This window comes from Streptomyces sp. NPDC058701 (assembly GCF_042715295.1).
Classification (GTDB): domain Bacteria; phylum Actinomycetota; class Actinomycetes; order Streptomycetales; family Streptomycetaceae; genus Streptomyces.
On record NZ_JBHXSY010000016.1, the window covers coordinates 1 to 52,011 of the forward strand.

At 70.7% G+C, this 52,011-nt stretch carries 37 protein-coding genes and 7 pseudogenes; 24 read left to right on the forward strand and 20 right to left on the reverse strand.

Features of this window, described 5'->3' with window-relative positions:
• On the reverse strand, positions 1-557 hold a 557-nt coding region (locus tag ACFWW8_RS18900), incomplete at its 3' end, for a TerD family protein (protein WP_386530225.1).
• 104 nt (positions 558-661) lie between these two features.
• A complete protein-coding gene (locus tag ACFWW8_RS18905) occupies positions 662-1,828 on the reverse strand; it encodes a serine hydrolase domain-containing protein (protein WP_386530102.1) in 1,167 nt (388 codons plus the stop codon).
• Positions 1,829-1,983: 155 nt separating this feature from the next.
• On the opposite strand from ACFWW8_RS18905, the gene ACFWW8_RS18910 reads away from it, so the two are divergent.
• Both ACFWW8_RS18910 and ACFWW8_RS18915 read left to right on the forward strand, forming a co-directional pair.
• A complete protein-coding gene (locus tag ACFWW8_RS18910) occupies positions 1,984-3,297 on the forward strand; it encodes a sensor histidine kinase (RefSeq protein WP_386530103.1) in 1,314 nt (437 codons plus the stop codon).
• Positions 3,294-4,022 (forward strand): response regulator, encoded by a 729-nt coding sequence (locus tag ACFWW8_RS18915; RefSeq protein WP_386530104.1) that lies wholly within the window; start codon positions 3,294-3,296, stop codon positions 4,020-4,022. Before ACFWW8_RS18910 ends, ACFWW8_RS18915 begins: the two co-directional genes overlap by 4 nt.
• 23 nt (positions 4,023-4,045) lie before the next feature.
• On the opposite strand, the gene ACFWW8_RS18920 is transcribed toward ACFWW8_RS18915, so the two are convergent.
• The 3 genes from ACFWW8_RS18920 to ACFWW8_RS18930 form a co-directional block, all read right to left on the reverse strand.
• Positions 4,046-4,420: a YbjQ family protein gene (locus ACFWW8_RS18920; protein WP_383919834.1), complete on the reverse strand. Its 375-nt coding sequence runs from the start codon at positions 4,418-4,420 to the stop codon at positions 4,046-4,048.
• A gap of 509 nt (positions 4,421-4,929) precedes the next feature.
• Positions 4,930-6,576, reverse strand: coding sequence for a S1 family peptidase (locus tag ACFWW8_RS18925; protein ID WP_386530105.1), 1,647 nt, complete (start codon positions 6,574-6,576; stop codon positions 4,930-4,932).
• A 112-nt stretch (positions 6,577-6,688) separates the two neighbouring features.
• Entirely contained in the window at positions 6,689-7,210 is a 522-nt protein-coding gene (locus ACFWW8_RS18930; protein WP_386530106.1) for a hypothetical protein, read from the reverse strand.
• Between the two features lie 603 nt (positions 7,211-7,813).
• Here ACFWW8_RS18930 and ACFWW8_RS18935 point away from each other — a divergent pair.
• The gene (locus tag ACFWW8_RS18935) at positions 7,814-11,152 is read left to right on the forward strand and encodes an ALF repeat-containing protein (protein WP_386530107.1); all 3,339 of its coding nucleotides are present in this window, start codon (positions 7,814-7,816) and stop codon (positions 11,150-11,152) included.
• Between the two features lie 170 nt (positions 11,153-11,322).
• On the opposite strand, the gene ACFWW8_RS18940 is transcribed toward ACFWW8_RS18935, so the two are convergent.
• The 7 genes and pseudogenes from ACFWW8_RS18940 to ACFWW8_RS18970 all read right to left on the reverse strand — a co-directional run bounded on the left by ACFWW8_RS18940 (position 11,323) and on the right by ACFWW8_RS18970 (position 17,026).
• Positions 11,323-12,594, reverse strand: a complete 1,272-nt coding sequence (locus ACFWW8_RS18940; RefSeq protein WP_386530108.1) for a DUF6545 domain-containing protein — start codon at positions 12,592-12,594, stop codon at positions 11,323-11,325.
• A 2-nt stretch (positions 12,595-12,596) separates the two neighbouring features.
• Positions 12,597-13,169, reverse strand: a complete 573-nt coding sequence (locus tag ACFWW8_RS18945) for a toxin-antitoxin system, toxin component (protein ID WP_386530109.1) — start codon at positions 13,167-13,169, stop codon at positions 12,597-12,599.
• 246 nt (positions 13,170-13,415) lie between these two features.
• Positions 13,416-14,132, reverse strand: a complete 717-nt coding sequence (locus tag ACFWW8_RS18950) for a hypothetical protein (protein WP_386530110.1) — start codon at positions 14,130-14,132, stop codon at positions 13,416-13,418.
• A gap of 152 nt (positions 14,133-14,284) precedes the next feature.
• Positions 14,285-15,405: pseudogene (locus tag ACFWW8_RS18955) on the reverse strand (IS630 family transposase).
• A gap of 79 nt (positions 15,406-15,484) precedes the next feature.
• Complete coding sequence (locus tag ACFWW8_RS18960; RefSeq protein WP_386530111.1) at positions 15,485-15,784, reverse strand: hypothetical protein; 300 nt, start codon at positions 15,782-15,784, stop codon at positions 15,485-15,487.
• Between the two features lie 201 nt (positions 15,785-15,985).
• On the reverse strand, positions 15,986-16,567 hold the full coding sequence (locus ACFWW8_RS18965; protein WP_386530112.1) for a YdeI family protein: 582 nt from the start codon (positions 16,565-16,567) through the stop codon (positions 15,986-15,988).
• Between the two features lie 87 nt (positions 16,568-16,654).
• Entirely contained in the window at positions 16,655-17,026 is a 372-nt protein-coding gene (locus ACFWW8_RS18970) for a hypothetical protein (RefSeq protein ID WP_386530113.1), read from the reverse strand.
• A 154-nt stretch (positions 17,027-17,180) separates the two neighbouring features.
• Here ACFWW8_RS18970 and ACFWW8_RS18975 point away from each other — a divergent pair, with 154 nt between their 5' ends.
• The 3 genes from ACFWW8_RS18975 (at position 17,181) to ACFWW8_RS18985 (ending at position 21,439) form a co-directional block, all read left to right on the forward strand.
• Positions 17,181-18,434, forward strand: a complete 1,254-nt coding sequence (locus ACFWW8_RS18975) for an IS256 family transposase (RefSeq protein ID WP_386530114.1) — start codon at positions 17,181-17,183, stop codon at positions 18,432-18,434.
• Positions 18,431-18,928, forward strand: coding sequence for an HAD domain-containing protein (locus ACFWW8_RS18980; protein WP_386530115.1), 498 nt, complete (start codon positions 18,431-18,433; stop codon positions 18,926-18,928). Before ACFWW8_RS18975 ends, ACFWW8_RS18980 begins: the two co-directional genes overlap by 4 nt.
• 309 nt (positions 18,929-19,237) lie before the next feature.
• Positions 19,238-21,439 (forward strand): endonuclease, encoded by a 2,202-nt coding sequence (locus ACFWW8_RS18985; RefSeq protein WP_386530116.1) that lies wholly within the window; start codon positions 19,238-19,240, stop codon positions 21,437-21,439.
• A gap of 73 nt (positions 21,440-21,512) precedes the next feature.
• On the opposite strand, the gene ACFWW8_RS18990 is transcribed toward ACFWW8_RS18985, so the two are convergent.
• Positions 21,513-23,549: a M36 family metallopeptidase gene (locus ACFWW8_RS18990; protein ID WP_386530117.1), complete on the reverse strand. Its 2,037-nt coding sequence runs from the start codon at positions 23,547-23,549 to the stop codon at positions 21,513-21,515.
• Positions 23,550-23,579: 30 nt separating this feature from the next.
• Complete coding sequence (locus ACFWW8_RS18995; RefSeq protein ID WP_386530118.1) at positions 23,580-25,505, reverse strand: M28 family metallopeptidase; 1,926 nt, start codon at positions 25,503-25,505, stop codon at positions 23,580-23,582.
• Positions 25,506-25,847: 342 nt separating this feature from the next.
• On the opposite strand from ACFWW8_RS18995, the pseudogene ACFWW8_RS19000 reads away from it, so the two are divergent.
• The 6 genes and pseudogenes from ACFWW8_RS19000 to ACFWW8_RS19025 all read left to right on the forward strand — a co-directional run.
• Positions 25,848-26,685 (forward strand): annotated as a pseudogene (locus tag ACFWW8_RS19000) (IS5 family transposase).
• 716 nt (positions 26,686-27,401) lie between these two features.
• The gene (locus tag ACFWW8_RS19005; protein ID WP_386530119.1) at positions 27,402-28,055 is read left to right on the forward strand and encodes a class I SAM-dependent methyltransferase; all 654 of its coding nucleotides are present in this window, start codon (positions 27,402-27,404) and stop codon (positions 28,053-28,055) included.
• A gap of 77 nt (positions 28,056-28,132) precedes the next feature.
• A pseudogene (locus ACFWW8_RS19010) lies at positions 28,133-28,751 on the forward strand (ISL3 family transposase); the annotation flags it as partial.
• A 306-nt stretch (positions 28,752-29,057) separates the two neighbouring features.
• Positions 29,058-29,624: pseudogene (locus ACFWW8_RS19015) on the forward strand (transposase family protein); the annotation flags it as partial.
• Positions 29,625-29,857: 233 nt separating this feature from the next.
• On the forward strand, positions 29,858-30,313 hold the full coding sequence (locus tag ACFWW8_RS19020; RefSeq protein ID WP_386530120.1) for a hypothetical protein: 456 nt from the start codon (positions 29,858-29,860) through the stop codon (positions 30,311-30,313).
• 120 nt (positions 30,314-30,433) lie between these two features.
• Positions 30,434-30,523, forward strand: a pseudogene (locus tag ACFWW8_RS19025) (IS5/IS1182 family transposase); the annotation flags it as partial.
• Positions 30,524-30,693: 170 nt separating this feature from the next.
• Here ACFWW8_RS19025 and ACFWW8_RS19030 read toward each other — a convergent pair.
• On the reverse strand, positions 30,694-30,882 hold the full coding sequence (locus ACFWW8_RS19030) for a hypothetical protein (protein ID WP_386530121.1): 189 nt from the start codon (positions 30,880-30,882) through the stop codon (positions 30,694-30,696).
• Between ACFWW8_RS19030 and ACFWW8_RS19035 the strand changes: the two are divergent.
• Positions 30,842-31,000, forward strand: a pseudogene (locus tag ACFWW8_RS19035) (IS5/IS1182 family transposase); the annotation flags it as partial. The gene ACFWW8_RS19030 and the pseudogene ACFWW8_RS19035 sit on opposite strands and share 41 nt — an antisense overlap.
• A 65-nt stretch (positions 31,001-31,065) precedes the next feature.
• Here ACFWW8_RS19035 and ACFWW8_RS19040 read toward each other — a convergent pair.
• Together ACFWW8_RS19040 and ACFWW8_RS19045 are read right to left on the reverse strand one after the other, a co-directional pair.
• On the reverse strand, positions 31,066-31,938 hold the full coding sequence (locus ACFWW8_RS19040; protein WP_386530122.1) for a hypothetical protein: 873 nt from the start codon (positions 31,936-31,938) through the stop codon (positions 31,066-31,068).
• A gap of 24 nt (positions 31,939-31,962) precedes the next feature.
• Positions 31,963-32,763 (reverse strand): hypothetical protein, encoded by an 801-nt coding sequence (locus tag ACFWW8_RS19045; protein WP_386530123.1) that lies wholly within the window; start codon positions 32,761-32,763, stop codon positions 31,963-31,965.
• Between the two features lie 395 nt (positions 32,764-33,158).
• On the opposite strand from ACFWW8_RS19045, the gene lpdA reads away from it, so the two are divergent.
• Entirely contained in the window at positions 33,159-34,571 is a 1,413-nt protein-coding gene (lpdA, locus tag ACFWW8_RS19050; RefSeq protein WP_386530226.1) for a dihydrolipoyl dehydrogenase, read from the forward strand.
• A 145-nt stretch (positions 34,572-34,716) separates the two neighbouring features.
• Here lpdA and ACFWW8_RS19055 read toward each other — a convergent pair whose 3' ends face one another.
• Entirely contained in the window at positions 34,717-37,053 is a 2,337-nt protein-coding gene (locus tag ACFWW8_RS19055; RefSeq protein WP_386530124.1) for an MMPL family transporter, read from the reverse strand.
• 251 nt (positions 37,054-37,304) lie between these two features.
• On the opposite strand from ACFWW8_RS19055, the gene ACFWW8_RS19060 reads away from it, so the two are divergent.
• Both ACFWW8_RS19060 and ACFWW8_RS19065 read left to right on the forward strand, forming a co-directional pair.
• Positions 37,305-38,558 carry a sensor histidine kinase gene (locus ACFWW8_RS19060; RefSeq protein WP_386530125.1) on the forward strand — a complete coding sequence of 418 codons (1,254 nt, stop codon included), beginning with the start codon at positions 37,305-37,307 and terminating at the stop codon, positions 38,556-38,558.
• Positions 38,555-39,301 carry a response regulator gene (locus ACFWW8_RS19065; protein WP_386530126.1) on the forward strand — a complete coding sequence of 249 codons (747 nt, stop codon included), beginning with the start codon at positions 38,555-38,557 and terminating at the stop codon, positions 39,299-39,301. The genes ACFWW8_RS19060 and ACFWW8_RS19065 overlap by 4 nt, the downstream gene beginning before the upstream one ends.
• A gap of 362 nt (positions 39,302-39,663) precedes the next feature.
• Here ACFWW8_RS19065 and ACFWW8_RS19070 read toward each other — a convergent pair.
• Positions 39,664-40,225: pseudogene (locus ACFWW8_RS19070) on the reverse strand (transposase); the annotation flags it as partial.
• Between the two features lie 384 nt (positions 40,226-40,609).
• Here ACFWW8_RS19070 and ACFWW8_RS19075 point away from each other — a divergent pair.
• The 3 genes from ACFWW8_RS19075 to ACFWW8_RS19085 are packed head-to-tail and all read left to right on the forward strand — an operon-like array spanning position 40,610 to position 43,358.
• Positions 40,610-41,260, forward strand: a complete 651-nt coding sequence (locus ACFWW8_RS19075; protein WP_386530127.1) for a phenylalanine--tRNA ligase beta subunit-related protein — start codon at positions 40,610-40,612, stop codon at positions 41,258-41,260.
• A complete protein-coding gene (locus tag ACFWW8_RS19080) occupies positions 41,257-41,937 on the forward strand; it encodes a hypothetical protein (RefSeq protein WP_386530128.1) in 681 nt (226 codons plus the stop codon). Before ACFWW8_RS19075 ends, ACFWW8_RS19080 begins: the two co-directional genes overlap by 4 nt.
• 59 nt (positions 41,938-41,996) lie before the next feature.
• On the forward strand, positions 41,997-43,358 hold the full coding sequence (locus ACFWW8_RS19085; RefSeq protein ID WP_386530129.1) for a hypothetical protein: 1,362 nt from the start codon (positions 41,997-41,999) through the stop codon (positions 43,356-43,358).
• Positions 43,359-43,403: 45 nt separating this feature from the next.
• On the opposite strand, the gene ACFWW8_RS19090 is transcribed toward ACFWW8_RS19085, so the two are convergent.
• Positions 43,404-44,792, reverse strand: a complete 1,389-nt coding sequence (locus ACFWW8_RS19090) for a PLP-dependent aminotransferase family protein (protein ID WP_386530130.1) — start codon at positions 44,790-44,792, stop codon at positions 43,404-43,406.
• A gap of 125 nt (positions 44,793-44,917) precedes the next feature.
• On the opposite strand from ACFWW8_RS19090, the gene ACFWW8_RS19095 reads away from it, so the two are divergent.
• The 5 genes from ACFWW8_RS19095 to ACFWW8_RS19115 all read left to right on the forward strand — a co-directional run.
• Positions 44,918-45,427: a hypothetical protein gene (locus ACFWW8_RS19095; protein ID WP_386530131.1), complete on the forward strand. Its 510-nt coding sequence runs from the start codon at positions 44,918-44,920 to the stop codon at positions 45,425-45,427.
• Positions 45,428-45,557: 130 nt separating this feature from the next.
• Positions 45,558-46,835, forward strand: a complete 1,278-nt coding sequence (locus tag ACFWW8_RS19100) for an acetyl-CoA carboxylase biotin carboxylase subunit family protein (protein ID WP_386530132.1) — start codon at positions 45,558-45,560, stop codon at positions 46,833-46,835.
• Entirely contained in the window at positions 46,832-48,091 is a 1,260-nt protein-coding gene (locus ACFWW8_RS19105; protein WP_386530133.1) for an MFS transporter, read from the forward strand. Before ACFWW8_RS19100 ends, ACFWW8_RS19105 begins: the two co-directional genes overlap by 4 nt.
• Positions 48,092-48,097: 6 nt before the next feature.
• Positions 48,098-51,328 carry an amidohydrolase family protein gene (locus ACFWW8_RS19110; protein WP_386530134.1) on the forward strand — a complete coding sequence of 1,077 codons (3,231 nt, stop codon included), beginning with the start codon at positions 48,098-48,100 and terminating at the stop codon, positions 51,326-51,328.
• Between the two features lie 8 nt (positions 51,329-51,336).
• Positions 51,337-52,011, forward strand: a 675-nt coding sequence (locus tag ACFWW8_RS19115) for a chorismate mutase (protein WP_386530227.1), incomplete at its 3' end; no start/stop codon positions are given.

Here is a 52,011-nt window from a genome sequence, read left to right on the forward strand (position 1 = left end):
TGCGGCTGCGGCTGCGGCTGCGGCTGCGGCTGCGGCTGCGGCTGCGGCTGCGGCTCGTCCACGGTGATGCCGAAGTCCGTCGCCAGGCCGGCCAGCCCGCTGGCGTACCCCTGGCCGACGGCCCTGAAGCGCCACGCACCGGAGCGCCGGTAGAGCTCGCCGCTCACGAACGCGGTCTCCGGGCCCGCCCGCATGTCGAAGCGGGCCAGCTCGACCCCGGACGCCGCGTCGAGGAGGACCAGGTGGAGACCGGGCACCTGCCCGAAGGTCCCGCCGTCCGCCGACGCGCAGAGCAGAACCCGTTCGACACCGGGTTCCACCGCGGCCAGGTCGATCGCGACCGTGTCGGCACCGGGCCGCTTGCCGAGGTGGCACACGGCCCCGGAGGCATGCCGGGGCTGGTTGTAGAAGATGAAGTCGGCATCGGAACGGACGCGGCCGCGCGCGGTCAGCAGCAGCGCGGACGCGTCCACATCCGGCACCCCGGGCCCGGCCGCCCAGCCGAGGACGGCCCGGACGCCGGTCGCGGCGATCGGCAGGTTGGCGCCTTTGTCCATGAGGGTCACGGCGTCCAGTCTGCCGCTCCACCCCTACGGGCGGTAGCCGATGTTCAGTTCCGCGACGGACGCGACCTACCGCGCGGCGTGACGGCGGGCGCCCCTTAGCGGCACAGCGCCGTGTCCACGACCGCCTCTACGCGCCGCGTGCCCGAGATCTCGGCCGGAATGCTGGTCACCGCGATGTTCGCGGCCCGGCGCCCGTCGTCGGTCACTCCGCCCCGCGTCTCGTACCCCACGATGTCGCCCCCGTGGCCCCAGTAGACGCCGCCGCAGGACAGCTTCCTGCTCATGAGCCCCAGCCCGTAGTGGGCTCCGGTGTCCCCGACCGGGACGGTGGTGCGCATCTCGGCGAGCTGGGCGGGCTCCAGAAGGTCGCCGCCGAGGAGCGCGGTGAAGAAGCGATTGACGTCGGAGTTGGTGGAGATCATCTGTCCAGCCGCCCCGCCCGCCGACGGGTCGACCTGCGTGGAGTCGCGCAGCTCCCCCGCTGCCATCACGCGGTAGCCCTTCGGGTGGGGTTCCCGGATGCTCTTGTCGCCGGGGGCGGGGAAGTAGGTGTGCCGCAGCCCGATGCGTTGGACGACACGGCGGTCGATCTCCTCGGCGAGGGGCCGGCCGGTGACCTTCTGGATGATCAGGCCCGCGAGCACGTAGTTCGTGTTGCTGTAGCTCCACCGGTTCCCCGGTTCGAACTCGGCCTTGTGCTTCAGGGCGATGTCCACGAGGTCCCGGGGCTCGAAGTACCGGTGCGCGATCTCGTCGTCACTGATGTACGGCCCGTAGTCGGGAAGTCCACTGGTGTGCTGCAGGAGCTGACGGACGGTGATGCGCCGTCCGTCGATGCCGTCTCCGTGCAGGAGTCCGGGGAGATGGGTGTCGACCTTGTCGTCGAGTCCTATCTTCCCCTCGCCCACCAGTTGCAGCACGACGACCGCGACGAACGTCTTGGTGTTGCTGCCGATCCGGACTTGGCCGTCCTTCGGCACCTTCGCCCCGGTGGCCAGGTCACCGACCCCCGCCGTGTACGTCCGGGTGCGGCCGTCGCCGCCCCTGACGGTCGCCAGGGCGGCGGGCTGACCGTCCCGTACCAGTGCGTTCAGACCGTGCTGCACGCTGTCCGGCCGCGCGGCGGCGGACGCCGTGACCGGCACCAGGACTCCGGCGGTCACGATGGCGGCGGCCACCGCGGCTGCGGCGGCCAGGCCTCCGCGGCGCCCGCCGCTCCGCCGCCCGGTGGAAGGGGTTCGGTGCCCTGTCTGTTCGCGCATGAGTCAACTCCGTTGCTATGTCCGGCCACCCGTCGATCGGGCAGGGCACGATCATGGGCGCCCGGGGCTTCGGTGCGCATCGCGGGAAGGGGGGAGAACGATCTCCCCCGATGGGGGGAGGCTCCGAGGGGACCGCCCGTCCATACTGGACCATCATGATCAAGGGACTCCGGCCGCTGCTGCGCCGCTCCACGTACGCGGGTGCGCTGTTCGCCTATGGCGCCGTCCTCGCGAGCCTTCCCCTGCTGTCGTTCGCGCTGGTGCCGGCGTTGGTGTGGCGATCGGCTCCGGAAGGCGTGCAGATCCTCGTGGTCCTGCTCGTCTGGGGGGCTCTGATCGGCCTGGTCGGTCTCGCCCGCACCACCCGGCGGGTGCTGATCGTGTCCGCCCGGCGGCTGCTGAGGGTGTCACTGCCCGAGCCGGTCGCCGCCCGGCCGTCGGGGAGTTCGCTCCTCGGACCGGCTCCCACCGGGCCGGCTCCGGCCGCTGCGTCCCGCGCCGACCGCTGGCGCACTCCGCTCTGGCTGCTGCTGCACGTGACACTCGGGTGGACGGGCGCGCTGACGAGCGGGCTGCTGCTCTTCATCGGCCTGGCCCTGCCCGGTGGCTGGCTCGACGCCATGGTGAGACTGAGCCTGTTCGGCCGGACGGTACGGGTGGAGGGCGGCTGGCAGAGCTGGGTGGTCGGGGGCGGCTGCCTGCTCGTCGCCGCCGTCGTGTGCCTGCTGGTGACGAAGGCTCTGCGGTGGTCGGCGCCCCGGCTCCTGGGCCCCTCCGCGGCCGAACGGCTGTCGCTGGCGGCCGAACGGGAACTGCGGCTCGCCGAACGCAACCGGCTGGCCCACGAGTTGCACGACTCGATAGGGCACACGCTGACGACCGCCACGATCCAGGCCGCGGTGGCCGGCGAGGTGCTCGCCGCCGACCCGGTGGCGGCGCGCGCCGCCCTGCGCAGCATCGAGGACTCCACCCGGGCCGCGCTGGAAGACCTGGACTACGTGCTCGGCCTCCTGCGCGAGAACGAGACCGAGACGGCGCCGACCCGCACCCTGGCCGATCTGCCCGAACTGCGCGACAGGGTCCGGCACACGGGCGCGGCGGTGAAGTGGGAGCTGACCGGGGACCTGACGCAGGTGCAGGGGACGCTCTCACGGGCCGCGTACAGGATTCTCCAGGAAGGACTGACCAACGCGATGCGGCACGGCGCGGACGGCCCGATCGAGGTCCGCGTGGCGGCCGCTCCGGAAGGACTGGAACTCGGTGTGGTCAACGCGATCGGTGCGGGTGAGGGCGCGGGTACGAGTGGGGCTACGGGCCGGAGGCACGGGCATGTCTTTCCGACGTCCGGGCACGGTCTGACCGGCCTCGCCGAGCGCGTGCGGCTGCTGCACGGCGAGTTCGACTCCGGCCCGGACGGCCCGCGGCACTGGCGGCTGACCGTCAGCCTGCCCGTACGGTGGTCGCCGTGACCGATCCCGGCACCGCACCCGTCACCCTTCTGATCGCGGACGACGACGAAGTGACCCGCAGCGGTCTGCGCATCCTGCTCGCGGCGCAGCCCGGGCTCACCGTGGTCGGAGAGGCCGCGGACGGTGTGGAGGCGGTCGAGCGGGCGCGGCTGCTGCGCCCGGACGTGGTGCTGATGGACGTACGGATGCCTCGCCGCAACGGGATCGAGGCCACCCGGCACCTCCTCGCCGGACCGGGCAGATCGGGCGCGTCGGGTAGCGCGGCCGGGCAGGCCGGCTCGTACGGCGCACCCGGAGCCCCGAAGGTCGTGGTGATCACCACCTTCGAGAACGACGACTACGTGACCGCCGCGCTCAGTGCCGGGGCCAGCGGCTTCGTGCTCAAGCGGCTTCCGGTGCGGCAGATCGCGGAGGCGGTGCGCGTGGTGGCGGCGGGAGAGGCGATCCTCTTCCCGGCCACCCTGCGCCGGATGGTCACCGCCCGTCCCCGGAACTCCGCCGAAGCGCTGCCGAAGGCGGCCCTGACGGGACGGGAGGAACAGGTCCTGCGGCTGATGGCCACCGGCCTGTCCAACCCGGAGATCGCGGAGTCCCTCACGGTGACACTGGAGACGGTCAAGACGCACGTCGGGAACGTGCTGACGAAGCTCGGCGCGCAGAACCGGACCCACGCGGTGGTCATCGCGTACGAATCGGGACTGGTGACTCCCGGATTCACGGGCTGACGGGCCGGAGGCCCGCCGGCCCGTCAGCCGGAGGCGGGGACCAGGACGACGGCCGTGCCGTAGGCGCACACCTCGGTCCCGACGTCGGCCGCGTCGGTGACGTCGAAGCGCATCATGAGCACCGCGTTGGCCCCGCGTGCCTTGGCCTGCTCGATGAGCCGGTCCATGGCCTGGTTGCGGGTCTCCACCAGGGTCTTGGTGAGGCCCTTGAGCTCTCCGCCGATCATCGACTTCAGGCCTGCGCCGATCTGGCTGCCCAGGTGGCGGGAACGGACGGTGAGGCCGAAGACCTCACCGATGACCTGCTCGACCCGGTAGCCGGGGACGTCGTTGGTCGTCACGACGAGGACGCCCGTCTGCTGGGCCCCGGGGCCGCCGCCGTAGTCGTCTATTCCCATGGCACCCACTCTGGCGCCGCGGGGCACCGCCCGCATCCGGAGGAGCGGGGCGGCGCCCCGCGGCGCGGCGATCCCTGGTGCTGTGACCGGGAAGGTTCACCGGGTTGCTCGTCGCCCAACGGGAGGAGCTCGGCGCCTGGGTGTCGGGCCCCGGGATCCCGCCGATGACCTTCTGGGGCTACGGCTTCCGCGAACTGCCCCGCCTGGCCCGGATCACGCTGACCGCCGATGGGTGGACGGGCAAGGTCAAGCGCCGCCACCCGGCCGTGACGCCGCGCGGGCGGGCGCTGCGGATCGAGATCGCCGGGCGCTCGTACCGCTACCGGGTGCTCGACGGGAAGTGCCGCCACGAACTGCCTGCCGGACTTCTGGGAGCGGAGGAAGGGCACGGTCGGCGCGAACCCCAGGACGGCCCCCGTGCAGCGGCGCCGGATCCGTGCACGCCGGTGCCCGCCCACCGGCTCCCTGACGGGAAGGGCCGGCGGGCGGGCGTGGGGCACGGGCACGTATCAGAGCGTGCCGGCCATGGCGATGGAGCCGAGCGGGGTGGCGCCGATGCCCTCGATCGTGGGCACGGTGACCGGGTTCGTGAAGATGATCCCGGCGGAGATGCGGGCGGTCTGCACGACGCGGTTGTCACTGGTGGTGAAGGCGATCTCGAGGTTGTGGCCGACACCAGCGGCACCCACCGACTTGACGGTGATGTTGCCGAGGTGCGCGGTCAGCTCCTTGAAGGGCGCCCAGCTGCCGGTGCCGAAGCGCCCGGCGTGGTACTGGCGGGTGCCGTTGTCGGTGGCGATCACGATGTGGGCGGTGCCGCCGAGTCCGGCCATGGCCACGGAGCTGATCGGGCCGGTGGCCCCGGCGGCCTGGGCGACGTCGCCCCAGACGCTCCAGTGACCGGCCGTGGTACGGAGGGTGTGGTAGGCCTTGCCGCCGGTCACGGCGACGACCTGCAGCTGACCCCCGGTGCTGGCCGTGGCGACGGAGGTCACGCCGCTGATGGGGCTGCTCACGGCGGCGACATCACCGAAGGGGGCCCAGGTGCCGTCGGCTCGGCGCACCGTGTGGAAGACCTTGCCGTTGGAGACCGCGATGACCTGCATCTCGCTGCCGGTGGAGACGGCGGACAGCTGGGTGACGTTGGGGAGGACACCGGCCTGGCTGCCGACGTCTCCGAACGCGGACCACGAGCCGTCCGCCCTGCGGACGGTGTGGTGGATCCGGCCGTTGTTGCTGAGCGCCACGACGTGGGTGTCGCTGTTGATCCCCGCGACCGTGGCCGTGCGGACTCCGCCGATGTTGCCCGCCTTGGACTGGACGTCGGTGAACCCGGTCCAGGACCCGTCGGCCAGCTCGATGCCCTGGTAGACGGAACTCCCGGCCTGTACGACGGCCTCGGTCTTCCAGCCTTCGGTCGACGAGCGGACCTCCGCGGCCCACGTCTTCAGGTTGTCGGCGCGCGCGGAGATGGCCCCGGTCCGGGTTTCGGTGGCCGCAATACCGAAGCAACCACCTTGCCAGGAACGGCTGTTGACGCCGACGAGCCAGCCGTCGGCATTGAAGAGCGGGCCCCCGGTGTCACCCTTGCAGATGGCGTCGGTCCCCTTGCCCGTGATGGTGACGGTGCCGGTGTCGACCGCGTTGGTGGTGAAGGTGCCCTTGTGGAGCTTGTCGGGGACCCACTCGGTCTTCGTACGTCCGTACCCGGCGGCGGTGAGGTTCGCGCCGACTGCGGGGGCGCCCTGGGCGATCCTCGCCCACGGAACACCGGTGGCGGCTCCGGACAGGCGGCCCAGGACGAGGTCGCGGTCGGTACGGGGCACGAGGTCGATGACCTCGAACGTCCTGCCGTCGGCCAGCGTGGCCACGGACTTCATCGCCGGCTTTCCGGCCGGAACCGAGGCACCGGGAGTGCCGGCGAAGCAACTGGCGGCCGAGAGGATCCAGTTTTCGTCGAGCAGGGCCCCCGTACAGCCACGGGAGTTGGTCTCGTCGCCGATGACCAGCTTCACGACGGCCTGGTTCTTGAACTCGTCCGGTGCTTCGGGGCCGTTCACCGCGAGAGCAGGAGCGGCGGAAACCAGTCCGGCGGCAACCGCGGTGGCGGAGACCAGACCGGCGATCCGCGCCGGGCGCAGACGGGGTGCGTGCATGGTTCTTCCTTCGGTGAAGAGTGCATGGGGAAGCGATCGGGTGCCTGCCTGACGCGCGTCCGGCGGCCGTGCCTGCGGTGCCTGGCTGATCCCCGCCAGGCACGAGCAGGTGTTACTTGGAGGTCCGGATCTCCATGAGCATGAACTCACGGCCGTGCTCGTCGGCGCTCTCGCCCACCGAGGTCCAGGAGTCCTTCGCGACGTCCCATGTCTTCTCCTCCGTGCCGACCTGCATGTCGACCTTGGCGGAGTGTTCGCTGCCCTTGATGAGGAAGACCGCGGGGATCTCCAGGGCGAGGTACCCGTTGGTCCCGGTGACCCGGAAGCAGATCTTCTGCTGCGAGCGGGACCATATCTCCATGAGGTTGGTCGCGCTCGCACAGTCGGCGAGGAGGATGTGGCCGTCACCGCGCTTGAGGGTGATGTTCTGCTCGGCGAGGATCTTGTCGGCGTTCGGGTAGCCGAAGTCCTCGATGGCGTAGCCCGGGCCCTCCTCGGCCACGCCCTTCATCGCGATGGCACCCGTGGCCGCTCCGCCGGCGGCGGCGCCCGCGCCGGTGACCGCCAGCCAGGCCAGCGCTCCGGCGGCCGTGGCCGCGGCCACCGTGCGGACGAGCTTCTTGCGTGCCTTCATCCCTACCCCAGTCTTCAGTTCGGGCGACTTGCCCGGAAGAAAATTCATTCGGATGCGAAGGCTCGTGTCCAACCGACAGGAGGTACGCCAACTACGGGCGATCTCTCCCCGGAAGCCCCCAACTTCCTCCGGATCCTAACCTCATGTCTGGATCGGAAATCAAGTCCAGAGAAAGGCACATGAGGCTCCGTCAACGCGTTACGGATGCCAATGCGGATGACCGCGGGCCGCATTGCGCCGGGCTTCGCAGGGGTGCGCGTCGCAGGAAGAGGGCACCAACTCCCCGCCGATCGGTGATCTGAATCACACCGAACCTCCCCACCCGAACGGCCGATATGGGCAGTTTGCCGGGCCGTTGCCTGGTTCGCCGAGCGATGACGTCAGCCGCCGGACGCATCGGACCAGGGTGAATCATCGGCAGTTGATTCGGCATCATCTATAGTCTAGCCATCAGCGCTTGGCTCCCGTAAGGTCATGCTGCGCGCCTTCCGGGCCCCGTCATGCGATGCGCAGTCCGGCGCTTTGAACGCGAATCACACCTTGCCGCCCTGGCTCCGCCGCATTCTTTTGCCGCGCGCCATGTGCCGATAGCAAAGGATCGTTTTGGACACCATTTATTGGAATAGGCGGCGCATTCTCGGCGCCATCGCGGCCACCACGGCCGTCGTCACCACCTCCAGCCTCGTTCTCAACCCCACGGCCGCCTGGGCCGATACGCCACCCCCGGAAGCCGACCCGTTCCTCCTGCCGGACACCGACCGCGCCAAGGTCGTCAAGGCATGGGTCCTGGGCGGGACGGCCGTACGTGCCGCGGCCGCGGCCGCCCTGACCGGCTCCGACGCCGATGTGCGGAACTTCCTGACCGTCAAACTCGCCTCGGAGACCGCGGTCGACAACCGGGCCGCGATCCTGAGCCGTCTCGCGACGGTCGGGAAGGGCACCCGCCGCGAGGCGACTGCCGCGCTCAACGGCGGCGACTCCGCCGTCTCCGCCTTCCTCGAGGGCGGCTTCCAGCCGGCCCACATGGAGGACCTGCGGGTGGCCACCGCCACCGTGATGGCCACCGGCGGCAAGGCCGTGGCCAAGGCGGGCAACGCGGCCCTCAACGACGGCTCGAAGGCGGCGCTGGAGAAGTTCCTGACCGCCGACCAGTTCAAGGCCGGCCTGGAGGACATGCGCTTCGAAACCGCCAAGCTGCTGACGCTGGCGGGCCCCGAGGTGCAGAAGTACGCCAACAGGGCCCTCTCGGGCACGGAGTACGATCTCGACTGGTTCCTCGACACCGGTCAGCACATCGCGCGCGCCCGCGATCAGGAGCGTTCTCAGATCGAGGAGCTCGTCGCCGTAGCGGCGCGCGAAGGCAAGACGGCCGAAGCGAAGACCAAGCAGGCCGAAGAGGCCTGCGCCCGGGCCGTGGAAGCCGCGGCCAAGGCCAAGCAGGCCGCCGAAACCGCGGAAGCCGAAGCCCGCGCGGCGGAGAACGACGTAGTGAAGGCCGCCAGGGCGGCCCGCAAAGCCGGGGAGGCCGCGCAGGGCGCGGCCGACGCGGCCCGCATGGCCACCAACGCCGCCAACGCCGCCATTCAGGCTTCTCGTCGCGCCGCGAACGCCGCCATGGCGGCGAGCCAGGCGGCAGCCGCCGCGGGCAGGGCAGCCACGAAGGCGTTCACCTCGGCCGAAGCCGCCTCCAGGGACGAGACGAAGTCCGCCAAGGCCAAGGAGGACGCCGCCTTCTGCAGGAAGGTCGCCTCATTCGCGCTCCTCACGGCCGACCTGGCCGACCTGGCCGCCAGCGCCGCGCAGTCGGCCGCCGACATCGGCGGCAAGGCCGCCGGCGCGGCTCGCGAGGCCGCCGCCACGGCGGCGGACGCCCAGCGCGCTGCGGAGCGGTCGGCCGGTGTCTCCGAAGCGGAAGCCGCGAAGGCCGTCCGACACGCTCAGATCGCCAAGGTGAACGCCGAAGTCGCCACGAACGCCGCCGGAACGGCCCAGGCCCTCGCGAACGCGGCCGCGGCCGCGGCGCGCAATGCCCGCGACGCGGCCCGCAGTGCCGCCGCCCACGCACTGAAGGCCGCGGAGGCCGCCGAGTGGGCCGTCACGTACGCCGGCCAGGCGATCGACCACGCCAACAAGTCCACCGAGTTCGCCAACGAGGCCAGCAAGGCGGCCGACTTGGCCACCGAGGCGGTCGTCCAGGCGATCAAGGTGGAGAAGGACGCGCGCGAGGCCGAGCAGCAGCGGCTGGACCACGAAAGGCTCCGGGCGACCGAGGAGATGCGCCTGTTCGCCGATGCCGAAGCCCGCGAGGCGGCGGCGATCAAGGCGAAGCGCAGCCAGGCCGAGCAGACCTCCCAGGCGACCAAGAGCCTCATCGCGCAGGCCGAAGCGGCACTTCGGGCCGGGGACCTGACGGCAGCCACCGCCGCGGGCCGCAAGGCCGCTGTCGCCGTCATCGACTCCTACGGCATCTGGTCCCGGCAGGCGGCACAGTTCGCCCTGGCGGGCGCGGACGCCGACATCCACGTGTGGATCGACAGCGACCGGCAGATCGCGCAGCGGCAGGACGACCGGGAGACGGCTGTGCATCTCGCCCGGGTCTCCTCTTCGAAGGTCGGCTTCGCGGCGACCGCGGCGTTGCAGAGCACCGATCCCGAGGCACCTGCGACGTTCCTGCGCACCGGTGCGATCCAGGCCGCGGCCATGGACAACCGCGTCCTGGTCGCACGCCTGCTGACCGAGAACCCCGGCCGCGCGGTGGCCGCTGCGGCCGGAGCCGCGCTGAACGCCGGAACACCCCAGGCTCTGTACGAGTTCCTTCTCGGCACGTTCGAGACGGCGCAGCGGGAGGACGACGCGGTGGCCATCGCCGCCCTCCTCAACACCGCGGGTCCGTACACCAAGGCCCATGCCCAGGCAGTGCTCGAGGGTCCCTCGTGGATGCGCCGCAGGTTCATCGCCACCGTCCAGTACGAAACCGCGCAGCTCGACCACGACTTCGCCACCCACGTCGCGGCCATGCAAGGTGCCATTGCCGCGGCCGCGAAGATCGCCGACAAGGCGCAGGAGGATGCCGCCCGCGCCCAGGAAGCCGCAGCCACCGCCCGCAAGGCCGGCCAGGACGCGCAGATGTGGGCGGGGAAAGCGCTGGAGGCGGCTGCTCGGGCCGATGTCTCCGCCAAGAAGGCGGACGCCTTCGCGGACCAGGCCGAAGAGTCTTCCCGCAAGGCCCAGGCCTCGGCCAACCAGGCGAAGCAGGCCGCGTCGAACGCCCGTGCGGCATCCCGAGCGGCGAACTTCTCTGCCAACCAGGCCCTGAGTTCCGCCCGCGATGCGCGCGCTTCCGCCGACTGGGCCAAGGAGTCCGCGGCCCGGGCCCACTCCTCCTCGATCGCGGCGGGCGAGAACGCGGTGGCGGCGGCCGCCTCGGCCAGTGAGGCCCGTCGGGTGGCCACTCAGAAGCGGGACAGCCAGAATGCGGCAGCCGCCCAGGCGGCGGCGCAGCAGATGGCGTCGGCCGAGGCCGCCAAGACGAATCCGGCCGACGCCCCCGAGCACGACTCCGTCAAGCTCGGCATGTCGACGTCGGACTGGCAGCACTGGTCCCACACCACGCACGAGTGGGCCTTCCACACCGGGGTGGCCTCCGTCGTCGCCGGTGTCGCCGGTGTGGCCCTCAGGGCCGGGCCGCTGGTCCAGCTGGCTGAGGGCCTCAGCATCACCACGGTCGGACTCGACCTCGCGAGCGCCTTCTGCGCCGGCATGGGCTACGGCTGGAAGAGCGACAAGTTCCAGCAGTCCGCGGGCGTCGCGGCGCTCAGCCTCATCACCTTCGGGAAGGGGCAACTGGTCGCCAAGATCCCGGGCGTCTCGCACGCCGCCGGAACGCTCACGAAGGCCGCGTTCGACGGGTTCGGCGCGATCGTCAACCGCCTGGCGCACTGAAAGGCGGCGCACTGAGGAGCCCTGAGAGACGGCGGCGTCACCGCTGCCCCTCAGGGCGTCCGCGTCGGGGCACTCGCGCTTACCGATCGCACTCAACTGCCGTTGATGATCGATCAATGCGAGTTGATCTACCGGCCGTGAGCGACTAGCGTCTGCCTGGAACCCATCCGTCAGCGAGGGACCCCACGGGGGTGGGCCCCCTTGCCGACATGCCCACGCGCCCGCATACGCCGTCCCGGAGCAACCTCCGGCCCGACCGCCAGGGCCTGCGAGATCGACCCGAGGAGGTCACGGTCCCCCGCCTCCGCCGCGCGCACGGCGGCCGCCGCGAGAACGCCTTCCTCCGTCGAGGGTGGCGCGTTGCGGGCGCGGGCCTCGACCGCGGCCGTGAACATGGCGGCGAGACCTGCAGCCACCGCTTCGCGCTCCCCCGCCCCTCGCGCACGGCTCTCCCGGTAGGCGCGCTCGCGTACCGCGCCCGAGCAGTGGCCGCCCAGTTCGAACATCCAGTCGTGGATGGTGGTCATCCTGTAGAGCAGCACCTGCTCGGGACCCGCGTACCAGGACGGAGGAAGGAACATCGTGCGTCCGGGGGTGGGACCGGAACGCCGGACCAGACGCCACAGCGGCCGCAGGGCGGCGAGGGAGAACAGCGGGTGCCAGACCCGGTCGATCAGCCCGGGTCCGTACGCCGGCACGAGGAGTCCCACTCCGATCACGGTCCCGCTGGCCGACATGAAGTGCGACAGGCCTTCGTTGAGCGCGTCCCAGTCCCGGCCCGCCCAACGAGCGGCGATGGCGGTCAGCTTGAACAGGCCGAAGATGACGTTGCCCAGACCTCCGACCACCAGCACCAGCAGCCCCACCCACAGGGACGTGTCGAGCGCCGTCCTCTCCTCGGGGTCGGCCTTCCTGCCGATGTCGAGCATCCAGCTCCAGCACAGGCCGGTCGTGGCCACGCCGGCGGCGACGTACGCCAGCAGGTAGAGCACGAGCATCTCGCTCACGAACGGCGTGGTCGCATAGTAGGTGTCGAAGTCGCGGGGCCGCTCCGACGGGACGTCCGCAAGGGCGAAGAGCCCTACGAGGGCCGCGATCACCACTGCGCAGCCGGCCTTCCACCCCCGTACGCGCCGGCGCGTACGGGCGGACTCCGTCGCGTCCGCCCGCCAGTGGACCAACAGCACCAGGGACGCGCACGCATAGGCCGTCATGATGCAGTGGACGAGGAGGGCGGAGAGGTTGCTGATGCCGGTGATCCGGTTGACCGCGGTGACGGTGGGCGGAGCGGAGAGGAGGAACCCCGCGCAGGGCAGGAGCAACAGGGCGTGCACCGCCCTGACCGCCGGTTCGCGCCACCCCCGCACGAGCGCCGGTGACTTCACCAGCACGGCCGTGCCCAGTACCGCGGCGGGGATGTAGTAGTTGGCGCCGTCTTGCATCGTCAGCGTCCCAGCGCCGCCCGGATGCGACCGACCATCGCGTCGGGCGGCGTACTGCTGCGCGCGCCGAGGAGGAAGGGCAGGAACTTCGCGGCCAACAGCCGGCCGAACTTCTCCGCGCGCCGTTCCTCTTCCAGGTCGTAGTCGGTGCGCGCCGAGACGTACGACACCGCGTCACCGAGGTTCCACCGGTCTCCGAGCATGCGCGCCGCCGCGGCGACGGCCCGGTCGGTTCCGTCGGTTCCGTCGGTTCCCTTCACGCTGCGGCGACCGAGGCTCGCCTCTTTGCGGTGCCACAACTCGTGCCCCAGGATCACCATCTGGTGGAGCGGCAGGGTGTTCTTCTCCACGACGACCACTTCGTGATCGCCCAGGTCGAGCCACAGCCCACTGACGGTGTCCGGGGGGAACGGCTCCAGGATGAGGCGCACCTGGCGCCCGTCCGCCTCCGTCAGATGGGCGCAGACCGAACGCATCAGGTCATGCGTGGTCTGATCGACCGGACGCATGGCCCCCGCGAACAGCTCATCGCGATGACGCTTCATCGTGCGGGATGTCATCATCTCGTCCCACATTTCTTCCCCACCCAGACGCAACTCGGCTCACACCGCGCTTCCTCGGACTCATGAACCGTGCGCGACATTCTGTCAGTTCATACCACTGACGCCCCCGCCGGTGGCCGCCGCTCGGGTATCCCGTGGCGAGTCGCACGACAACGACCGCCGCGACAATAGGCCACTGCGGTGGGCACGGGCAACACGGGCCGGGGCGCATAGCCCCTGGTCAGGAAGGTTCTCCAGCCCGTCGTGGACGGGAACCCGCTAGGCGTCCCCGCCGGACGCGTTCTCCCGCGCCCGCTCCTCGCGCGAACGGCGGGCGATGGACTCGATCAAGGCGATGATGGGCTGCGCGGTGTCGTCCGGAACCTCGGCGAGTGCACGCGCGGCGTACGCGACGACGCCGGGGTCCGCGCCGGCCGATCCATCGGCCCGGGTGCCCCTGAGGCGCCGGATGTCCTCGTCCTGACGCGCCACGGTCTTCTCCAGGAGGTCCTTGTGGATCAGTTGGAGGACTCGGTCCAGGGCCTCGGCGGGCTCGGCGACGAGGAATTCGATGCTCTCCCCGAAGAAGCTTGCGATCCCGGCCGCGTGATCGAGGTTGGGGGCCTTCCCCGTTTTGATCAGCTTGTCGAGCCACTGCGCGCTCGTGCCCGCACCGACGGCGATCTCCGCCAGTGAGTACGCACGCCGACCGCCGTCCGGCGCGGCCCGCAGGCGCGTTCGGCGCAGGAAGACGATCCGGGACACCACGCGGCGGTGCCGCTCCTCCGTCGCGTCGCCCTCACCATCGGCCTCCTGCGGCAGTGGCTCACCGCGCAACAGGGCCTGCACGTGCTCCACGGGCAGCCCCGAGGCGTAGGAGAGGCCGCCCTCCCCCTCCACTCGCAGCACGTCTCGGCTGTCGAGGCCGGCGCCTTCGAGGAGGGCGTTGATCCGCTGAGCCGTCCCCACCGGGTCCGCGGCGGTCCCCTCGCTCATGGCACTCCCCCACTCGATGTTGACGTGCAGCACTGAGCGCCGACGCAATGGTTGATGCATCACACAGTATCGATCCCGATTCGGCGCCAGCAACCAGGGATGACGTGCATCAGCCTAGTGCTGTGTCCGGAAAGGTTCACCGGGTTGAGCGGTCAGGCCGCGACGGGTAGTGGTCGTCCGCCCCGGCGGATGCCTTTCTCGCTGCGGATACGGGCGCGTTCGCGTCGTTGGGCTGCGAGGACGTCGGGGTGGCGGGCGTTCTTGTTGCGCCAGCGCAGGTATGCGTGCAGGGCTGGGGTCTGGACGGTGTGGTGGGGATGGTTCGAGTTGGCCAGGGTGAACTGCCGTAGCGGTCCGAAGTGGGCCTCGATCGGGTTGGCCCAGGACGCGTGGGTCGGGGTGAAGCACGGCTCGACCTTGTTCCGGGCCGCCCCCCTGCGGATTCTCCAGTTCAGGTGGGCGGAGAGGTTGTCGAGGATCACGTAGATCAGGGCGCCGTCCGGTCGGGCCGCCCGGATCGTTCTCAAGGCGGCCCAGGTGTGGTCGATGCTCTTGCGACGCCGGTTGATCCCCCACATCTGATCGTCGCCGATGGAGTAGCAGCCGTGGAAGGAGGTGATGCCGTGGGTGCGCCGGCAGGTGGCCGGCAGACGGTTCGGCCCTGTCTTCTCGGCCCAGCAGGAGCCGGCGGTGGGGCGGATTCCCCGGGGGCCGAACTCGCCGAACGCGAACGTGCGGTCCAGCCGCTCGTTGATCGCGTACTCGATCCGGGCGGGCTTGGCGTCGAAGTCGGGGTCCGGGGACTCCTACCAGGTCTTCGTGCGCTGGAAGGAGACCCCGCGGCGGGCGACTAGGCACCGCAGTGCTCCCGGCCGATGAGGACGGGGCGGGCACGGTTGCGCCGCAGGTGATCGGCGAGCTCGCGGATCGACCAGCGAGTGAGGGGCTTACCCAACACGGTCGGGCGGGTGGCGGCCGTCTGGACGACGAAGTCCTCGTCGTCACGATCGAGAAGGCGGGGACGACCCCCCGCCCATCGGGGGTTCAGGCATGCGAGCCCGGTCTCGTTGAACGTGTGGATCACATCGCGGACGGTGTCCTCGTCTGCCTGGACCAGGCGGGCTACGACCGGGACCGTGCTTCCAGCAGCCGAGGCCAGTAACATCATCGCCCGCCGAAACCGCACCGAACTCGTACTGCCCCGCCGGACGATGTGCTGGAGTTTCCGGCCCTCCCGCTCGGTCAGCCCGCGAACCCGGACCGGTTGCGCCATACCGCCTCCCCACGCTGGTTGGAGAAGTCATTTCCAACCAGCACAACGAGCACCCCGGTGAACCTTCCCGGTCACAGCACTAGTTGATCAAGTAACAACTGTTCTGCGGGATTCTTCGCACACAGTCCCGCAGTTCACACACATCCATGCCCCCGTGCGAGCCGATGCCAGCCGGGACAAAGTCGACACGACGGGCGTCGAGCCGGTCCATCGCGGCCGCCATGTCCGGCCATGCCGGGGAGGCCAGGATCGCGTCGCGCACCAGGCCCGCCGGCATCGTCGTACGAACGAGGGCGGCCCACCGGTCGGTGCCCTCCACCTTCGCACGCGCGATCTTCGCGGCGACGGCCTGGTGGACTACGGCGGTCCTGCGGCCCATCTGCGGCAGGACGTGCCGAGGTCGACCCCGACCTGCTGGAGACCGACGAGCCGGCGGGCCGTCACCGGCCGGTCTCCCGTCGCGGCCGTCTGCAGGATGCAGGCGTTTCTGCGGTGAATCCGGCCGCTCGCGCGGGTGCGTTATCCACCGAGGGCCTTTTCTGAGCGGATGCCGGGCCCGCTAGGCTCCCGATACAGTTGATCATGACGGCCGCTCGGACCTCGCCATCGCCGCCACCATCCGCTCCAGTCGGGCCACCCGGGTCTTCTCGGTGCGGGCACTGACCAAGCCGAGATACAGGGCGAACCGGTCGGACTTGCCGAGCGTCCCGTAGAACGCCCGCGCCGTCGGGTTCGCATCGAGCGCCTCGACGAGATCCGGAGGTGCGGTGGCGTTGCTCTGCGAGGCGTATGCCGTCGCCCAGCGACCGTCCGCCCGCGCCGTCTCGACCTCGGTGAAACCGCGGGGACGCATCCGTCCCTCGGCGATCAGGACCTCGGCCTTGTCGACGTTCACCTGCGACCAACGTGACCGGGGGCGGCGAGGTGTCGTGCGCTGCAGGAAGTACCTGTCGTCGAAGCCGTGCCGCACACCGTCGATCCAGCCGAAGCAGAGCACCGTGTCGACCATCTCTCCCCAGGTGAGCGACGGGATGCCGGTGTGCTTCTTGGCGATCTTCACCCAGAGCGCGGTCCGCTCCCCGTGATACTCGTCGAGCCACGCCTCCAATTCGGCCTGGCTCGCAGGGACAAGAATCTCGACACCGTCCTTGTATTTCTCCATAAACCGCAGGGTAGAGGCGATATAGGACAGGTTCTGACCTAAGAGAAGGCGCCTACCACCGCGCCGTTCACCCCATGCGACCCGCTCTTACAGGGCAAGGCCGACGGAGCCCAGCCGCACCCGTACGGCGCCGAGGTCACGCTCGTTGCCGCGCTCCGGAAGCCGGGCGCTGTCGCGGCCCCGACCCGGGCCACCGGCATCCAGCGGTCGACGACGATGTTTTGAAGGCGATCCGGGGTCCGCGCGGGCCGGGTTCGTGATCGTCAATAAACGATGGGTGTAGCAGGCGCCTTCGGACTCCTCAGTGGAGGCGTTGACGCGCGTGCCCATGTCCAGCCCGCGGCACTGGTGGTCGATCAGCGTCACGTCGACGGCGCCCGGCAGCGTCGCGAGCGGCTCGTAGGCGTCGGCCGCCGCGTGGACCAGGCATAACCGACACCAGCCTGACCCTCGACGCACCAACCTCACCCTGACACAAGCGAGCAATGCTCAGGACCTGTGGATCGGACTCGGGAGGGGTGCCTCGCGGAACGCGGAGGGCGCACCTTCCCGAGTGATCGACTTCTGGTCATCGAGTAGGCCCGCGTTGCAGCGCGGTCGGGAAGGCACGCCCGTGCTGAGCGTAGTCAATGAGGAGGGCACCACCCACAGCGGCTCCCTGATGGACGACATCGTCCGTGAGGGAGCCCGTCGGATGCTCGCCGCGGCCCTGGAAGCCGAAGTCAACCCGTACATTGCTGAGTTGACGGGCGAGCGGGACGAGGCCGGTCGCCGTCTGGTGGTCCGCAACGGCCGCCACCGCGAGCGGACGGTGACCACCGCCGCAGGGCCGATTGCGGTGAAGGCACCCCGGGTGAACGACAAGCGGGTCGATGGCGAGACGGGCGAGCGCAAGCGGTTCTCGTCCAAGATCCTCGCCCCCTGGTGCCGAAGGTCCCCGAAGATCAGCGAGGTCCTGCCCCTGCTCTACCTGCACGGTCTGCCTTCCGGCGACTTCGTGCCTGCAATGGAGCAGTTCCTCGGCTCGGCCGCGGGGCTCTCGCCAGCCACGGTGACCCGGCTTACCAAGCAATGGGGCGACTACCATGCCGCCTTCCAGGACGGGGACCTGTCCGGATCCGACTACGTGTACGTGTGGGCCGACGGCGTTCACCCCGAGGTCCGCCTCGGCCAGCCCAGCTCCTGCGTCCTGGTCCTCATGGGAGTGCGCACCGACGGCAGAAGGGAGCTGATCGCGCTCGCTGAGGGCCTGCGCGAGTCGGCCGCGTCCTGGGCCGACCTCCTGCGGGACTGCCGCCGGCGCGGCATGCGCGATCCCGAGCTCGTCGTCGGCGACGGAGCCATGGGTCTGTGGCGGGCCCTGGCCGAGGTGTTTCCGCAGGCCGGACATCAAAGGTGTTGGGGTAACAAAACTGGGAACGTGGTCAACGCCCTGCCGAAATCGGCCCAGCCCGGCGCGAAGAGGGCGCTGCAGGAGATCTACAACGCCGAGGACCGCGATCACGCCGAGAAGGCGGTGAAGGACTTCGGGCGCGCCTACGGCGCGAAGTGGCCGAAGGCTGTCAAGAAGATCACCGAAGACGTCGATGAACTCCTGGCGTTCTACGACTTCTCGGCCGAGCGCTGGATCCACCTGCGCACGATAAATCCGATCGAGTCGACCTTCAGCACGGTAAAGCTGCGGACCAAGGTCACCCGCGGCGCCGGCAGCCCGGCGGCGGCCCAGGCGATGGTGTTCAAGCTCGCCGAGTCCGCCCGGGCCCGCTGGCGCGCGATCACCGCACCCCACCTCGTCGCCCTGATGCGCAACGGCGCCCGCTTCGAACGCGGCGTCCTGGTCGAGCGTGAGCCGGACGCTGCAGCATGAGTGAGCGCAAGAAACGCCCTCTGCTGTTTCTGGACGTCGACGGACCTCTCCTGCCGTTCGGCGACGGCCCGCAGCGCAAGCCGTCAGGCACCGCGACAGATTCGCATCTGACGCGGCTCGACCCGCACGCCGGGCCCCGCCTCGCGGCACTGCCGTGCGAGCTGGTCTGGGCCACCACTTGGGAGGAGGCGGCGAACACTGACATCGCACCGCGGCTCGGCCTGCCGCCCCTGCCGGTCGTGCACTGGCCGGAACACTCCGACGCGCAGGAACGCGAGGACCAGTGGTTCGGGCTCCACTGGAAGACCCGGACCCTGGTGGCATGGGCGGACGGACGCCCGTTCATCTGGGTCGATGATGAGATCACCGACGCCGATCGGGACTGGGTGTCCACCCACCACCCCACCCCGGCCCTCCTCCACCGCGTCGCGCCGTCCCGCGGCCTCACCAACGAAGACTTCGAAGCCCTCGAACAATGGCTGCGGGCCACCTGAGGCTCCCTGCGGTGATCCACGAGAATTGACTATTGCTCCTGACAAGCCGAAGTCAGCAAACACGGGGAAAGTGGTCTCAACCACTCTGTGTCCGGTCGAAACATCCCGCGCAACGGCTCGGGTGCCGGGGCAGCAGGGAGATCGTCGTCCATCCCGAAATTCGGAGAAGGTTCAAAGATTGACGCAACAACCACTCCGCAACGTCCCGCTGTTCGGCTGAGCGGCACCCAAGCCCTGTGCCCATACTGAAATGACGGAGGAACTCCGACATCTGAGCACGGAAGAGTGCCGCCGAGGAGGCGAGCCGAGATGACAGTGGAGCAGTCGTCACAGGTCGACACGGGTTTCCTGGAGCAGGTGGAGGATGCCAGTCGGCGCTACGCAACCCGTACCGCGGAGCGTGACGGCCATATGGAGGCGCTCGAGCAGCACGGCATCCTGTATGCCGACACCCAGGAACGGGTCAACAGCAGGCTGAACCGTATGGGCGTCGACTGGGCCATGGCCACAGCGATCGAGCGGACGTCGGAGACCGCCACGACCGGTACCAGCCTGGATCTGGACCGCGAGCTGGTCAGCACCGACCTGCTGACGCTCGAACGGTTCATGGGCCGCAACGATCTTATAGGAATCGACTACCTCGAAGGCGGTTTCCTCGCCGCCCGCTCAGTCGGGCGAATTACCGTCCGGAGTCCCGGGTCGTCCCACCACGGAACCGGTTTCCTGGTGTCCCCCTCGCTTCTGATGACGAACAACCACGTGCTGGGCTCCGCCGAGGAGGCGGCCGCCGGAGTCGTTGAGTTCAACTTCCAGTCAGGCTTGGACGGGCGGCCGCTCGTTCCGGTCGTGTTCCAGCTCGATCCGCAGAGCCTCTTCGTCACCCACCGTGACCTCGATTTCACCGTGGTTGCGGTCTCCGAACGCTCCCGAGACGGTCAGCCGCTGGCGTCCTTCGGGAGACTGCCGCTCAAGGAAGCTCAGGGCAAGGCCGTCATCGGGGAACTCGTCAACATCATCCAGCACCCCAACGGCGAGCCCAAGCAGCTCGCCCTCCGGGACAACCAGATTGTGGACGTGCTGGACGACTTCGTGCACTACGCGGCCGACACGGCGCGCGGCTCCTCGGGGTCTCCGGTGTTCAACGACCAGTGGGAGGTCGTGGCACTGCACCACGCAGGTGCTCCCCGCAAGGACCGGGACGGCAACGTGCTGGCCGTCGACGGAACCCGCTGGCATCCGAGCATGGGGGAACACCGGGTGGACTGGAAGGCCAATGAGGGCGTGCGGGTCAGCCGCATCCTCGGCATGATCCAGCAGTTCCCTCTGTCCGGCGCTGCCGCAGCACTCCGCGCGGAGCTGTTTGCGGCCGGCTCGTCCCTGCACCCCGTGGAAGCCTCGCCGTCGACGGTCCTGACTGACCGGATGGATGGCGCCGCGCCCCAGAACACAACGAGGGGCCGGAATGGCGAGCAGCCCGCCACGACAGGAGCCGTCCGCTGGAGCGTCCCCCTGCACATCAGCGTCAGCCTCGACGCCGACGCCCCGCAGCCCCGGGCCGAATCACCTGCAGCTGAACCGGCGCACCGTGCGACCACCCCCTCGTACGGCAGGTCGCTGGCCGGGATCGGAAGTATCGACGGCCAGTCGCCGGCCGAGCGGGACCTGGCAGCCGCCATGGTCAACCTCGCGGCCTTCAGGGCCCGCCCCTACTACGACGAGGCCGCGGACCTGACGGCACGCGACGCCTACTATGCGGGCATTCACCCCGGCAACCCCACAGGCCTGCGCCTCGCGCTCACCCAGCGTCTCGAGTCCACGCACGAGCGGCGGCCGGCGTACAAGCCGATGCGTCTGCTCTACCCGTGGGTGGACCTGCACCCCGACGAGAAGCTCCGCGGCATCTACTCGGACAAAGGCTTCACCCCACAGGAGCTCATAGCGGCCGACGCGGCGGTGGAGGCCGCCCGGATCGGACGCTGGCAGGAGTTCATGCTCCACGAGAGCGCGCCCGGCCGGGAGGCCATCGAAGCCGAGCTCGACCTCTTGGAGGCGTCACTGCCCTTCAACTGCGAACACGTCGTGCCCCAGTCCTGGTTCGCCAAGAAGGAGCCGATGCGCGGGGACCTGCACCATCTCTTCGCCTGCGAGTCGGCGTGCAACAGCTTCCGCGGAAACATCCCCTACTTCGACTTCCCGGACTTCGACGAGGCCGTTCGGCACGCCTGCGGGCGCCGGGAACCGGCGAAGTTCGAGCCCTCGAAGGGCAAGGGACCGGTCGCCAGGGCGACGCTCTACTTCTTGCTCCGTTATCCCGGCATGATCGGCGACGAGGCGCGCGAGCTCCAGCGGGGCGGCCTCGAGCTCTTGCTGAACTGGCACAGGGACCATCCGGCGGGCATTTACGAGCAGCACCGCAACGCGGCGATAGCAGAGATGCAAGGCAACCGCAATCCGTTGATAGACCACCCGGAGTGGGCCGAGCAGATCGACTTCGCAGGTGCCTGGCCCTGACCTGACGATCGAACGGTCCCGTCCGTCCCTCGCGCCGGCGCGAGGGACGGACGGGGCCGTTGCTGATCCGTTGCTAGTCCTGGGATCCGGGCGGGGGCATGGCCACGCCGCCCCGGCAGCCGTCGTAGGACGCGTTGGCGCTCACGGCGTCGAAGCCCATGGCGAACCGTGCGAAGGCCTCCCAGGCCCCGGTGCGGACGGCCGCGTACTCGGCGCTTGTCAGCGCCCCGCCCTCCATCGCCCTCAGGGCACGCAGGATCGCGTCGCGGGCGGCGAGGAACGACGGGTTGCGCGGGGTGAGCTTCATGCCGTCGACAACGACCTGCCAGGTCACCCGGTACCCCCGTTCCTTACTGCCGAGCGCGGTAGAGGTCTTGCGGATCAACTCCATGAGCGCGGCGCACCAGATCTCGCCGACGTTGTGGACCTCCCGGTAGTTCAGGTCGGGGTTGCCGGGGACCTGGCCCCTGCGCAGGCCGATGTGCGCGAACGTGCCGGGGTACTGGCTGTCGTAGGGCCGGTTCCGGATGCCGCGAGGGTCGTCGACCACCCAGTTGCCGAGGACCGTACGCTCCTGGGCGCGCGAGAAGTTGATGATGCTGAGCGCGAAGAAGTCGCCCCAGCCCTCACCCATCGACCGCGACTGCTGTTCCCGCAGACCGTTCGCGTCGGCCAGGCCGCCGACGAGGCGGTTGCTCACCCCGTGGCAGAACTCGTGGTAGACGACGTCCGCGTCGAGCGCTGTGTGCCGGTTCGTCCCCTCGACCAGGCCCATGTTCATCTCGGCGGCCAGGCCGTCGGCCCGGGTGGCCATGGTCGCCGTGCCGTCTATCTCGCCCGGACGCGCGAAGGCGTTGACCGGGTCCGCACCCTTGCCGCGGCCCGTGACGTTCACCTTCTGGAAGTTGCCGAACTCCTCCGTGAAGCCGAGCATCATGAAGAAGTCGTGCATGTAGTTGCAGAAGTAGAAGATGCTGGTGACCAGGTGCTCGGGACTGTTCGCCAACGGGTCGAAGACAGTGTTGCCGCCCAGACCTACCTGGACCTCGAACGGCAGATCGTTCCCACCGAAGGCGCGCACGTTGTTGCCTTCGGTCGCCATCCTCCCGTTGGTCGGGTTGGTCCAGGCGTCCGGGAAGCCCGCAGGCAGTCCGGCGGGCACCAGCGTCGGATAGTCGGTCAGCGGCGGCGGGAAGGTGACCTCGGCGAGGGCTCCCTCGTTCGGGTTGTGTTTGAAGACGGTGCCGGCGACCACGTGGTTGGTCGCGTCGTAGAAGTAGAGGATTTCCGGAGCCTCTGCGTCGACCTGCTGCCCGGCGGCTTCGACGAAGGCGTGGTACTGGACGACCAGGTTCTTCCGCGAGAAGGTGAAGAACCAGGCGAGCCGGGCATCCCTGCCCATGTAGAGGTACACGAGCCGGGCCGGAATGGCTTCCTCGAACGGACCGTTGGAAAAGGTCAGTGGCTGGTTGTTCCCGGATTGAGCCGACAGGCACCGGAAGCCCTGGGATATGTCGAGGGCCGGGAGTTCGTCCGCCCCGAAGGGCCCTTCGAGAATGACCGCCTCGGCGGCCTTCGCCGCCGCCACGGCCAAGGCCGTCTCCGGGGAGACCACGGGCGTCACCGGGAGGTCGGCCGAGACGCTCACCGTGTCGCCGACGACCCGATCGACCGTGCCGTCCTCCAGCAGCCACACCTTCGGCGACATGCCCCACACCTCGATGCCGTTGAGCATCTGCTGAAGGCTCACGACGCGCATGCCCGCACTGGTTGCAGTCACCGAAGGGTCGGCCTGGAACTCCGCCGGCTCGTCGGCCGCGAACCCGATCGCCTCGGAGACGGAATCGACGTATTCCTTGGCCTGGTTGATGTAGAAGCTGTCGGGTGTGTCCTCCGGTGCGGCCGAGCGCCGGCTTCCGAAGGCCGGGGCACCGTCGGCCCTCAGTTCACCCAAGTGCCCTGTAAACCGGTTCACCTTGTTGGGATCGGCGATGAGGGAACGGTTGGCCTCGTCCGCCACCCGTTCGATGTCGGCAAGGAAATCGTCGGACCCGGCGACCCCTTCGAAACGGTCGTAGGTCATGTCCCGCTTGTCAATCAGCGTGGTCATGCTCACCACCTGCTTCCTACCATTGAGTTCTCAAAGGCCTGCAAGCGTGAGAGCGGCCACCGTGACGCCCCGGGCGATGTCCGTCGCGTACTCCGTGTCGTGGTCCGGGTCGTCGAGGGTGTCGCCCGGCTTGTGGTACTGCCGCGTACCGGTCGCGGGCCCGCTCCCGTCGAAGAAGTTCTCGCACACTGCTACGGCCGCCCAGCCGCGCTCGTGGAAGCTCGCGTGGTCGCTCCGGCCCGCGGCGGGGTCGTCGACTCCGCTGAGCCGGTCGAGCGTGAGGCCGGACGACACCACCGAGGTGGCGCGTTCCACGCAGTCGCCGAGTACGTCCGAAGCGTCCCCGGCCGGCCCCGGCACCACCGAGCCCGCGTGGATCTCCATCGTGCGTACGCCGTTCTGGCGGCCCGCGATCATGTCCATCTGGAGGACGCCCCCGATGACGTCCCCGGCCGAGGCTGCCGCGCGCGCGTACACCTTGCTGCCGACGAGCCCCTGTTCCTCCGCATTGAACAGGACGAAGCGCACCGTGTGTGTCGGGGTCCGGCCCGCTGCGACGATCGCGGCCAGGCATTCGGCCGAAGCCAGGACCGCCGCGACACCGCTCCCGTCGTCGTCGGCACCGGGCGCCGGATCGACCGCAGGATCGTAGCGGCGTGGCAAGCCGTCGGCGGCGACGAACTCGCCCTGTTCGGCGGTCGAATCCAGATGGGCCGTGATCAGGACGGCCCCGGCCGACTTCTCGACGCGGTGCTCGGCCTCGACGTTCGCGATCCGGTGGCCCCGCCAGGTGAAGCTGCCCAGCCGGACCGTCAAGCCAAGCTCGCGCAGCCGTCGGGCCAGCGCGTCAACCACGAGCGGATTGTCCCCGCTCGCCGCGTCGCGGCTGCGCACCTTCAGCGGGGCTCCCTCGACGAGCGGTTCCGCGCCCGAGACACGGGAGACGTACGCGCGCATCACCGCCGAGGTGACGGCCGCGCGCACCGCCTCGACGGTCTGCGCGGACGGCATCGCGGGGTCGAACCCGGCGACGAACCCCGCGGCCTGCGCCTCGCCCGGGCGGGACAGCAGGGCAGGGTCGGGCAGCAGCCGTTCGGTGTGCCCGGGCTGGGCACCGGGGACATGGACTCCTTCGACCGGGGCGTCGGCGGCCGCCGCCAGGTAGACACCGCCGGGAGCCGGACCGAGCGACACGACGGCCGCTCCCGAGCGGGCGAGCTCACCCGCCACGAAGGTGAACGCGGCAGAGGCACGCATGCCGGCCACCACCGCGGCCCGGTCCTCGGCGGGACCTGCCGCGAACGCCGCCGGGGCGGCCACCGGGCGGTCGTCCCGCAGCAGAAAGGCCACCGTCTCCTCCACCGGACCCCTGACATCGGTGGTGAACCCGGCCTGTTCCAGCGAGCTCATGCCCCGCCCGGTCGCCATGGCGAGAACGAGCCGGTCGGAGGCGACGTGCACGGGGACGACCTCGGAGGTGTTCGCGACCGCGCCGAGCTCGGCAAGGCCGCGGCCGTCCGGCAGACCGACCCTCGTCCAGAAGGCGGTGCGGCCCTCGACCGCGGCCCTCGCGAAGACCGGATGGGCCGCCGTACGCAGGCCCGCTGTGCGCGCCACGGCCCGCTCCTCGGGGTCCTCACCCACGAAAACGCAGTCGTCCGCCGCCTCGCCGGCACTCCCCACCGCGTCGTCGAAGATCCCGCGGCTGGACTTCGCCCCCCAGTGCCTGAGCCCGGCGTCGGGGAACCTGCCCTCGAAGGCCGCGTCGAGCGCTGCCTCGGCACGGGCCCGCGCGCCATCGCCGGCGCCGGGGTTGGAAATGATGCCCTTGCGCACCGACACAAAGGAATCCAGTACTTCGATGACACGCGGACGGGGGCGGAAGCTCAACGAGCCGTCGTCCTCGAATGTCACGTCGGCGAGCGTCGCCCCGATATCGAAGAACAGAACGGACATCTCGGATCCTTCCGAGAGATCATCGGTCTGACCGGCACCCCGAGCCCCCGGGCCGAATCGCCCCAGCCGTCTCACGCCCGCGCGTTGGCGTCAGGCTCCGTCGACCGCACTCGCCGCTCAGGCTTCCGGTACCTCCTATTCTCCCGGGTCGGCGGGATACCGCATCCGGAGCACGCCTGCGCCGGCGAATGGGAGGCGTACATCCCCACCCGGATCACGAACCCACCTGCCCGTCTCGTTCGCTTCCGTGTCTCGAAGTCCGTCCAGCTTGAAGACGCCCCAGAATCGCCCGACAGCCCGCAGAACCACATCCTCCGGGCGCGGCCATGCGCACGCTGTGCCGTGAGCGAGCGCAAGCCGTACCCCAGCGACCTGTCCGACGCCCGATGGGCCTTGATCGAGCCGACGTTAACGGCCTGGCGGAAGGCCCGACTCGACCGCAGGCCCACCGGACAGCCACCCAAAGTCGAACTCCGCGACGCATTCAACGCGATCGTCTACGTCAACCGCACGGGGATCCCCTGGAAGTATCTCCCGCATGAATTTCCGGGTCACGGCACGGTCTATTTCTGCTACGCGGCCTGGCGAGACGAAGGAATCTTCACCCGGCTCAACTACGACCTCATCGGACTGGCCCGCGCCAAGGAGGGCCGCACACCCGAGCCGACCGCCTCGGTTATCGACACCCAGAGCATCAAGACCTCCACCAACGTGCCCCTGAGCAGCCAGGGAACCGACGCCGCGAAGAAGATCGTGGGCCGGAAGCGCGGCATCCTCACCGACACGATCGGCCTCATCCTCGCCGTGACCGTCGCCGGCGCCAGCCTCTCCGAGAACGCCATAAGAATACGTCTTCTCGACCAGGCGAAAGCGGTCTACCCACCCCTTGCGAAAAGCCGGGTCGACACCGGATCCAAGAACGCCGTCATCGAACACGGCGCCACCCTCGGAATCGACGTCGAAGTCGTCAACCGCAACCCGGAAAAACGCGGCTTCCACGTCGTGAAAGACGCTGGGTGGTAGAGCGGAGCATTGGATGGATCATGATGCACCGCCGTCTGGCCCACGACTACGAGACCCTCACCACAGCTCCGAAGCCATGATCCACGTCGCCTCCATCGACAACCTCGGCAAGCGCATAACGGACGAGACCGCACCAACCCGGCGAGGAATCTACTAGGGCATAAGCGGCAATACATCTACTTCAAACGCCCTCTCAGGGGATAGGGAGAGAGGTGTCAGCGTGCCGGGAGGCCCCCTACGGGCGGTGTGAGCTGCGGTGATGGGCACGCTGGAATCGTTCACGGCACTGCCGCGGCACTGGATTCCGCGCCGCCCGAAGAGCGGCCACCCCCCTTGACCAGGTCGGGCGCGGCTCCGGGTCAGGCTGTGCGGGCGGGAGGAGAGCGGGCATCGGATCCTCGGTTCTCCGGCCGGCGGCCGGGTCGGTGAGCTGGACCAGGTCGCGCGCCGCTGCGCACGAACCAGTGGCCACCGTGAGGAAGACCCCCTTGCCCGCTGTCTGACCGCTCCGCCCGACGAGCGTCTACTACGCCCCAGAAACACCTAGACCAGGCCAATCCATCCGTGACCAGCACCACATTCCCGTCCCGGGCTCACCGGGTTCGTGTGACGACGCAGACTGGTTGGCAAGGACGGCAGTAGAGCCCCCTGGGCAGAGAGCTGTGACGCCCCGTAGTTGGCAAGAGTGACGCAGGTCAGTTGGCAACCGGTGATCACACGGCGTGTCGCTGCCACGCCCCGGGTGGCCGCCGCCACCGTCCACGCCGACCACAACCGGGAGAAGGCGACCCCCACGCCACCCTCGCCCACCACACGGCACACCCTGCGCGCAGGGCTCATATCGCTGTCAGTGGTCACTGAGAGGATCACCGGATGACGAACTCCGCTGCCATCAGGGCCTACTGGGACGCCGCCGCCGACGTCTTCGACGAAGAACCCGACCACGGACTGACCGCAGAGCACACCCGTGACGCTTGGGCCTCCCGACTGACCTCCTGGCTGCCGACCCTCCCCGCGAGCGTGCTGGACGTGGGGTGCGGCACCGGCTCCCTGTCCAAACTCACCGCCGAAGTCGGCCACCAGGTCACCGGCGTCGACCTCGCACCGAAGATGGTCGAGCAGGCGCAGATGAAGCTGCGGGCAGCCCGGCTGAAGGGCCGCTTCCTGGTTGGCGACGCTGCCGACCCGCCCACCGGTGACGAACTGTTCGACGTCCTGCTCGCCCGGCACCTGGTATGGACCCTGCCGGACCCCAAGGTCGCCCTTCGCGAGTGGACCGCTCGGCTCCGCCCCGGCGGCCTGCTGATCCTGGTCGAAGGACGCTGGCGCGAAGCCGGACAGAGCGGCGTCCCCTACGTCGCCGGCGCCGAAACCCTGCCCTGGAACGGCGGCATCACCGCCGAAGACCTCACCGCCGCCGTACGCCCGCTCGTCGCTGACCTACGAGTTGAGGACCTCAGCAACGACCCCGACCTGTGGGGCGGCCCGGTCACCGACGAACGCTACGCGCTCATCGCTCGCATCTGAGCCTGCTCCCCGCTGCCCGGGACCAGCTGCACCGGTACCGGGCCGCAGCAGCCCGGCTGTATGTGAGCCTGTCGCCAAACCTGTGCGCCGCAGCTGCTGACGCGCCGGTTCCCCACTCACTGAGCGAGGCGAAGGCACACGGCAACTGCTGGGCCACCGTGCTGGACGCCCCCGTATGACGGGCCCCGCGCACAGACCACCCTGGACCGCTGGCACCAGGTCCACGACCTGTTCGGCCAAGGCGTGGGCCTCCTGCGATGTGGCCGTCGTCTGCAACTGGCCCTGAATATCGTCAAACGCCATGCCCGAGCCGACCGGCCCGAGCGGATGCTCCGCGTCCCCATATACCGGTCCGGCCTCGTTGACCCTCACCGCGAGCACCTGCGCAAACGCCGTGCCGAGGACCCCGGCGTCCCCGTCCAGCACCTCTTCGAAGAGATCAAGGCCCTCGGCTTCACCGGCTGCCTCAACCTCCTGCACAAGTAGATCAACCAAGGACGCGCGGACGCCGACCGCAGCCATATCTCAGCACGCAGGCTCGCGCGGATGCTCCTGACCAGGCCCGACAACCTCAGGGCCGAGCATCACCACCTCTTGGCCCGGCTGACCGCCGCCTGCTCCGCGATGACCCACCTGGCTACCGCCGTCCGGACTTTCGCCCAGCTTCTGAAGCCTCGGCCAGAGAAAGCCGACGCTCCTCGGATACATCACCCTCCGTCACCACCGAATGTGAGACAGCCCCGTTCGATTGACAGACCCGAAGCTTCGCCGGCTCGATGCGGGCCCGGAAGTCCGTCAGGTCATCGCGCACCGAGCGCAGCAGATCGCGGCCGGAGAGCTGACGCGTCACGCGCGACCGAGTCAGAGCAGGAGATCTTCAACGGGCGGGAGCTGCCAGGCGTGCAGCAGCCCGGCGGCGCCTCCGGCCTCCAGCAAGCTGTGCCCGGTCAGGTCACCGTCGAAGCGTGAGCCGTTGAACACGAGGGTGACGGCTGTGAGGGTAGCGAGTCCACCGCCCCCGCCTACACCAGCGCAGGCACCGAGCTGCTCGCCCAACGTGCGCCAGGTCTACTGAAGGCCCTGCGCGAGGCTGACCCCGACTTCGTCCTGCTGGACGGGGCCCTCGCCGAGTGCGACCGGGTCGGCGACTCACGCGCGGACTACTCCCACAAGCACCGCCGGCACGGAGTGAACGTACAGGTGGTCACCGATCCGGATGGCCGGCTGCTGTGGCTCTCACCCGCGCTGCCGGGCCGCGCCCACGACCTGACTGCCGCCCGCACCCACCGGATCATCCGCATCTGCGAGCGCCAGGAAGTTCCCATCCTGGCCGGTCTCGCCTACCAGGGCGGCGGCCCCTGGCTGACCACGGGCATCAACCGCAGGCCCGTGCAGGAACTCACGCCCACCGAGAAGTCCGTCAACCGAGCCCTGGCCGCGGCACGGGCACCAGTCGGACGCGGCGTCGCCCGCATGAAATTCTGGCGGATCTTCCGCAGGTCTCGATGCAGTCCGAACCGCATGACGTCAATCGCCAAAGCCATCCTCACCCTGAAGCGCCAAGACTGAAGAAGCTCATTGACCGATCTACTTTGCATCGCATTCATCATTGAATCCTGCGCGAAATGTAAAATCCCCTGCCGACTTGCGATCAGAATTACGGAGTGCTGCTCTGGAATGGGCAGGGGGTAAAGGGCTAAATGACCCGGGCCCAAATGGGTGGCGTTCAGCCGAAGTAGGGGGACGACGCGTCGTGTGACGACGGGATGCCCCGCGCTGCGACCCGCTATCGGAGGTTCACGATGACACAGGTCTCTTCTGTCCGCATCCCACTACGCCAGATCATGGCCGTGCTCTTGACAGCCGCCCTGACGCTTTCCCTCTCGGTGGTGCTCACCGTCACCTCGACGAAAGAAGCAGCCGCCTTGTGCTCCGCCAACCGGTACAACGGAACGTGGCGCTCGTCCGACGCGAGGCTGAAGCGTATCGACATATGGCAGGCAGAGGACTGCCACCTGTACGCCAGGGCCTGGTCCGTCTGCAAGAACGACTCGTCGCATATCTGCAGCTGGGGAAACCGGAGAATGGGAGACAGTCCCGAGCCGAACTTCCAGTTCGTCGGATACAACTGGAGCAACGCCGATGAGGTGCTGCACCTGCGGATGCAGGACAGGTCTCACATCTCGGTGTGGGACAGCACCGACTACCACAACGGTAAGAAGGTCAGCTTCACGGTCGCGATGTACAAAAGCCGTTGAGCCCGCGAAGGGCAGCAGCTCCGCCCGCGCTGCTACTGGACGAGACCCCTTACCCAGACAGGTGGGGGCCTCGCCGCTCGTCCCCCGACCCCGACCCCGACCCCGACAGGATGCGAACCGCGCCGGGGTGGGCCCCTGTTCGCCGACCGTGCCTACACGGGTGCCGGCTCCTGGGTCACCACCGGACTCAAACGGCCACCGGGCGGCGAACCGCGAGCTCGCTCGGAATCCGGTCATCGACAGCCGCCGGCGAGGCTTCAGCCTCAGACGCTATGGCTATGTTCTCGCTGGTCACAGGTGCAACCCTCCATGATCGGAGCTACACCGTTCTTCTTACCGTCCCCGACCGGCCTCACACTCACGACACCACGCCTACAACCTCAGTAACGCCGCAGTTCGAGTTCACGCTCAGCAAGGAGGGCGACGAGGCGGCCAAGCTCCTCGTGCACCTCGCCGGCCCGGACTCTCTCGGGCGCCTGGACTCCGTCACCGTTCGGATCGGGGACGACGACTACGACCACACGCCCGTCCAGCGACGCGAGGGGGCGGTCCCGCGGCGGGCTGACCACCAAGGTCCATCCCGCTTGCGCCGACCGGGGCCTGCCCCTGGCCGTCGTCGTCACTCCTGGCAACGTCAGCAACGACTTCAGCGTCTTCGACGCGGTCCTGGACGCGGCGCGGGTGCCCGGACCGGTGCCCATCCGGTGCAGTCCGCCCGACTGGTCCAGGTCGACGGGGCCGCTGCGGACGCCTCAGCGCGAGTGGAAGGCGACGCGCACCGCGGGGTCTGCCGGCACGACGAGGACGCCGCCGCCCGTCTTCGCCCAGTCCTCGGGGATGAGGAACATGCGGCCGTTGACCTCCGCGAGGAGCCGCAGACCCTCGTATCGGTACCGGAACCGCTGCGGGGGGCCGGTGACCGGCAGGGCCGTCTCGCGTACCTGCCGAGGGGGGAAGTACAGGCGCTCCGTCGTGTCGACGGTCACCGCGGGACGCAGCCACAGGTGCCGCGCCAGGTACCGAGCGTCGTCGGCGCCGTGCTTCTTGGCGTACGCGTGCGCCGCCCAGAAGCAGGATAGGCCGACCAGCGCGGCGACGAGGGCGAGCGCCAGCCGCTCGCGTGCGACCGGGTAGTTGGCGCCGGTGAACTTGAAGGACAGTGCCCTGCCGAAGACGAGAAGCACCAGTCCGCCGCCGATCAGCAGCGGGGTGTCCATCGCTCCGGCACGCCACACGGCGAAACCGCCGAGCACACCCAAGACGAACATGACCAGGCCGCAGGCCATGACCACATACGGCGCCAGTCGGCTCCCCGGCGGCAGGGGCGCGCCCCGGTTTCCCAGCTTGCGCGCCGCGTAGTAGACCAGCACGCCAACCAGTGCGACGGTGAGCGTCGCGCCCGCGGGGACGTAGAGGGCCCCGGCACTGCGCAGCGCGTACTCCTGGGTGGAAAAGCCGAGAGTCGCGGCGTCGACGCCGAAGTGCGCGTAGAGGGCGTCGGTGTAGGCGAAGCCGAAGTAGAGCAGCAGGGCGCCGATGAACGTGGTAGGGGCGACCAGTGTGGCGATGGTGACGACCCAATTGCCCCAGGCGGGCGCCCCGTTATCGGAGTCCGCTTCGGACATAAGGCCCCCTTCGCTCGGGCGGGCTCAGCCGCTGTCGTTGGACCGGCCGGTTGACGTGCCCCCGTCGGTGGTTTCTCCCGTGGTTGCCCCGGTCGTTTCGCCGGTGGTCTCGCCCGTGGTTTCCCCAGTCGTCTCCCCGGTGGTCTCGCCCGTCGTCTCGCCGGTGGTCTCGCCCGTCGTCTCGCCGGTGGTCTCGCCCGTCGTCTCGCCGGTAGTCTCGCCCGTCGTTTCGCCAGTGGTTTCGCCGGTCGTTTCGCCAGTGGTTTCGCCGGTCGTCTCGCCGGGCGTCACGAGATCCGCGGAGATTGGCTCGCTGACCTCGTCGGAGACCCCGGCCTTGCTCCGGAGCGTCGCGCAGACCTGGCGGATTGGCTTCGAGTTTCCGCCCTCCTTCGAGAACTTGAACTCCGGCGCGGCCTCACCCCCGGGGGGCACGTTCACGGTCTGGCTGGGCGGAATGGCGGGCCGGCTCTTCTCGCCCGGTGTGCAGTCCAGGACTTCGAGCGTACCCACGTAGGGCTCGGAGGACGGATTCGTGACCGTCTTCTTGTAACTCTGCGGCCAGTGGCCCGAGAAACTGTCGGAGAGCCGGCCCGCGCGGTTGAAGCTGCCGTCGTTCTTCTCCCTCTCCCGCTTCTCCCTCTCCCGCTTCTCCCTCTCCTGCCCGTCCTCCGCTGTCGGGGCGGTCACGTTCGTGTCCGGGGACGAATCGGGGTCGTCGCCGGAGGTGCAGCCGGTCAGCGGGGTTGCCGCGGCGCAGACGAGAACGAGTGCGAGGAGCGCGTCCCCCGGCCTGTTCCAGGGACGAGTCGTCCGGCCGCGCATGGAGCCTCCCGATCCCAGTCCGTCGGCGCGGAGTGCCTCCGCTCCTCTTTCCGACAGGCTAGAACGGTGAGATATAGGGATAAACCGCCGTTCGGGTTGCCGTCCGCCCGGGTCCGCGGCGCCGAGCGGACGGCGAGAGCGTCCCCACCTCTATTGGTGGGATCGCGTATTCAACGCCTGGGACACACCGAACCCGGAGGCCGTCACCCGTTTCAAGAACCCGGCACGCGTGTCACCGACGTCCCGGGACAACACATCTAGAACCCATGCGCAGCCGACGGGTCCCCTCCCATGGAGGTCTTGACACACCACGATGATCTCTGTGGCGGCGGGCGCGACGGAGCGGAACAATCCACCACGGAATGAGTAACGCAGCCGAGGAAGAGGAACGCCCCATGGTGGAGCAGGACGAGCGTTTCGATGTCGTCGTACTTGGCGCCGGCCCCGGCGGCTATGTCGCCGCAGTGCGCGCCGCCCAGCTGGGAAAACGCGTCGCCGTCGTGGAGGAGAAGTACTGGGGCGGCGTCTGTCTGAACGTGGGCTGCATCCCGACCAAGGCCCTCCTGCGCAACGCCGAACTCGCGCACATCTTCACCCGTGAGGCGAAGACGTTCGGGATCAAGGTCGACGGACAGGTCTCCTTTGACTACGGCGAGGCCTACCGTCGCAGCCGTAAGGTCGCCGACGGCCGCGTCAAGGGAGTCCACTTCCTGATGAAGAAGAACAAGATCGTTGAGTATGACGGCCGCGGAACCTTCCTCGACCCGCACACGCTCCAGGTGACCGGTTACGACGGGGAGACCCGCACCATCGGTTTCGAGCACTGCATCATCGCCACCGGCGCCACGCCCCGGCTGTTGCCCGGCACCAAGCGCAGCGCCCGGGTGGTGACGTACGAGGAGCAGATCCTCGCCGAGGAGCTGCCGCAGTCCATCGTCATCGCGGGGGCCGGCGCGATCGGCATCGAGTTCGCCTACGTCCTGCACAACTACGGCGTGAAAGTCACCATCGTCGAGTTCTTGGACCGGATGGCGCCGCTGGAGGACGCCGAGGTCTCCGCCGAACTGGCCAAGCAGTATCGGCGACTGGGCATCGACGTGCTCACCTCGACCCGTGTCGAGTCCATCGACGAGTCCGGCCCGCAGGTCCGGATCACGGTCACCGGCAAGGACGGCTCCCAGCAGGTCCTGGAGGCCGACAAGGTCCTCCAGGCCATCGGCTTCGCCCCGAACGTCACGGGCTACGGCCTGGAGAACACCGGCGTGACGGTCACCGAGCGCGGCGCCGTCGACGTGGACGGTCGCTGCCGCACCTCCGTCCCGCACATCTACGCCATCGGCGACGTCACCGCCAAGCTTATGCTCGCGCACGCGGCCGAGTCCATGGGAATCATCGCCGCCGAGACCCTCGCCGGCGCGGAAACCATGGAACTCGACTACGCAATGATTCCGCGCGCCACCTTCTGCCAACCCCAGATCGCCAGCTTCGGCTACACCGAGGCCCAGGCCCGCGACCTCGGGCACGACGTCAGGGTCGCCAAGTTCCCCTTCACCGCCAACGGCAAGTCGCACGGTCTCGGCGACACCACCGGTTTCGTCAAACTGATCAGCGACGCCAGGTACGGCGAACTGCTCGGCGGCCACCTCATCGGCCCCGATGTCACCGAGCTGCTGCCCGAGCTGACCCTGGCCCAGCAGTGGGACCTCACCGTGCACGAGGTCGCCCGCAACGTCCACGCCCACCCCACCCTGAGCGAAGCCGTCAAGGAGGCCGTGCACGGCCTGGCCGGACATATGATCAACATGTGAGGCACCGGCGGCGGGGCCGTCCACCGGGACGGCCGGGCGCGGGTCGCGGGGCCCGTTCTGCGGACGGCGTCGTCGGCGGTCTACCGGGCCGGCCCCCCGCGTCCTCGCGCACCGGCTCCTGGAGCAGGGCCGGCGCGCGGCGCGTTCAGTGGACGGATACGCGGTCCCCGTTATGCCGGGCGTCGGCCGGCGGCTCGCTGCGCCGGCGGCCTGGGGCACGGCCGGGGCGGACGGGCCACCAGGTGCTACGGCCCAGGAGCGCGGCGAGCGCCGGCACCAGCACTATGGAGAGGACGAACGCGGAGAGCATGATGCCGAGCCCCGTCGCGAAGCCGATCTGCTGGGTGGAAGGCGCCGAGTTGACGGCGAGGCTGCCAAAGGAGGCGGCGAGGACCACCCCCGCCGTGGCGATGGCGGGGGCGGTGTGCCGCACGGCGCGGGCGACGGCGGCGCGGGCCGGCCCGGGGCGCTCCATCTCCTCTCGGATGCGGTCGCTGATCAGGATGTTGTAGTCGGTGCCGAGGGCCACGACGAAGAGGAACAGCACCAGTGGCAGGACGAAGTTGACGCCCGGCTGGTCGAGCAGGTGCTGGAAGAAGAGCGCGGAGGCGCCGAGCGTGGCGGCGAAGCCGAGGCCGACGGCGACCATGAGGATGACCGGCGCGACCAGACTGCGCAGCAGCACGAGCAGGATGAGGGTGATCAGCACGGCGGCGACCGGGAACACGATCCTGAGGTCGTGGCCCACGGCAGTGGAGATGTCCGCGAAGATCGCCGCCGTACCGCCGACATGGGCTTGCAGTCCCGGGGGCGTGTGGGCGGCGACGGTCTCGCGCAGGGGGCCGGAGACGAGGTCGCGGGCCTGCTGGGACTGGCTGTCCACGGTGAGATAGAGGTCGATGCGGGCGGCGTCGGCCTCCTCGTTGAGGGTGACCCCGCCGACCTGGCCGACGCCTTCGACCTCAGCGAGGGCCGCGGGCAGCGTGCCCACGGCCTCGGCGGTGAGGGCGCCGCCGTCCCGGGCCGTGACGTAGACGGTGGCCGGGTCGGACACCCCGGCGGGCAGCGCGCGGGAGATCTCGGCGGAGGTGGTGGCGGCCGGGGTGTCGTGGGACCCCGCGCTCTGGCCGAAGTCCATCCGCAGTCCGGCCAGCCCGCCCGCCAGTGCGCCGAGCAGGGCGACGGAGGCCAGGACGAGCGTGAGCGGGCGGCGGGCGACCAGGCTGCCGAGACGGGCGGCCGTGCCGGGGCGTGGCTCGCGGCTGAGGTGGCGGGAGGGCCAGAACATCTTCCGGCCGGCGACCGCGAGCAGCGCGGGCATCACGGTGAGGCTGGCGAGCAGCATGACGAGCACCGAGACCGCGATGGCGGGACCAAGCACCCGGAACTGCCCGAAGGTCGCGACGCCGAGGGTGGCGAAAGCGGCGACGATGGTGAGTGCGGCGGAGGTGATCGCGGTGCCGACCCGCGCGCTGACCTCGGCCGATACGGTGCGCGCAGGTACGTCGGGGCGGGTTCGCAGCTCCTCGCGGAAACGGAAGAGGAGGAAGAGGAAGTAATCGACGCCGATGCCGATCAGCACGACGCCGATCATGCTGGGGGTGGAGGTGTCGAGCGCGGTGCCGGTGAGCATGGCGGCGCCTACGACCACACCCGCGGCCGCGCCGCCGATGATGGCGACCGCGAACAGCGGGACGAAGGCGGCGAGCGCGCTGCGGAACACCAGGACGTTGATCAGTACGATCAGGCCCGTCATCAGCAGTCCGACGATCAGCTGGGTGGTCTTCTCGGCTTCGGCGGTGTCCACGAGGTCGGCCAGGCCGCCGGTGAAGCCGGTGCGCATCCCGGCCTCGGCGAACACGTCCTTCGCCTGGTCGCGGAAGGCGCGGTAGAGGTCGTGCAGCCGGGGGTCCGTCGAGTTGCCGGTGAGCTGGACGGAGAGCAGCTCGAAGCCGCCGCCGGGCGCAGTCATGGCGGGGCTGACCTTCGGAGTCTGGGAGTAGTCCTGGGTCAGGAAGTCCGGGAGCTCCTCACCCTCCTCGGGTTCGGGCATCGCCACGTGCCGGCTGCCCAGTTGTCCGGCGAGGGCGCCGATCCGCAGATGGTCGGCGTCCGTGAGCGGCTCGCCGTCGGCGCGGGCGACGAGCACGGTCACGGCGTTGGCGTCGGGCTTCACCCCGAAGCGGTCCTCGGCGATTTCCAGGGCGGTGGCGGATTCGTACTCGGCGGGCAGGAAGTCGCCGCTCTGCGTCTGGGTGACGCGGAAGATCAGCGCCTGGCCGAGCACAGAAAGGAAGATGCCCAGTACCGCCCACAGGGCGATGACCTTCCAGGGATTGCGGGTGGAGAACCCGGTCAGGGCGCGGATCACATCGTCCTCCGGCAGTGGGTGGGCGGCCGGGTCCTCCCGGCCGGTGTCCAGCTCATCAGCGCGGACGGCCCGGATCGTCCGGAGATGGGACGAGAAGGCGGCTGGGAGCACGGGCGGGGTGCGGCCGCCGGCCAGGACCCTGGTCCTGGTCCGGGATCGGTCCGGGGACCCGGGCCAGGAGCCGGCTCCGGTGTCAGAATGGCTCGTGAGACTACGGTCGTGCCGCACCGGCGGCAGCGGCCGGGGGGAGGACGACCATGCCGACGACGAGCCCTGTTTCCGGGGCTTCCAGGGCCCCGGAGGCCCTGAAGTCCCTGGAGGATCCAGGGGGTCCGCCGGCTCCGACGGCATCGGGGACTGCAGTGGGCTCCGGCACGACCGGAGCGCCACCACGCGGCGACGCGCTGCCGTGGACGCGCAACGACGCGCTGGTCGCGGTCGGGGCGGCGGTGGTGGACCTGATCGGTTTCACGCTCACCATCCATGACGAGCAGGGGACGGTTCCCGCGGCGGGGTGTGTGCTCCTGGTGGTGTCCGCGCTGCCGCTGCTGGTGCGCCGCCGCATGCCGGTCCCGGCGCTCGCGGCCGTCTTGGTCCTCGGCCTGGTGCTGAATCTGAACATGCCGGTGGGCCAGCATTTCAACACCACGGTCGTGGTGGCCCTCTACACGGTCGTACGGTCCTGCGGACCGGTCGTGTCGGCTCTGTCGACGCTCATGTCCGTCGCGGCACCGCTGGCCGCGCAGACGTCGTGGCCGCCGAGGATCGTCGACGTGGTGGGCAACGGCGCCGCCGGGGCGATCGTGGTCGTCACCGCGACCGTGGTCAGCCGATGGCAGCGGGACATCGAGGCCAACCGCCAGTTGCTCGCGGACCGCGCGGTGGCCGAGGAACGGCGCCGCATCGCGAGGGAGTTGCACGACATCGTGGCGCACCACATCACCACCATGCAGCTGATGGCCGGAGGCGCCCGGGCCAACCTCGCGCGCGACCCGGAGGTGGTCAGGGAGGCCCTGGTCACGCTGGAGGGATCGGGACGAATGGCCTTGCGCGAGATGCGGCAGCTGCTGGACGTACTGCGTGCCGGGGACGAGACGGAGGAGGCGCCGACCGCCCCGCAGCCAGGGGTCGGGGACCTGGGCCGGATCGTCGACGAGTCGTGCCGGGCCGGCCTGCCCACCGCGCTCGACGTGCGGGGTGAGGAACGCCCGCTGCCGCCGAGCGTGGGCCTGACCGTGTTCCGCATCGTGCAGGAGGCGTTGACCAACGCGCGCAAGTACGCGGGTGGAGCGCGGGCGACCGTACGGCTGGCGTACGGGCCCGACGCGGTGGCCGTGGACGTGTCGGACGACGGTGGGGGCGAGGGTGGCAGTCTCGCCGGGGCCGGGGCCGGAAGCGCATCAGGAGCCGGTTCCGGGGCTCACGGGTCCGGAGCCGGGCCCGGCGGGGCCGGGGCCGCGGCGCGTTCGGGCGCGGGCCCGGGGTACGGCTTGATCGGGATGCGGGAGCGGGTCGCACTGCACGGCGGGACGCTCGTGACCGGCCCGCTGGACGGCGGTGGTTTCCGGGTGTCGGCCTCGCTGCCGCTCAAGGCCGACGAGGCGGCGCTGCGATGAGCCGCACGCAGCAGGACGCGACCGCCGGACCGGCGGAAGAACCGGCGGAGGGGCCTGCCGGCGAACCGGTGGGCGGCCGGCCCATCAGGGTGCTGATCGCTGACGACCAGCCGCTGGTGCGTCGCGGTCTGGCGCTCATCCTCGGGCCCGACCCGGCCTTCGAGGTGGTAGGCGAAGCCGGCGATGGGGCGCAGGCGGTGGACCTCGCGCACCGGCTGCAACCCGACGTCGTCGTGATGGACATCCGGATGCCGGTGCTGGACGGGGTCGCCGCGACCGGGCGGCTGGCGTGCGAGTTGCCCGGGTGCCGGGTGCTGGCGCTGAGCACCTTCGACATGGACGAGTACGTGGTGGCCGCGCTGCGGGCGGGCGCCTACGGGTTCCTGCCCAAGGACATCTCACCGGAGGAGCTGGTGGCCGCGGTGCGGGTGGTGCACACCGGGGAGGCCGCCGTCGCGCCACGGCTGCTGACCCGGCTGATCTCCACGTACGTACGGGCCCCACAGCGCCCGCGCCCGCCGGCCGCGCGATGGGGCGAGCTCACGCCGCGCGAGCTGGAGGTGTGGCGGCTGATGGCCTCGGGCCTCGACAACGCCGCGATCGCCCGGTCCATGGACATCAGCGTGTCGACCGTGAAGAACCACATCACCAGCGTCTTCGGCAAGCTCGGCGTGCGCGACCGCGCCCAGGCCGTCATCGCCGCGTACGAGACGGGCCTGGTCGAGGCGGGCGGCCGGGGGTAGCGGCCGGCCGCCGTACCGCCGGGGTCGCACCCGGCGGCACCCGCCGGCGGGCCGGTGGCCCCGCAGGACGCACCGGCGGCAGGCCCGGCGGGAAGGCGGTGGTCAGCCGCGCGGCACGGCCGTCCCCGGCACCCGGGGCGGCTGAGGAGCTGATATCGGCTGAATGCGACCGGGAAACGTGGACCGGGTGACGCGTTCGTCAGCAGGCATGGAGTGACCTTACGGACGATGCCGAGCGTCACGGCATCGCGTCCCTCAGGGACTCATTGTGACCTGTCAGCTGTGCAGGACTCCGGTGCGGGCGGCGATGCCTCGGAGTTCAGGTGAAGTAGAGGGCGCGCCGTTCCGTGGTGGGGAGTGCCGACCCATCTGTGGCGGCCGAGCCGTTGTGAGGACTCGATGCCTCTGCGGGCGATGCGGTGTTTGATGCCGCGTCCGCGTGCCCATCGTCGCAGGTGGGCGTAGTCGTAGCCGCTGTCCGCGTGGAGCTTGCCGGGCTTGCGTCGTCGGCGTCCGCGGCGTGAGCGGATGGGCGGTATGCCGCGGACGAGGGGCTCCCCCGATCGACAGGATTCGGACCTGTCAGATCCCCCTTTTCACGGCCCGCATGCTCACCGAGTCGATCGCGCAGCGGGACCAGTCGAGCTCGCCGCGGGCGCCGAGTTCGTCGAGGACCGGGCGGTGGAGCTTGACCCGGACCCGGACCTCGCTCCACTCGGTGAACCGTCGGTGGGCTGTCGCCCCCGAGGGGCCGAACGACGCCGTGGGCAACTGCTGCCAGGTACCACCCGACGTGGCCACGAACACGATCGCGGCTAGTACTTCACGGTCGCCGTGCCGGCGCCGCGCACCGCCCTGAGGCCGCGACGGCGTCTCCGGCACCACCCGTTGGAACAGCACCCCCCACCATGACCAACAGTCCACCCACGAACGCTAAATGAGATGATTTAGCAGTGATTCAGGGTGAAGGTGCCGAGCAGCAGCTGGATCGCCGCCATCGGTCCACCTCCCGGGAGCCGGCCCTGACGGACACCGAGGGACTGGAGGCGGGAGCGGATGGTGCCTCGGATCCTCGACATGATCCTGCTGTTGCGGCGCCGCGAGGACGTCAGCGGAGAGTCCGTCCTGCCGTGGGACGACCGCAACGAACGTGTCGTGCGGGTACGCACGCACTGAACCGGTGGTCGGATACGTCCACATACCAAGACTGGTACGGACCACGGTGCCCGGAGTGGCCTTGGGTGGGCTCCGTCAGGCTGTTGGAATGATCACGCGAAGTACGCGCGGCAAGTGAATCGGGAGAACCTTTTGAAAGCCCCAGCACTGAGCGCAGGCCGTAGGCCGTCCGGATCGGCTGAAACGACCCGCTTCTGCGCCGTCGCGGCAGCGGTCGACCCCGCGGCCCTCGGCGCGCTGCTCGACGAGCGGCGTCGGCAACTGGCGCGACGGCCCGACGTCGAGATCGTGTTCGCGCGCGCGGCCGAGGTAGCGCGGGTCTACGCCCGGTGGTTCGAGGCCCAGGGCCACACCTGTCCGCTGCCCGGCCAGATCGCCGCGGCCCGGAGCAAGGGCCTGCCCTCGATCATGCCGACTATCGACACGCTGCTGTACGCGGAGCTGACCACCGGCGTACTGATGGGCGCCCAGGACGCAGACGCCATCGACGGCGAACTGCGCTTCGACTGGGCGCGCGAGGGCGAGTCCTTCACCGGGTTCCGCTCCACCGTCACCTGTGTCCGCGACGAGCCCGTGGTACGGGACGCGACGGCGATCGTGGCCTCGGTGCTCCAAGGCCCCGACCGCCGCACCAGCGTCACCAAGAACTCCCGGCACCTGGTCTTCACGGTGTACGACGCCCCCGGGCTGCCCGTCGAGGCGTTCGACGCGGGGGTGGGCGTGCTGCGCGAACTCCTCACGGCGGCCGGCTCCGAGCCCGAGGTACTGGCGGTACTCCTGTGACTGGTTTCAGCGTGGCCGAGTGCGAGCGGCTCTCCCAGGACCCGCTGCCCAGCCGCCACCAGCGCCGCATCCTCATATCCGCCGGCCCGGACGGCGCCGGACCGGCCGGCCTCCAGCGGGCCGCGGCCCGCTGGCAGCGCCAGTACGTCGGCGGGGTCTACGTGCGCGTACCGGGCGACGCCGCCCGGCAGAGCGCCACCGTCTCCGAGTTCACGGCCGCCGGGTGCACCCTGCAGGCCATCCACTTCTACCGGCCCGCGGACGTCCCCACGCTGTCCTTACTGGCACGGCACATCGACGCGCTGCCCCTGGACGCGGAGTTCGACCCGCTCCGGGCGGCGGAGCTGGTGCTGCTCGGAGCGACCGACGTGGTCGGCCTCTACCCGCAGCGGGACATGGACGCGGCACGTTCCGCGGCCGCGTACGTCAACAGCCGGCTCGGCGAGGGCGCCCTGGCGCTACCCCTGGTGACCCGGGTGCCGGGAAGCATGGTCACGGCCGGGGGGCCGCAGGGGCCCGCGGCCCCGGGCCGGGCCGCGCTGGAGGACCACTTCGCCGACTCGGCGCGGGCCCTTGCGGCCGAGGCCGAGAGCCGGCTGGAGGTCTTCGACGCGCTGGACCACCTGCCGGGCGGCGGGGACGCCCTGCCCTTCTCGGCGGCCCTCGCCGACACATGACCGGGCGCACCACCGGCCACACCGTTTGAAGCGTCACCAGCGATCCGGGGGGAACCGAGATGCGCACCACGACCACCGCCACCACTACGACGACCTTACGCGCCGTACTCGATTTCGACCTGGCCGACTACGTCCGCCACGCCCGCGCCGAGGGCCGCGACCACCTCGACCCCGAACTGCGCGCCTGGATGGCCGAGGCCTACGAGGACATCGTCGTACTTCTGGCCCTGGACCGCGACCGGCTCACCCGCCAGGAGCGGGCCGTGCTCCGCTTCGCCGAGCTCGTCTTCCAGGCGGAATGGAAACTGGCCCTCCCCGGCGGCGAGAGCCCCCAGGAGGTCGCCGCCCGCGGCGGCGGCCCCCTGGACCGGCGCGGCAAGCGCTACCAGCCCTACGGCAACGTCCGTTTCCTCAACCACGTCCTCGGCACCCGCGCCCACGCCCCCGACGGCGCCGTCGAGCGGGCCTGCTGGCAGGCGATCCGCGCCACCGCCGCAGGCTGGCGGGCGTACGAACAGCGCACCGTCGAGGGCACCGAGAAGTGGGCCCAGGACGCCCTGCCCAGCGCCGCGCAGCTCGCGGAGCGCATTGCACGGCTCGGCTCGCTGGTCTCGCTGACCGCCGGGCGCGCTCCCGCGCTGCGGCCCGCCTCCGCCGAACCGCCCCGCCACTGGCAGGACTATCTGCTCCCGCACGGCCGCGCCGACATCCTGGAGCACCTGGCCGTCCTCCCGCAAACCACCCAGCACGACGAGGTCACCTTCATACGGGTGATCCACCTCGTCGAGGCCACCACCTGGGGCGTGCTCGCCCGGGTGATGTCCGCCGCCGAATGGCTGCGTGCCGGGCAGTGGGAGTACGCCACCGAGTGCCTGGAACGCGCCGCGACCATGGCCGCCGCGCAGACCGAGGCGCTGCTCGTGATGCGCAGGACCATGCCCGTCGAGCACTTCCACGGCTTCCGGGAGGCCACCGGCGACGCCAGCGCCGTTCAGGCCTTTCCCACCCAGCTGCTCCACATCCACCTGCTCGGAGTACACCCCGAGAAGGTCGAGGCACTCGGCGAGGCTACCGAGAACTCCTACGTACTGATGCACCAGAACCCGGACTTCGAGCCGTTGCGGGACCTGCTGCGCTGGGTGCCCGACGAGGAGTCCGGACAGCGGGTACTGGACGCGGCCTACCGCCTCGACCAGGAACTCTTCGCCTGGCGGAAGGTCCACTACGGGGTGGCGTTGCGCTACCTCTCACCGGAGGCCACGGGCTCGGGCGGCACCTCCGGCGCCCCGTACCTGCGCGGCTTCTACCAGGACCGGCTGTTCGACGCCGACCGCACGCTGCTGCCGCAGCACCGCACGGTGGGGACGGCCGTGCTCGACCCCTGGATCCGGGCCCGCTCCGCGCTGTCCCCCTTCAACTGACCGGAAGGGAAACACCGTTCGGCCGGGGAGGCGTATCGTGCGGGATCACTCCTCGTACGCCTCCCCGATGCGCCGGATCGCCTCCGAGATGCTCGACCGCCCCAAGGCCGTGTACCCGAGGACCAGACCGGGCAGGGCGGTGCCCGGCCGGTCGTAGAACACCCGGCTGCCCTTGACCAGGACGGACTGCCGCAGCGCCCGGGCCACCAGCCGCTCCTCGTCCGCGCTCTCCGGCAGCGTCGCGAACACGTGCAGCCCGGCGACCGGACCCACCAGCGTCGCGGCCGGCAGGTACTGCTCCACGGCCTGCATCAGGGTCCCGTGCTGCGCCCGGTAGCGCGTCCGCATCCTGCGCAGGTGACCGTCGAGCAGGCCGCTGCGCAGGAAGTCCGCGAACGCCAGCTGCATCAGTCCGTCGCCGCCCAGGTCCCGCCTGACCCGGACCATCTCCATCAGCCGCGTCAGCTCGGGCGGCAGCACCAGCCACCCCAGCCGCAGACCGGGCGCGAGGAGCTTGCTCGCCGTACCGGCGTAGATGACCCGCTCGGGGCTCACGGGCTGCATGGCGAGGTGGCGGCCTCGGTGGTCCAGCCACAGCCCGCCGTCGTAGTCGTCCTCGATGATCCAGCCGCCGGTGTCCTGTGCCCAGCGCACCAGCTCCTGCTTGCGCTGCTGGGACATGGGGATGCCCAGGGGGAACTGGTGCGAGGGCGTGACCAGCACGGCCCGCACCCCGCTGGCATAGAGCGGTTCGATCTCCAGGCCCTCCGCCCCCACCGGCACCGCCACCGTCCGGATGCCGTTCTCCTCGATGAACTGGCGCTGCCGGTCGTGGCTAGGGTCCTCGACCGCCAGCCGGTCCACGCCCAGTTCGACCAGGGCCGCGCAGATCAGCCCCAGACCGTGGGCGAACCCGCCCGTCACCATGGTGTTGTCGGGGTGCCCCAGCACACCGCGCACCCGGCCGAGGTAGGAGATCAGTTCCGTGCGCAGCTGGTCGACACCGAGCAGCGGCGGATAGCCGAGCCCCTGATAGCGGGCCGACTCCACCGCCCGCTGGTAGGAACTCGTCCACTCGCGGTGCGGGAAGGTCGCCGCGTTCGGCGTACCCGGCAGCAGGTTGAACCGGGCCGGGGGCACCGCCCGGTCCACCAGCACCACCGGCTTCCTGATCCGGTTGTCGGCATGGGCCGCCACCCGCGTCCCCGACCCGCGCACCGACTCCAGCAGCCCCTCCCCGGTGAGCTTCTCGTACGCCTCCACCACCACGCTCCGGGACACCTGGAGGTCCTGGGCGAGTTGACGGCTGGACGGCAGCCGGGAATGGGGCGCCAGCCGGCCCTGTTCCACCTGGCGGCGCAGCTGGTCCGCGATCTGGGCGCCCAGTGGCTCGGGTCCGTCACGACGGACCTCTAATACGACGTGCCACGTCATGGAATCCCCCTGCTCAAGCGTGTGTTGCGTCAGCCGCGAACTTACAGGTGGATTGCGATTGGTCCGGTTCCGAGCCGTTCAACTGGTCTGGTGTGCTGTTACCCGTATTCGCAGACTGTGTTCTTGTGACAGCCCGCGAACTGACGACGACCTGGCCGGACCTGCTCCATTCCCTGCCGGACGGGCGGGACCTGCCGGTGGCCGAAACCTCCTGGGCCAGGGAACAGGTGATGACCGGCGGGGCAACCTCCGAGCAACTGGCTTCGCTGCTCGTCGCGTTGCGCGGCAAGGGAGGCCGCCGAAGTGCGCGGCTTCGTGGACGCGATGCGCGCCCACGCCGTGCCCCCTGGACGTGCGGCCCCACGGTCGACGTGGTCGGCACCGGCGGCGACCGTGCCCGTACGGTCAACATCTCCACCATGGCCGCAGACGTGGCCGCCGCGGCCGGGGCGCGCGCCGTCAAGCACGGCAACCGCGCCGCGCAGGCCGCCGTATGGGACCCACGGGTGGCCGGTCTCCCCTTCACCGAGTGGATCGGGGGTCGGCTGGAGCGGGCTGCCGAGGCCGTCGACTCCGGCGCGGCCACCACCCTGACCGGGCGCTGGGCCGAGGTCTCGGCCACGTTCGTGCCCTGACCCTGCGACCCCGTTCCCGAACCCGTAGCCGTTCCTCCGCTTGCTCTGCGCTCCGCGTACGCCGCGACGACCGATCGTCGCACGGCCCGCGGCGCGCAGCCGTTCCCGAACCTAACCGAAAGGTGCCCCGATGCCTTCCCCGTCGCCGTTCCCGCCCTCGTCGGACGCCCCCGGCCCCGACGTCCGTCCGCTGCTGATCCTGATCAGCCCCATGGACCAGGAGACCCGCGGCCACCTGCTGGAATCCGTGGCGCACGAGCACCGGATCTGGCTGTTCTCCGACCGGGAGCCCGGCTGGGAGGCCCCGTTCATCACCGGGCACACCCTCGTCGACACCCTGGACGCCGAGGGCATGACCCGCCACGCCGGTCCCGTCGGCGCGGACGCGATCCTGTGCTGGGACGAGACGCGCATCCTGCCGGCTGCCCGGGTGGCCCGAGCCCTCGGTCTGCCCGGGCTCACCCCGGAGGCGGTACTGACCTGTCGCGACAAGCACCTGACCCGTCTCGCGGTGGCCGCGGCCGGCGGCCCCCAGGCCCGCTCCACCGCCGTGTCCACGCTGGACGAGGCGTACGCGGCGGCCGCTCGGACGGGCTACCCCGTCGTGGTCAAGCCACGCGCGCTGGTCGGCAGCACGGGCACCCGGATGGCCCGCACGCCCGAGGAACTCGCCGCGATCTTCCCCGGCATCCGCGGGACCACCATGGTCGAGGTACGCGAGCGCTTCGAGCAGCCCGTCCTCGTGGAGGAGTACCTCGACGGTCCCGAGATCAGCGTCGACGCCCTGATCTGGGACGGTGAGGTCACCCCGCTCTTCGTGGCCCGCAAGGAGCTGAGCCCGCCGCCCAACTTCGAAGAGGTGGGCCACGGCGTCGACGCCGCCGACCCGCTGCTCGCCGACCCCGAACTGCTGCGGGCGCTGACCACCGTGCACGCAGCCGTCGGCATCACCCGCGGCTGGACGCACTCGGAGTGGCGCCTCACCGCCGGCGGCCCGGCTCTGGTCGAGGTCAACGCGCGCAGCGGCGGCGACTTCATCTCCTACCTAGGTCTGCTGGCCACCGGATGGAACGCCGGCCTCGCCGCCGCCTCCCTGGCGCTGGGCAAGCAGCCCGAACAGGGCGCCGCCCGGCACGGCGCAGCCGCCGTCCGCTTCCTCTACCCCGAGGTGGAGACCGTCGTGGGCCGGGTCACCATCGACCGGGACCGGCTCCCCGCCGCCATCGAGATCGCCCGGGTCGTCGCCCGGCCCGGTCACGTCCTGGAACTCCCGCCCGCCTCGCACACCGGCCGCTACGCCATGCTGGTGGCCGCCGCCGACACGGCGAACGCCTGCCGGGCGGCCCTGGACGCGGCCGAGGACGCCGTACGCCTCGAAGCGGCTGCCCCGGTCACCGCAGCGCGATGAGCGTGGACGAGGGCACTCGGAACGCCGCCGGGATGGAAGCGGTGGGCATCGCGCGCACCTGGCGCGAAGCCCCCCTGCCCGTCAAGGCGGTGATCGCCGGGATCATGGTGAACCGCCTGGGCGGCTTCCTCCAGGTGTTCCTGGTGCTCTACATGGTGGCGGGCGGCTTCCCCGTGGTGCGGGCGGGGTTCGCCCTCGCCGCACACGGCGCCGGCGCGGTCGCCGGGATCCTCCTGGGCGGCTGGCTCGTCGCCCGGATCGGCGTCCGGGCCTCGATCGTCTCCTCGATGACCATCAACGCCGTCCTCACCGCAGCCCTGCTATATGCCCACTCCTACCCGGTACTGCTGCTGCTCGCCGCAGGCACCGGCGCGGCGAGCCAGGTCTACCGGCCCGCCTCTGCGGAGCTGGTCAGCCGCCTGACCAGCGAGCAGCGCCGCGTGATGGTCTTCGCCATGTACCGGCTCGCCACCAACGTCGGCACCACCGCCGCCCCGCTGATCGGGGCGCTGCTCGTCGCCCACTCGTACGCCCTGCTCTTCTGGGCGGAGGCGGCAGCGGCCCTGGGCGTCGCCGTGCTCGCGCAGCGGCTGCTCCCGCGCGACCGGCCCCCGCGCCATACGGCCGCCGCGTCGGCGCGGCCGCGGGGGACCGGCACCACCGGATACCGGGCCGTGCTGCGCGACCGGGGCTTCGTCCTGTTCCTGCTGGCCATCCTGGGCTTCTCCGCCGTCTACACCCAATACCTGTCGACGTTGCCGCTCGCCGTGCGCGCCCACGGCTTCGACATCTTCGTCTACGGCGTGCTCGTCGCGGTCAACGGGGCCATCGTGATCCTCTGTGAACTGTTGGTCACCCGGCAGGTACAGCGCTGGCCCGCCCGAGTGACGAGTATCGCCGGGATCCTGGCCGTCGGCGCGGGCCTGACGGCCTACGCCCTGCCGCTGGGCCTCGCCGGACTGGTGCTCGCCACCGTGGTGTGGTCCGTCGGCGAGATCATCGGCTCCCCGACGATGACCGCCTACCCCGCGCTGGCCGCGCCGCCGGAGAACCGCAGCCAGTACCTCGGCGCCTCGCAGGCGATGTTCGGCGTCGGCTCCGCCGTGGGTCCCGCCGCCGGGGTCGCCGCGTGGGCCTTGATGGGCGACGCCGTCTGGCTGCTGTGCGGGGCCGTCGCGGTGCTCGCGGCGCTCGCCGCCCACTTCGGGATGCCGGCCTCGCCGCGCCGTGGATCCCCCTCGGACAAGGAGAGTTGAGAGAACGTGTCACCGGTTCCCCGCAGAGGTTTCCTCACGGCGACCTCAGGAACGGCCCTGACCGGAGCGCTGCTCCTCGACGGGTTCGCCGCCCCGCCCGCCCGGGCCGAGGCGCCGTCGCCCGATCCCGTACCGCCGGCCCCGGCCGCCGCGGAGGCCGGCGAGCAGGTGTCCCTGCGCTTCACGGACGCCACCAACGGCGCCGCTACCGCGACCGCCGGCGGGAACCGGGTCGTCGCCGAGGTGCAGGGCGTCCTGTGGGCGGTGCCCCGGGACGGCTCGGCCGCCACCGCGCTGACCCCGCCGGACCTGGAGCCGAACCGGCCTGTCTTCTCGCCCGACGGCCGCCAGGTCGCCATGAGCGCCTACCGGGACGGGGCTTTCCACATCTGGCTGATGCGGGCGGACGGTTCCGGTCTGCGCAGGCTCACCGACGGCCCCTGGGACGACCGGGCGCCCGCCTGGTCCCCGGACGGCCGCACCCTCGCCTTCTGCTCCGAGCGCGGCGGCGACCCCGTCGCCGGCGCCCCGTACCGCATCTGGACCGTGTCCGTGCGCGACGGCGCCCTGACGCAGGTGACCGGCCTTCCCGGCCAGGACGGGCCCGGACAGGACCACCCGTGGGAGGACTTCGACCCGGCGTGGACCGCCGACGGCTCCCGGCTGCTGTTCGTCCGCGCGGGCTGGACCGCTCCCGTGCTGATGGCCCGTACGCTCGTGTCCGCCGCGGCCGACGGGAGCGGGGCGCGCGTCGAACACACCGCCGCCGAGGGTAATCTGCTGGCTCCCGCCGTCTCCCCGGCGGGGCGCACCGTGTGGCTGCGGAGCACACCCGGGCCACCGAAGACCGAGGCGATGGCCCTGTTCGTGGACGGCCGTCAGGTGGCGCTGGACGCCGAACTCGCGCCCGCCCCGCCGCGCTGGATCGACGACGAGCAACTGCTGCTGACCGTCGGCGGCCGCTTTCGGGTGATCCGCCCGCACCGCGACGACCGGGGGCACGAGATCGCCCTCGACGCAACCCTCCGGGTCCGCCGGCCCCGCTACACGGTCAAGGAGTACGCGCTGGAGGCCGAGACCTCCCGCCCGGTGCGCGGCATCCACCAGCCGAGTCTGTCCCCGGACGGGCGCGGCATCGCCTTCGCCGCGCTGAACGCGCTGTGGGTGGTGGGCGTCTCTGGCGGCTCTCCGCGCAAGATTCTGCAGAGCCCGCCCACCGCTTACGTCCAGGGCCCGGTGTGGTCCCCTGACGGCCGCGCGCTGATCTGGACCGACGACCGGGATGGGCTGGGCGCGGTGCGCCGCCGCGAGCTCGACGGGGGAGCGGAGAGGGTCCTCGCCCCCGGCGGCCGCGTCCACGGGGTGCCCTCGCCGGATGGGACCCGGCTGGCCTGCCTGGACATGGCGGGCAACCTGCTGGTGCGGGAGCTTTCGACCGGTGCCGAGCGGGTGCTGGCCACCCCGCTGGGCGGCGGCGGGCTCCCGGGCCGGCCGAGCTGGTCGCCCGACGGCCGCTACCTCGCCCTCTGCGACCGCAACCGGCTCAACTTCCGCTTCCGCGAAGGCCACAACCTCATCCGTGTCGTCGACACGCACACCGGCGCGGCCCGCCTGTACGGCCTGGCCCCGCACGTGTCCCTGTCCGACCGGTACGCCTCGGGGCCCGTCTGGTCCCCGGACGGGCGGGCGATGGCCTGCGTCAGCGAGTCCGCGCTGTGGCTGCTTCCGGTGGGCCCCGACGGCGCCCCTGCGGGCGAGGCCCGCCTCCTGACGGAGGAGCCGGCCGACCACCCGTCCTGGTCGGGGGACTCCCGGACGCTGCTCTACCAGTCCAGCGGCCGGCTGCGGCTGCTCGGCGTCGACGCCGCGGGCGCGCCCGCCGGAGCCCCGCGCACCGTGCCGGTGTCGCTGACTTACAGGCGTCCCACCCCTGTCGACACGGTGGTGCACGCCGGACTGCTGTGGGACGGCACCGGCTCCGCGCCGCGCGCCGACGTGGACGTGCTCATCAGCGGCGGCCGGATCACCGCCGTCGAACCGCACCGTCCGGGCCGCGCCGCCGTCCGTACCGTGGACGCCTCCGCGCGTACGGTCCTGCCCGGCCTGTGGGACTCGCACGTGCACCCCTGGCAGTACACCTACGGCGCCCGCCAGGGCGCCCTCCAGCTCGCGTACGGCATCACCACGGCCGTCTCCCTCGGAGGCTTCGCCTACGAACAGGCTCGGCTGCGCGAGGACATCGCCGCGGGCCTGCTGGCGGCGCCCCGGCTGCTGGCCACGGGGGAACTGCTCGACGGCTCGCGCGTGGGCTACAGCATGGGCCGCGCGCACCGCACCGACGAGGGCTTCGCCCGTTCCCTGGCCCGCGCGGACGCGCTGGACTGGGACTTCGTCAAGACGTACGTGCGCGCCCCCTACCGGCAGATGGCCGCTGCCGCCCGCCACGCGCACGAGCGGCTGGGCGTGCTGAGCGGTACGCACCTGTGCGCCGCCGGGATCCAGTCCGGGATGGACCTCACCACGCACCTGTTGTCGACCGACCGCGCCGAGTACGGGCACGGCGCGAGCGCCGAGGGCCACACCCACCAGGACACCCTGGAGATCTACAACCGAGGTCGCTTCGACCTGATCGCCACCCCGTTCACCGCGATGGCGCTGATCGGCGCGCACCCGGAGGTGGCGCAGGACCCGCGGGTGACGGCGATGATGCCGCCCTGGGACGTCTCCGTCGTCCAGGGGCTGGCCTCCCGGCCGCCGACGGACGGTGAAATGGCCGTACTGGAACGCGAGGTCGACGCCTACCGGCGGGTGGCGTGCGGAGGCGGCCGGCTGGTGCTGGGCACCGACGCGCCGCTGTCCCCGGTCGGGCTGCACCTGCACATGGCCATGCGAGCCCTGCACCGGTACGGGCTCTCGCCGGCCGAGGTACTGACCACGGCCACCCTGTCGCCCGCCCGGGTCTTCGGGGCGGACCGGCACCTGGGCACGGTCGAGCGGGGGAAGCTGGCGGACCTCACGCTGGTCGACGGTGACCCCTTCGAGGACTTCGCCTCCCTCATCCGTACGGTCGGTGTCGTTCGGGGCGGGGTCCTGCACGAACGGGCCGCGCTGGAAGGGGCCTTCGGCGGTCCGCGGGCGAGCCGGGCGGCCGCCCCTGCGGCGCCTGCGGGCGGCTGGTCGGCGGTCACCGAGCAGATGGTCAAGGACGGCTGCTGCGAGGACCACCGCGTGAATTGACGGCGCCCATGCCGAGCACCGGGCCCCAGACCCTGATCGAGATCCGCTCACTGATCGACGCGCTCGACGGGGATCTGGTCGACCTCCTCGCCCGGCGCCCGCGGCTGGTGCGGGCGGCGGCGGCCTTAAGGGCCGACGGACGGGCCGTACGCGCCCCCGACCGCGCGGAGCGGGTGATTGCGGCCGCCCGGGCCGGGCCGAGCCTGCGGGGCTGGCCCCGGAGGTCGCGGACGCTGCGCCGGCACGGCTTCACGCCGCAGCGTCACGCCCGCCGCTCATCCACGCGGTGTCCGGCCGGTGCGGCTGGTCGCATGTGGTCTCCGCGGTGGCGAGAACTCAGGGCGTACACGACCTCGCCGGCGACCGGTAGCGCGGCACGGAGCCGGACCGTCTCCGGGTGCGGGGCCGATCCAGGTCAACCCCTTCGTGCACACCCCTGGTTGTACAGGGTCGCCCTCCCTGGGGGCAGCCGGTTTCAACCCGTGGAGGGGCGCGGGCGGATGCCGCACGGCCGTAGATTCGCCGGTGCCGGTCCACCGGCCGGCGCCGGCCCCTCCCCCGGGGCCCGCCGCGGGGGCGGGGCCCGGCGGGGGGGGGGCCGGGCCCGCGGGCGCCCGCCCCCCCCCCCCGTGGGGTTTAAAAAACTGACGCGGCCGACGGAAGGGGGGGGGTTTATATCGGGG

Bases quoted from the DNA above. Each gene is read 5' to 3' on its own strand.
- ACFWW8_RS19045 (WP_386530123.1), bottom strand. From the start codon at position 32,763: ATGCGCGGCCGGACGACTCGTCCCTGGAACAGGCCGGGGGACGCGCTC.
- ACFWW8_RS19105 (WP_386530133.1), top strand. From the start codon at position 46,832: ATGAGCGTGGACGAGGGCACTCGGAACGCCGCCGGGATGGAAGCGGTG.
- ACFWW8_RS19090 (WP_386530130.1), bottom strand. From the start codon at position 44,792: ATGACGTGGCACGTCGTATTAGAGGTCCGTCGTGACGGACCCGAGCCA.
- ACFWW8_RS18985 (WP_386530116.1), top strand. From the start codon at position 19,238: ATGACAGTGGAGCAGTCGTCACAGGTCGACACGGGTTTCCTGGAGCAG.
- ACFWW8_RS18920 (WP_383919834.1), bottom strand. From the start codon at position 4,420: ATGGGAATAGACGACTACGGCGGCGGCCCCGGGGCCCAGCAGACGGGC.
- ACFWW8_RS18950 (WP_386530110.1), bottom strand. From the start codon at position 14,132: ATGAGCGAGGGGACCGCCGCGGACCCGGTGGGGACGGCTCAGCGGATC.
- ACFWW8_RS18960 (WP_386530111.1), bottom strand. From the start codon at position 15,784: ATGGGCCGCAGGACCGCCGTAGTCCACCAGGCCGTCGCCGCGAAGATC.
- ACFWW8_RS19020 (WP_386530120.1), top strand. From the start codon at position 29,858: ATGACACAGGTCTCTTCTGTCCGCATCCCACTACGCCAGATCATGGCC.
- lpdA (WP_386530226.1), top strand. From the start codon at position 33,159: ATGGTGGAGCAGGACGAGCGTTTCGATGTCGTCGTACTTGGCGCCGGC.
- ACFWW8_RS18965 (WP_386530112.1), bottom strand. From the start codon at position 16,567: ATGGAGAAATACAAGGACGGTGTCGAGATTCTTGTCCCTGCGAGCCAG.
- ACFWW8_RS19005 (WP_386530119.1), top strand. From the start codon at position 27,402: ATGACGAACTCCGCTGCCATCAGGGCCTACTGGGACGCCGCCGCCGAC.
- ACFWW8_RS19100 (WP_386530132.1), top strand. From the start codon at position 45,558: ATGCCTTCCCCGTCGCCGTTCCCGCCCTCGTCGGACGCCCCCGGCCCC.
- ACFWW8_RS19065 (WP_386530126.1), top strand. From the start codon at position 38,555: ATGAGCCGCACGCAGCAGGACGCGACCGCCGGACCGGCGGAAGAACCG.
- ACFWW8_RS18940 (WP_386530108.1), bottom strand. From the start codon at position 12,594: ATGCAAGACGGCGCCAACTACTACATCCCCGCCGCGGTACTGGGCACG.
- ACFWW8_RS18930 (WP_386530106.1), bottom strand. From the start codon at position 7,210: ATGAAGGCACGCAAGAAGCTCGTCCGCACGGTGGCCGCGGCCACGGCC.
- ACFWW8_RS18995 (WP_386530118.1), bottom strand. From the start codon at position 25,505: ATGTCCGTTCTGTTCTTCGATATCGGGGCGACGCTCGCCGACGTGACA.
- ACFWW8_RS18990 (WP_386530117.1), bottom strand. From the start codon at position 23,549: ATGACCACGCTGATTGACAAGCGGGACATGACCTACGACCGTTTCGAA.
- ACFWW8_RS18980 (WP_386530115.1), top strand. From the start codon at position 18,431: ATGAGTGAGCGCAAGAAACGCCCTCTGCTGTTTCTGGACGTCGACGGA.
- ACFWW8_RS19085 (WP_386530129.1), top strand. From the start codon at position 41,997: ATGCGCACCACGACCACCGCCACCACTACGACGACCTTACGCGCCGTA.
- ACFWW8_RS18945 (WP_386530109.1), bottom strand. From the start codon at position 13,169: ATGTGGGACGAGATGATGACATCCCGCACGATGAAGCGTCATCGCGAT.
- ACFWW8_RS18905 (WP_386530102.1), bottom strand. From the start codon at position 1,828: ATGCGCGAACAGACAGGGCACCGAACCCCTTCCACCGGGCGGCGGAGC.
- ACFWW8_RS18910 (WP_386530103.1), top strand. From the start codon at position 1,984: ATGATCAAGGGACTCCGGCCGCTGCTGCGCCGCTCCACGTACGCGGGT.
- ACFWW8_RS19040 (WP_386530122.1), bottom strand. From the start codon at position 31,938: ATGTCCGAAGCGGACTCCGATAACGGGGCGCCCGCCTGGGGCAATTGG.
- ACFWW8_RS18925 (WP_386530105.1), bottom strand. From the start codon at position 6,576: ATGCACGCACCCCGTCTGCGCCCGGCGCGGATCGCCGGTCTGGTCTCC.